The following is a 55,605-nucleotide window of genomic DNA, read 5'->3' as shown; positions in this document are numbered from 1 at the left end:
GAAGCAGACGCTCGTGTCTGAAACAATCAACGGCATACCACGGGGCCTGTAACAGGACCAGTTCATTTCTGAACTGAGCAGTTCGGAAACCAGAGGATTCCAAGTATCCTTCGGCCGAGCCTGAGGGTCATCTCGAATGGCCCATGGACTCAGCACGCTCATGCTGAGGTTCGATAGCACTAAATACTTAAGAAGATCTGCATCAAGCTGATCCTTCTGTGGATCCATGCGCTCACTCATAATGTGAAAAAGAAAGCGATTTCGGTACCACTGAAGCGCCAAAAACCAAGCTATCGGCGAGCGGAATTCATCTGGAACTCTGCGAAGCCTAATAGAATCGAGTTTAGCTATAGCGCTCGCCGCCTCACCCTCCACTAGACTCATAGCCGTTTCCATTGAGGTGTGATCTGGCTCTTGTCCTGGGCGAACAACTGTGTGACCAAGATTGCGGTGCCCCACATTGCGGACTGTGGAGATAAAACTTTCCCTTGCCCCTAGACGATGAACAATCAACTTTTCGTTTGTATCCGCAAATCGCCTAAGTAAAAATTGCGGGACGAAGTGATGCTTCTTCGCATTAGCCATGGCTAAAGCCCTCTTGCCCGCCCATTAATTTCCCCCCTTCACGTCTTGCACGCAGCCACGCAACCCAACAGATCGGACACCCTCACTCCACTCGGCCATCTTCGGCTACGCCGAAGCTACAGACGACACGCGACCGGCTGCCTTCACTCTATGGGCCACTATCCGGCCGTGTGAGAAGAAGCCTTACGCGACACGCGAGGCACCGGACCACACACGCTCAAAGCTCTCCAGGTACATGCTCGCCATGTCGCCGTCTTCGACCCTGCGCAGATGCAGGACCGGGGCATGGGATGCGGCGAGGCCGTAGGCATGCGGGTTGATCAGTAGCTCGCCATCGGCGCGGCAGATCGAGTTGTAGAGCACCGTGTCATGTAGCCGGATGTCAACACCGTCCGTGTCCTGTAGGGCCCGGTAGTGGACGAGGGCATTGCGGATCTTCGCGGCCATGGATTCACCTACGCCCTCGTCGCTGCCGCGCTCAGCGATGCACGTTCCGTCCGGGTCGCCGAGCAGGACTCGCACGCGAACGCCCTCATGTGCTCTCTGGGCGAGCGTGCGCATGATGCCCGTGTCTTCGGCGAGGAAGAGCCCCGCGTAGGCCAGGATGCCGATCTCGTCCCGCGCAGCTTGGAAGAGCTGTTGCCAGACCGGACGAGGTACGGCCCAGCGGTGCGGGTAAGTCGCGAGGATCTCAATCACCGGCTCCTCTACCCGGATGCTCGTCACGGCGACGTGCGGCCACAGGTCGACCTCTTCACGTCCGACCAGTGCGGCGACCCTCGTCCGGTGGCGTGGGTAGGGGACGCGTCCGGCCACCCATCGGTGGACGGTCTTGGGGTCCACGCCCAGCCGCGCGGCAACGCCGGCTTCGGTCAGGTTCGCGTCGGCGAGGGCACGCCTCAACAAGTCGTTCACCGGGCCTCCCGCGGATGCAAGTGACAACGACGCACAAGCGACGCTAACAGAAGACGTCCCTAGACGTCCCTAGAAGCCGATGGAGAGGTCCCAACCCGGACGGAAGGCTCAAGGCACACGGCGAAGCCACCACTTCGCCCCGGAGATCTACGCCGAAGCCAAGGAGCCCCCATGCCCACCGAATGGCCCCAGAAGGCCAACCCGAACCCCCACAAGGCCGAAGCGCGTGCAGCGGACGAGGCGCTCGCCGAGTTGCGCCGGGACTTCACCGGTCACCGGATCTGGCGCGCCGTGAAGTGGGACGGACGACTCGGAGACTGGGTGGCGAGCCTGCACGACCCGCACGCCGGCGTGGACCCCACGGTGATCCGATCGAGCCCCGCCGCACTGCGCGAGGCACTCGTCAACGAGGTCGCTCGCGCCGAAGTGCGACGCGTGGAGACCTGGTGATGGCGCGGGACCATTCCCCGCAGCCGTCGCCAGAGGGGGCCGCGAAGGGGAGCGCGGCCTCATGGGGTGGGGCGGAGGTGGCGTGGTCGGTGCGTGTTCCCCCGGATGCACCGTCCGCGTCCCCTCTGCCCACCTACGGCGGCCCATGGCGCGCACGCTGGCACCTCACGCTTCTCTCCTTGGTGTTGCGCCGAGACGGCTGGAGGACCCAACTCCGGATGACCGGGCCGCGCCGGCTCCTCCGCGTGTACTCCAAGTGCACCCCGACCATCGGCGAGAGCGTGTCCGTGGCCTGGGGTAACGGCACCTGGTGGTACCAGTCCAGCACCGGCCTGTGGCTCACGCCGTGCAGGAACGTCGACCTCGCCGCTGACAAACTCGCCATCCTGCTCACACCCTGGGTATCAGCGGCATTCGACCTGCTCAGGGACGAGCAGCTCTGACATGACCCGCCGCACGGCATGGGGCACCTACGCACGCATCACAGACGCGCTACGCCAACGCATCGCAGACGGCACCTACGCCCCCGGAACCCGCCTACCGGGCGAGACCGCTCTCTGCGCCGAGTTCGGCGTTGCCCGCAACACCGTGCGGCGGGCCCTGTCCACCCTCCAGGGCGAGGGACTCATCACCGTCCGCACCGGCGTAGGCCGGTTCGTCCAGGACAACGCCACGAAGCCGCGCACACACACTGAGGACATAGCCGCGAACCTATGCCACCAGATCAAGGCTGGACACTTCCGACCGGGCGACGCCCTACCGAGCGAAGCTCAGCTCTCCCGCCGCTACGGCGTATCCCGCTTCACAGCCCGCGCGGCCCTCATTGCCCTCGAAGCCGCCGGCCTCGTCACCTGCGTTCATGGCAAGGGACGCTACGTCCGCCAAGACGTCCCCAGATGAAGTCTGCACGCCCGTGGACGTCCAGCCCAGTCCTCATAGCGTCGACCCCATGAAGCAGAACACGGCAGCATGGGCACGCGACCTCGCACGCAAGCACCTAGAGACCCCACTCCCCCGCCGCTGGGCACACACCCAAGGCGTAGCCCGCCAAGCCCGCACCCTCGCCCCGTTCCTCGGTAACGAGGCCAATCTCCTCGAAGCCGCCGCCTGGCTCCACGACGTCGGCTACGCCCCGGACCTCGTAGACACCGGCTTCCACCCCCTAGATGGCGCCCGCTACCTCCGCGACGCCCACCACGCCGATGACCACCTATGTCGCCTGGTAGCTCACCATTCCTGTGCGCTCATAGAAGCCAGAGAACGCGAGCTTGCAACCGAGTTGACGAGTGAGTTTGGAGCCGAGCCGCCGGAGCTGAACCAGCCGCTGACCTACTGTGACATGACCACCACACCACAGGGGGAACCAGTGCCTGTCCTTGAGCGGCTGAATGAGATCCGCGAACGTTATGGCCCAAACCATCTGGTCACTCGTTGCATCTGGCTAGCGGAGCCGCAGCTCAGGGCTGCTGTACAGAGCGTCCAACACAGTGTCCGTTCTGTCGGGGTTACTCTCTAACGTTAACGCTCCCCTCACGAGTCGCTAGACCTCTGGGGAACCTGCGGACGGGTTGGGTAGTCTTAACCGCATGGACATCCTGCTGCTCCGCGGAGAAAAAGCCAACCTTCAGGTCCTTGCTGAAGAGATTGCAGCGGATCCCGCGCTCGCAGAGTACTGCACAGCCGAGATTAACGAGATCCGCGGTGGCAGCACCGGCTCCTTTCGGTACGGCCATTGGGCAGAGATAACCATCTCGATAGTGACTGGCCTAGCGACAAATGGCTTGTACGACGCTCTGCGTCATCGCGTGGCCCGCGCCCGTGACCGTGGCGAAGTCATTGAGGTCGAGGAAACCTCAGACGACTCAAATTCATCCGAGGCAAGTGAGGAATAGGCAGGAGCCATGCACGCGAGCAATCCTTGCCTTTGCAGTTCAGCAGGTGCTGAACTCAACCTCCGAAGCCAGATGCTCTTCTTGGAAAACGCAAATTCTAATGCAAATGATCTGGTAACCACTGCTGCAGCCTGGAACATGCGTTACCTTCACGAAAGCAGCCATTGGGTCCGCTTTCATGGTTCTACGTTCGGCGTTCTCCTCATGCTTCTGCGACGCACTCGTGACCAGCTTGCGTCGTACACCATTAACGACATGACGGTCAGTGATATAGCTAAATTTAGTCGCGACAGAGCAAACAGCCAACCATTGTTTGATTATCGGGAGAATACGCCTAACAATCGCTTGGGTGATACGCTAAGTCGCAGGCGGCAAGATTGGCTTGATCTGCACTACGCCTATCACCTTTTCCTTGACCAGGAGTATATATCCTCAGCGGTTAAATTGTGGCCTGCAACAGAGGCGGTGGAAGCGGCACTAAACATCACCTGGCACCAAAGCAGCGGCCTTGAGATGCTTACCAAACCACAGGGCAGCCAGGGCGAGGTCACGTTTAGCGACAAAGTAGGGTTGGTCGAAAGCGGAGAAGGCATCCTTAGCACGCGCCTTCTATTCGAGTGTGCAGCAGTTCTTGATGAACTTTTCCAGGAGGTTGGAACGCTCAATAAAGCGGCCGACTCAAGCCTAAGAAAAATGCTGGGTCATGTCTTTGACGGCGATTATGGTCTCCCTTATAGGTTCGCAGAACGAATCGCGGGGCGCGAACTAGATCCGATTACCATCCTGTCTCTGATTGATTTCGCCATCAATCCAGCAATTCCAGGACTGCATTCGAGGGAGTCGATTACTTCTTGGCAAGAAATGTACCCTCCACTTCGATTCGCAGAGGCTGCCCGAGCACTTTCGGCGTGGGGAGTAGAAGAAATAGTTTCATGGCCCTCGCCCGCCCTATTGCATCTGCTGCACAGGGAGTTGGAGGCGCGCACAAGCCTTCGAATGGGACGCATAATGTCCGATATTTCGAAGCTCAATTCAATTCGCGAATGCGCCAACACTCCCCTACATTACTCGGAGCGCATTCCAAGTCTAACGCTCCTCTATTCGTCAAAACTATTTATGGACCGAGAAGTCGAACCGCACAGACTTTCGCACTTTGGCGTGAACTTTATAGGTTCCGATGCACTTCGCTACGTCGACCCTGATCAGGATGCTTGGTGGATGTTTCCGCCTCTACGAGTGATACAGGGCGGATATCAATGGCCAGCGGAAAGAGTAAACGATAGCGAAGCTACTATCTTACTCATTGGTTCCGCAGTATCAGCAGCTTTCGATGAGGTAGTTCACTCCACCGCCCCACTCGGTCTGGATCACCTACCAGCGCGAGAGTTTACTGACATGAACGCACGCGCCTTCTTTGGCGATGAACTCGTGCGCGCTGTCCGTTTTCCAGTATCGTGGACCTAACGTCCCCTACTCGCCTGCGAGTATAGGTGATCCTGGCCGCCGCAAGTAATGTTCAATGCGCAAGCGCATTGAACGGTCCATCGCCCTCTCCATGCCTTCACCAGGGGATATCCACAGAACTTCTCGCGACTCGTCACTACTGCGCAATTCTTTGCTCTTAGGGCTCGCTGTTAGGAGTATTGAGAACTCTTGGCGGACTTCGTTGTTGCTGGTGTAGTGGATTACGTGTTTGGGGTCACTGTAGATGCCTAGCAAACCGGTTATCTCTACGTCTATGCCGGTTTCTTCTTTGGTTTCACGTATGGCGGCTTGGGTTACGGACTCGCCTAGGTCGATCGCGCCACCTGGGAGAGCCCAGTTGTCGTTGTCGGTGCGGCGGATCATTAGAATCTCGCCCTTGTCGTTCTCGACGACGACGTTGACGGACGGGACGAGACTGTTGGCCTTTGGTGCGTTGGGGTCGTCGTAGTAGTCGATTCTGCGGCCCATGGTCAGTCCCCCGGTATGGGTGTGGCGGCTTCCCAGACGCGTTCGAAGCTCTCTAGGTAGGTGTTGACCAAATCTCCGCCGGCTATGCGGCGCAGGTGCCAGACGGGGGCGTGTGCGGCTGTGATGCCGTAGACGTGGGTGTTGACGAGCAGCTGGTCATCGGCGCGGTAGATGGAGTTGTAGAGGACCGTGCGGTGAAGGCGGAACTCTATGCCGTCTCGTTTGCGTAGGTTCTTGTAGAGAACGAGGGCGTTGCGGATCTTTGCGGCCATGGCGTCGTCTACGCCCTCGTCTGTGCCACGTTCGGCTACTTGTGGGCTATCAGGGTCGCCTAGGAGAATGCGGACGCGCACACCGGCCCTCGCTTTCTCGGCGAACGTGCGGTGAATGCTTGCGTCTTCGGAGAGGAACAGGCCGGAGTAGACCAGTACGCCGATCTCTTCCTTGGCTGTAGCGAAGAGACGTCCCCATGCGTCCCTTGGAACGGACGTGCGGTGCGGGTAGATCGTCACCAGTTCGCTGCTGGACGCTGCCGTGACTTGCTCATTGGAGAGGGCGTCCGGCCAAAGGAACGTCTCATCTACTCCCAGGCGTGAAGCCACTGCGTAGCGGTGCCGCCGGTAGGGCGTGCGGTCTTTGGTGATCCACCGTTCTACCGTTTTGGGGTCCACGTCGATCGCTTCGGCGAGCGTGGCGATAGTCAGCCCCTGCTCTAGCAGGGCTGCGCGTAGACGTTCGTTCGGCATGCACCCGTCCGAGATCCGGGACGTCCTGGGACGCGGTCAACCCTATGAGGACGTCATGAACACGTCCAGTCATGTAGTGATCTCGTCCCCCAGGTCAAGCGCATTCTCTTTCTCGTAAGCCACCGACCGCCCGAAACCGCCCCCCGCCGGATACGGGTTTACGAGAGGAGTGATCGCACATGATCCTCGTCCTGGCATCGATCATCGCCGTCTTCCTCGCCGGTTCCACCTGCGGCATCTTCGCCATGCTCGTCATCGGCATCCACGCCGAAGAGCGCCGGGTGATGCGGGGGCGTGCCGAGGCGTCCCGCACTGGTGCGGCCTCCCGTCGGCTGCTCAGCACGCGGACGGGTGACGACCTCCCCGAGCGCGTTCCGGCGGGGCGGTGAGGATGCGGCACATGCCTCGCGTCATCACCGGCCACGCGTGCGTGTGCGGCGCGCGTGTGGAGCCCGGTAACCGGCGGTGCCGCAAGTGCCGCGCCCGCGCCCGGTGGCTCCGGCGCGGGCGCGGTTCGCGCTACCCCGACCTGTGGCTGTGAAGGGGGGTGAGGCTGTGAACGTCTCGGTTCCCCTGGTCGTGATCCTCGGCGCGGTGGTGTGGGTCGCGTGGCGGTACATGGGGCTGCGTGGCTGGCACATCGCGGTGTGTCTGCTGTTCGGGTTCTTCCTCGCCGCTACCAGTGCCGCGCCGGAGATCCGTCGACTGGTGTCGGTTCTCGTCCAGTCCCTTTCTCAGGAGTGATGGCCCCGACCGAAGGGAGGGATGCCCTCGTGCCCGATACGCCGCCCCATGCCAAGGTCAACGTTCAGGAGGTCCGTACGCGCAACCTCGCCGCGCGTGAAATCGTCTCGAATCTGTCCGCTGCGATGCCGTCCATAGAGGACCTGTGGCTTCGCCTGTACGCCGCGCTCGCCGACGTTCCCGCCCTCGTCTCCGAAATCGGTCGGCTTGCCGCCGCACTGTCGAGACTGCGGCGTGACCGCGCGAACCTGGTGGCCGCTGGACGCGCCACCCTCAAGGCCGACCGTGACGCCGAACCCGATCCCCTGTACTACCTGCGCGACGAGCTTCGCGCGCAAGGGCACCTTCCTCCGGACTTGTGGGGGCGCTCATGAGCCGGACGCGTCAGATGCGGCGCCACGCCCACAAGATGCGCCGCAACGGGCTTCAGCCCATGGTGATCATCGACAGTGAGGGGCCGTTCCCGGACGTCGCCGGCGTGCTCCTGGCGCGGGCCATGTGGCGATACCGGTCCGAGTTGGCACCGGTCTACCTGGTGGCCACGCTCGCCCTTGGGGGCGCGGTCACGCACATCACGAATCCCGAATGGTGGCCGTGGCTGTTGGCGCTCGCCACGGTAGCCGCGTGGGCTCTCGCCGTGTTCGGAGGGCACGTCGGGCTTGCTCTGCGGATCGAGCGCGCGTATGCCGCCGTCGTCGCCATGGGTGGCGGTGGGTGGCTCTCGGCCGCTACCGCGCTGGGCGTCACCTTCCGGCCGCTGCCTGTGCTGCTCACCGGCGGCGGGTTTGTGCTCGCCTTGCCGTGGTGGGCGCATCGGAGACGGCGCGCCAAGGTGCGTGTCGATCGGCAGATAGCCGCGTGGCCGGACATCGCGAAAAACGTCGGCCTCGCCGGATCACGCGCGCAATCCGCGGTGGTGGACGTGTGGGGATGGCGCGCACGATTCGCCCTGGCACGCGGCCAGACGATCCAGGACGTCACGGCGAGGATTCCAGCGATCGAGTCCGCACTTGGGACGTTCCGGGGCGCTGTGCGCGTTGCTTCGACGCGCGACGACAAAGCCAACCGGTTCGAATTGCGGGTACTGGACTCCGACCCGCATGCCGATGCGATCCCGTGGCCGGGGCCGTCTGTCTCGTCCATTACCGAACCGATCGACCTGGGCCCGTTCGAGGACGCGACCAGTGCGCGTGTTCTGCTGCTGCGTCGTCACGGCCTCTTCGGGGGCGTGGCCGGTTCGGGCAAGAGCGGCGGAATCAACGTCCTCATGGGGAACCTCAGCGCGTGCCGAGACGTGGTCATCTGGGCTATCGACCTCAAGCGCGGGATGGAACTCCAGCCGTGGGCGTCCTGCATCGATCGCCTCGCCACCACCCCCGAGCAAGCCCGCGCCATGCTGCGCGATGCCGTCACCGTTCTTGAGGCGCGTGCCGAATGGCTCACGGCCAACGGACGCCGCGTATGGGATCCGACACCGGAGTTCCCTGCACTCGTCATCGTCGTGGACGAGTACGCCGAACTCGCCGATGACGCTCCCGACGCAGCCGGCGACACGGACTCGATCGCGCGGCGGGGGCGTGCCGTCGCCGTGACCCTGATCGCGGCCACTCAACGGCCCACGCAGAAGGCCATGGGCAAGGGCGCCGTCCGCTCTCAGATGGACGCTCGCGTGAGCTTCCGCGTCCGGGAACGCAAAGACGTCGATCTCATCCTTGGGCAAGGGATGCTCAACGCCGGATGGCACGCTCACACCCTCAACGCGCCCGGCAAGTTCCTGCTCTCTGCACCCGAACACGACACACCACGACGTGGCCGCGCCTACCTGCTCACAGATGCCACCGTGGCAGAGGCAGCAGAGCGGCACGCTGCCACTCGTCCGGCCCTGGACGAGGTCTCTCGGCGTGCCCTGGACGAGGCGCGCGTGGCGCCCGTCTCAGAGCCGTCCGTGCCGGTAGCGCCGTCCCGTGAAGACCGCGCCGAGACGGCACTGAGGGAAGCTCTGGACGGCGCGCCGGACGAAGGGCTTCCGATCGCACACCTTCTGATGATCACGCAACTGAGCCGTCCCACCCTCTACCGGCGCCTCGCCGAGCTGGTGAAGACCGGCCGCGCCGTCCAGGTCGGACGAGGCCGCTACAAGGCGCCCGATCACACCCGGTAGTCGTCTCAGCGTCTCGTCTCGCGTACGCGTCTGCACGTAAGGGCCGTGGAGACGTCCACGAGACGAGACAGAGACGAGCACTCACCGTAGCCAAGGAGATGATCACCAACCCACATCCCACGCACTACCCCGGGACGATCCCCGGGTGAGAGGAGGTGGTGTCCCATGCAGGCGTACACCGTCGAACAAGTGGCCGAGATCCTCAACATCGGACGGGACAAGGTCTACTTCCTGATCCGCACCGGCCAACTCCGCAGCATCAAAATCGGCAAGCTGCGCCGCATCACAGACCGGCACCTCGCCGAGTTCGTCACCTCCCTGGAAGAGCCCTCCCTTGAAGAGGCCAAGCACTGACGTGTGCGGGAGGTCCGTCCGGACACCTCGGCTGCAAACGGACCTCCCAACCCAGGGACGTCTAGGGACGTCTTGAGTTATGGTCGGTGGTGACCTCGATCGATACGAGGAGGGATCCGTTGGCAAAGATCCTGGTCGGCAAGTACGAGGGGTCAATCTACGAGGAGGGCGACGGGTACACCGGTGCACTCTCGCTCGGGTTCGGCCCGGACGGCAAACGCAAGCGACTCAAGAGGAAGGGACGCACCAAGACAGAGGTCAAGAACAAGCTCAAGGAAGCCGTCGAAGAGCTGGACAAGGGCGTCAAGACGGACCGCAACTACTACGTCCGCGACGCAGTAGAGGACTGGCTCACAGCGTTCGCCATGTCCGGCAAGGCACCCTCAACCTTCGACGTCTACCGGTCCCTGGCAGATCATCAGCTCATCCCGTTCATCGGACGGACGCGCCTCAACGAACTCACAGCGGACGACGTCGAGAAGTGGCTCAACGGCAGGGCCGCACACCTCACGTCGTCCTCTCTCGGGATCGTTCACAACGTCCTCAAGAGGTCGATCCGCAGGGCTGCACGCCATGACCGCATCGGTCGGAACGTCGCCGAGCTGGTCGACACCCCGGACGGCAAGCCCGCCCGCAAGTCGCGCTCGCTCAGCCTGGAACAGGCGAACGCGTTACTCGAAGAGGCGAGCAAGCCCAGACACCGACTCGGCGCGTACGTCGTCCTGGCGGTCGTCTCAGGGCTCCGCACGGAGGAACTCCGCACCCTCAAATGGAGTGACGTCGATCTCGACAAGGCGACCGTCTACGTCCTGCGCGCCGACCGGCACAAGGGCGAGACCAAGACGACGCTGAGCCGACGTGGCCTCGGCATCGCCGATATGGGCGCGGACGCTCTTCGCGCCCTCAAGAAGCGACAGGCGGCCGAGAAGCTCAAGGCGGGCGAGGCGTACCAGGACAACGACCTCGTCTTCTGCCACGAGGACGGCCGCCCCTACACCCGTCAACACGTCCGCCACCGGTTCGGCAAGCTGCTCAAGGCGGCCGACCTGAACCCCGCCGAGTGGTGCCCCCGCGAACTACGACACACGTTCGTGTCCATCATGAGTGACCACGATGTGCCCATAGAGAAGATCAGCATCCTGGTCGGCCACTCCAGCACCAAGATCACCGAAACCGTCTACCGTCACCAGCTCAAGCCCGAGATCCGCGACGGCGCCGAGCACATGAACGACATCTTCACCCGCAAGACCAAGTCCGCGTAGGCGAGACAGGCTCCCGAGATGGCTCCCCAAGACTCGAAGCAGACGAGGCCCAGTCCCCCACCTGCGGGGCGACAAGATCCATCCTCGCGCCCGCGTTAAGGAAGGAATGAGGAGGACTTATCCGCGCCTCCCCCACCCCGGCCCCGCCGACTCACCGGTAAGGCCGCTCACCTGCAAGAACAAGCAAGAGAAGCCAGAGCATCACTCCGGCACCGTCGATCACGGCCGCCTTAACCCGACCTGCATCGGCTCCCAAGTCCGGCCGCTCTCCCGCTCAGCAGGGAGGAGGGATTCCCATGGCCATGGAAAACGCGTGACCACGATGACCACGGCGATAAATGGCCAGGTCATCGCCACCGCTGCCCCCGCTGACTGCGGATGGCACGTCACCGCATGCCCCTCGCCCTCTGTCCGCAAGCGCTGCGCGCCCGCGTCGAGCACATGAACCGGTGGAACATCCTGCACAGCTGCCGCCGCTACACGACGGCGTCCGCCAGGCACAGAGGATGCGTGAGTGGTCAATCGAGATCGATATCAAAGTCTGCTCGGACGTCGACGGTCATGTTGACGGGGTCGAAGGCGAGCGTCACATCACCTGAGATCGATCCGTAATGATGGGCCTTGTAATAATAGTAGGTCACCACTTCACACGGCCCTGACGGTCGCGCCTTCAGCGGTTTGCGACTGCCGTGGGTCCTGCGCTCGCTGATGGGAAGATAGGCGGCCTTCTCGTTCTCGGCGGTGACCCGAAACGGGTGCCCGTGGTGGGTGAGCGTCCACTCCGTCACTTCGGCGTAGCCCCAACCGGGCCCCTGTGATTCGAGGCTCGTGCGGAACTCGGCCATGACGACGCTCTTGTCGGTGAGGACTGCGAACGGGAACTGTCCCTGCCTCACTTCGCGGCCGCTACGGGAACCCGTGCCTTCACCTGCATCGTTTTCGATCACGTGTGGAACCTAGGGAAGCCCTCCACGTGAGTCTGTGCTCCATGCCTCATACCCGATGCAGAGGATTTGTCGAGGTCGGGCACAGGAAGTCCCGCACGAGCGGGTCGGCACCCGCGGGCAGCGGCCGTTCCGCGTGCCGGCGTCCGAGCAGCGGCTTCCGGATCACCCCCTGTCCACCGATGGCCTGGAGGCCGCTGCGCCGGCCTTCCGGTTTCAGGGGGTTTGGTGGAGGGGGGTTTTGGCGGTGAGGAGGGCCAGGGCGGCGGCGCCGTAGAGGCCGGCGTCGCGGTCCAGGGTGGTGGTGGAGACGCGCAGGTCGCGGAGGTGGGGCATGCCCGCGCGGTCCGCGATCGCCTTGTGGAGGGGGGCGAGGAGAAGGTCGCCGGCGGCGGCCACGCCGCCGCCGATGACGACGTCGCGGACGTCGAGGACGGCGGCGGTGTTGAGGATGGCGGTGGCGAGGGCGCCGGCGGCGCGGTGGAAGGCGGCCAGCGGGATGGAGGCGCCGGCGCGGGCGGCGGCGGCCAGGGCCTTGGCGTCCGGGCGGCCGGGTGCGTGCGTCCAGCCCTGGGCCAGGGCCCAGCGGACCATGCTCGGGCCGCCCGCGATCGTCTCCAGGCAGCCGCGGGCGCCGCAGACGCAGCGCTCGCCGTCGTGGTCGACGACGACGTGGCCGATGTGGCCGGCGTTGCCGGTGCGGCCGGTCCAGGGGCGGCCGTCGATGATGAGGCCGCCGCCGACGCCGGTCGACACCACGATGCCGAGGAGGGACGAGCCGCCGTGGCCGCCGCGCCACCATTCGCCGAGCGCCATGCACTGGGCGTCGCCCGCGAGGGAGACCGGGACGCCGGGGACGAGGCGCTGGACGGCGGCGACGAGCGGGTACCCGCGCCAGCGGGGGATGTTGATCGGGCTGACGGTGCCGGCCGCCGTGTCGATCGGGCCGGCCGAGCCGATCCCGACGGCGGTCAGGCCGGGGCCGGCGAAGTCGGCGACGAGGCCGCGCAGGGTCGCGGTCGGCGACTGCCCGACCGGGTGCTCGGCGCGGTCGAGGAGGGTTCCGGCGGCGTCGACGCGGGCGATGGCGAACTTCGTGCCGCCGATGTCGAGGGCGAGGACGGTCATGAACCGATTCCCGGGAGCGCGCGGTAGAGCGTGCCCTCGCCGGTGAGGCGGGTCGCGGGGGCGTTCGCGGGGATGAAGGCGGCGTCGCCCCGGGTGAGGGTCAAGGTCTGGTCCGTCGTGAGCCGGGCTTCGCCTTCGAGGCAGAGCAGCGTCTGCGGAAGGCCGGTCGGGAGGAGGTCGGGGACGGGGGTGAGGTCGTGGCGGACGAGGGTGAACTCCTCCGCGGACGCGCGGTAGCGGCCGGCGGCGGGTTCGACGCGGTCGGGGGCCGAGGGGGCGAACTCGACCACGCGCATCAGCTCGGGGACGTCGATGTGCTTCCCGGTGAGACCGCAGCGCAGGACGTTGTCGGAGTTCGCCATGATCTCGACGGCGAGGCCGCCGAGGTAGGCGTGGGGCACTCCGGCGTCCAGGAAGAGGGCCTCGCCCGGCTTCAGCTCGACGTGGTTGAGCAGGAGCGCGGCGAGGACGCCGCGGTCGCCCGGGTAGGCGCGGGCGATGGCGGCGTGGACGCCGGTCAGGGCCGGTTCGGTGGCGGCGAGGGCGGGGCGGGCGGACTCGTCCAGCATCTGGCCGAGGACGGTCCGCAGCGCCGTCGCGGGCGGCTCGGTGCGCAGGATCGTGATCCACGGGCGCAGCTCGGGGACGGCCAGGCCGTCGAGGAGGTCGGCGGTCTCGGCGGGGTCGCGGAAGCCGCAGAGGCCGTGGAAGTCGGTGAGGGCGCAGACCATCTCCGGCTTGTGGAAGCGGTCCTTGTAGGTGCGGGCCGGATCGTCGACGGGGATGCCGCGTGCCTCTTCGCGGGCGAACCCGGCCTCGGCCTGGGCCATGGTCGGGTGCACCTGGAGTGAGAGCGGTTTCTCGATGGCCAGCACCTTGAGCAGGTACGGGAGGGTGGGCCCGAAGCGGTCCACGCAGGCGGCGCCGAGCATGCCTGGCGGGTCGCGTTCGATGAGCGTGTCGAGGGGCGTCCCGCCGGCGGACGACGGGGCGGCGGGGTGCGCTCCGGCCCAGAGTTCGGCCTGCGGGCGCCCGGTCGGCTCGACGCCGAGCAGGGCGGGCAGCGCGGTCCGCGATCCCCAGTCATAGGGCCGGATCGCGGTGGTCAGCGGCAAGGGCACCAACCTGCGCGATCTCCTTACCTTGGGCGCCATTACGGGAAGCCGGCGCTCGTGAGGGATAGCGTACAAGTCTCAGGCGCGTACCCGGACCGCGTAGGCGGTCAGGCGGGCCGTGAGGGGCAGGGGCCCCGCGGCGTGCCAGTCCGCGCGGCGGGCCCGCCCGGCGTAGCAGGGGACGCCGTCGCCGATCATGCCCTCGATGCCCGGGAGGCCGAGGGACGCGCCCGCGAACTCGTACAGCGGGACGAGCCGCGGCACGATCACGCCGTGGTCGAGGGCGCGCGGCAGCGGTCCCTCGGCGGCGACCAGGTCCCGGGCCGACAGCCCGTCCAGCGGGTACCGCTCGGGGAACGCGCGGCGCAGGTCGAGGAAGAACCCGACGGAGCCGCCGCGCGGGTCGCCGAGCAGCGTGCCGAGCGGCGCGAACGCGCCGAGGGCCAGCCGGGGCCGCGCCACCAGCGCGTGCGCGTACAGGACGCGGACGAGCGCCACGTTCATCATGAAGCGCTCGGCGGGCAGTTCGGCGAGGGCGAGCGGTTCGCCGTCCAGGTATCCGGTGACGACGCTGGCGTTGTGGGCGCGGTACCAGGCCGCCGGGGACGGGACGCGGAGGAACTCGCCCCAGAGGAGCACGCTCCGCGACGACGGCTCGCCGGGGCGGCCCGCGTCGAGCAGCGCGGCCTCGGCCTTGTCGCGCAGCAGCCGGTCGTTGACGGCGCGCCACCAGGGGCTTCCTGGTGGGGCGCCGCCGGGCGGGTTCAGCACGCCCCGGGCGATCGCCCAGCGCAGGAAGCTCAGTTCGGCGCGGCCGTAGCGGGCCCGGTCGCCGGCGTAGAACTCGGCGGCGAGCCGGAGCCGCCCGGTGGCGCCGGCGGCCTCCCGGACCCGCTCGTCCGCCGTCGCGGCCGCGTCGAACATGCCGATCTCCCCTCGCGGTTCCCCTACTTCTTGCACGGTGACCGTCACGGTTCGGGTTCGGCAACGCTCTTGGTGAACCTGGGAGGCCTCGTCGGCGAACTCATGATCGGGGCCCGGTACCGGATCGGCCGAGCCCTTAGAATGGACGCCCAGGGGGTGTGACGTGGGGAAGCACAACAAACCGGCGACGCGGTCGTGCCCCGGCTGCAACGGGACCGGCACCAGCACCGCCACCCGCGAACGGTGCAACGTCTGCCGCGGGACCGGCCGGATCTGACGTCAGGGGTGCCGCGCGGGCTGCCGGGCCGCCTCCGCGGGCACCGGCCCGCCGCGGCGCGACCGGCCGAGCGCGACCAGGAGCGCGGCGGCGCAGGACGCCCAGGCCAGGACGGCGTAGCCGCCCGCCGACAGCACGACGGTGGACAGCAGGCTCGCGGCGGCGGCGATCATCCAGACGGCGGCGTCGACGGCTCCCTCGGCGTGCGGGCGCTGCTCTTCGGGCAGGTCGCGGGCGAGAAGGCCGCTGCCGCCGACGAAGCAGAGGTTCCACCCGTAGCCGAGCGCGAAGAGCGCGAGGGCGCGTCCGGACGGGCCGGTCAGGACGGCGGCGGCCGCCGTCGACAGCGCCAGCGTGAGGAGCCCTCCGAGGATGACCGGGCGGGCGCCGTGGCGGTCGAACAGGCGGCCGGTCACGGGTGACAGGGCGAACATGCCCAGGGTGTGCGCGGACAGCGTCATGCCGACCGTGCCGAGGCCGTCGCCGTGCATGTGCATCTCCAGCGGCGCGGCGGTCATGACGGCGACCATCACGACCTGCGCCGTCACCATCACCACGAGCGCGGAGCGCGCGGCCGGCGTGCGGGCGAGTTCCCGCACCGACGGCGTGGCCCGCGTGGTCGCCGCGCCGCGCGGGCCGGCCGTCGCGGCGAACGCGGCGCCCGCGCAGGTGAGGAGGGCCAGTAGGTACGGGCCGGTGAACGCCGGGAGGCCCGCTCCGGCGGCGGCCGTGCCGGACGGGTCGAGCAGCAGCGGCCCGCCGACCGCGCCGGCCGCCGCGCACCAGACGACGAGCCCGATGGCGAAGCCGCGGCGCCCGGCCGGGTGCAGGTCGGCCGCGGCGTACCGCGACAGCTGCGCGCCCGCGTTGCCGAGGCCCAGCAGGAGCATCCCGAGGCAGAGGCCGATGACGTCGCCGGACGCGACCGCGGCGGCGGCCAGGCAGGCGCCCGCCGCGGCGGCCGCGTAGCCGAGGACGAAGGAGCGGCGGCGGCCCGTGCGGCGTGCCAGCCGGGTCAGCGCCAGCGCGCCGAGACCGGTCCCGACGATGCCGGCGGTGGCCGGGACGCCGCCCCAGCCGGCGCCGAGCCGGTCCGCGGCGACCAGGGTGCCGGTCGCGCTCGCCACCGCCATGGACGCGTTCATGAGGGCGGTGCCGGAACACAGCGCCGCCATGGGACGAGATCGAGTGTTCATGCTTTAACGCTAGAAAGACTGATCAGCCCGAGGAATGGGAGCTTCCTGGTATTCATCCGCCACGACCTTTAGGTTGAAAGGCATTTCGGCGAGAGGACTTTCGGCATGGACAGAGAGCCTGATCAGACGGACTGGCGCATCCTCGCCGAGTTGCAGCGGGACGGGCGGCTGTCCTTCAACAGGCTGGCGGGCCTGGTCAACCTGTCGGCGCCGGCGGTCGCCGAGCGGGTGCGCCGCCTGGAGGAGGCCGGTGTGATCACCGGCTACCAGGCGCGGGTCGACCCGGCGCGGGTCGGGCAGCCGCTGACGGCGTTCGTCCAGATGCGCTGCGCCCACGGCCGCTGCCTGCTGAAGACCTCCGCCGCCGAGGACCTGCCCGAGGTCACCGAGGTGCACAAGCTGAGCGGGAACTGGTGCTCCATGCTGAAGGTGCGGGTCGCCTCGATGCCGCACCTGGAAGGGCTGCTGGAGCGGCTCGGCGAGCACGGCGAGATGAACTCGCATATCGTGCTCTCGACCGCCTACGAGGGACGGCCCGTGGAGCCGCCGTCCCCCGGGGCCCGGACGGTCACCGCCTCCGAGGGCTGGACGCGCCGGGCAGCGCCGGCCCGGCCGGCGAGGGAGCGCGGACCTGCGGGAGGTGATTGAATCGGGCGCTATGTGGCACTCGTCACTACGTTCCACACCGTGGCGGCAGTGGTATCAGCCCGGGGTGCCCGGAAAGATCGACATTCCGGACGTCCCGGTCACCCGGCTGCTCGACGACGCCGCGGAGCGGTACCCGCGCCGGCCCGCGCTGATCTTCTTCGGGCGGCGGATGACCTACCGCGACCTGCGCGATGCCGCCGACCGGTTCGCCGCCGGCCTGCACCGGCTCGGCGTGCAGCCCGGCGACCGGGTGGCGCTGATCCTGCCGAACTGCCCGCAGCAGGTCATCGCGTTCTGGGGCGTGCTGCGGCGGGGCGCGGTCGCCGTCCAGCACAACCCGCTGTACACCGAGGAGGAGATGCTCCGGCAGCTCGCGGACTGCGGCGCGCGCGTCGCGGTCGTCCTGGATCGTTCCTACGCGACGGTGCGCGCGGTCCGTTCGCGGCTCCGCCTCGACCACATCGTGGTGACGTCGCTGGTCGACCACCTTCCGCTGTCCAGGCGGATGGCCCTGCGGCTGCCGCTGGTGCAGGCGCAGAAGCGCCGGGCCGCCATCACCGCGGACGTGCCCCGCGATCCCGGCGTCGTCCCGTTCAAGGATCTGCAGCGGGCGCCCCGGCAGCCTGTGCGGCAGTTCCCGCTCGACCCGGCGCGGCATCTGGCCGCCATTCAATACACCGGCGGGACCGAGGGGCGTCCCAAGGGCGCGATGCTGACGCACCGGAACCTGGTGGCGAACGCCTGCCAGCAGCACGCGTGGGACCTCGACGGGCGTCCCGGCGAGGACGTGACGCTGGCGGTCCTGCCGCTGTTCCACTCGTTCGGCCTGACGAGCTGCCTGGTGGCCCCGGTGATGACGGCCGGGGCGGTGGTGCTGCTCCCGCGCTACGACGGCGACCGCGTGGTGCGGGCGATCCGCAGGTACCGGCCGACCATCTTCCCCGGGGTGCCGACGCTGTACGAGCAGGTCCTCGACAGCCCGCGCTTCCGCCCGGACGACCTGCGGTCGCTGCGCATCTACATCTCCGGTGCGATGGCCCTCACGCAGGGGACGATCGACCGGCTCGACAAGGTCGGCGCCCGGGGCCTGATCAACTGCTACGGGCTCACGGAGGCGTCCCCCGCCGTCACGGCCAACCCGCTCGGGGGCGGCGCCCGGAACCTGACGGTCGGGCTGCCGCTGCCCATGACCGACGCCGTGATCGTCGACCAGGACGAGCCGACGAAGGTGCTGCCGCCGGGCGAGACCGGAGAGGTCGTCGTGCGCGGGCCGCAGGTGTTCGCCGGGTACTGGAACGCGCCCCTCGCCACCGCGCAGGCGCTGTCGAAGGGCTGGCTCCGCACCGGTGACATCGGCGTGATGGACGAGAAGGGCTTCATCACCATCCTGGAACGCCAGCGGGACATGATCAAGGTCAGCGGGTTCACCGTGTTCCCGTCCGAGGTGGAGAAGGTGCTGCGCCGCCACCCCGCGGTCCACGACTGCGCGGTGGTCGGCGTCCCGGACGCCCGGCGGGGCGAGCGCGTCATCGCCCACGTGGTCGAGCATCCCGCCTACCCCTTCTCGGCGGACGAGCTGCGGCGGCACTGCAAGCGCTACCTCTCGCACTACAAGGTGCCCTCCGAGTTCCTCCCGCGGACGGACCTGCCGAGGAACATGCTGGGCAAGGTCGTCCGCCAGCGGCTGCGGGACGAGTTCGTCGCCTCGCCGACGCGGCGGATGCGCTCGGCGCAGAGTGGTTGACTGAGCGGGTGCACACCGAGACCGTCCAGTCCGAGCTGTTCGCACGGCTCGCCGGCATCGGCCGCGAGAAGGCCGGCGAAGCCGGTCCCCCGCAGACCCTGTACGACCGGCACGGCGTCCTCGTGGTGCGTGTCGGGGACGTCGTCGTGAAGGCGCACCAGGCCGACCGGGAGTACGGGGACCCGTTCCTGGCCCGGCTCCGGCTGGCCGGGACGCTGCCGGACCTGCTGGTCGGCCCCCTCGGCCCGCCGCTCACCGTGGACGGCCGGATGGTGACGCTCTCGACGTTCGGTGACCCCGTGGACCCGTCCCAGGTTCTCCCCTGGGAGGAGGGTGCACGCCTCCTGGCGGCCCTCCACGCGATGCCCGTTCCGGCGGACGCGCCTCCCTGGGGACGCCCGACCCGTGTAGCGCGACTGGTCTCGGGCCTTGACGACGGCTCCCCCGAGGACGAAGTGCGGCGCGCGTTCGCCACGCTTCCCACCTGGATACGCGGTGACAGCCACGAACCCACGACCAGGACCCATTGCCTTATCCACGGGGATTGGCATCTCGGTCAGATGGTCCGCATACCCGGCGGCCAATGGCGGCTCATCGACGTCGAAGACCTCGGCATGGGCGACCCGGCCTGGGACCTCGCCCGACCTGCGGCGCTCTACTCCGCCGGCGTCCTGCCTCCAGACGACTGGGACCGCTTTCTCGGCGCGTACAGGAACGCCGGCGGCCCGGCCGTCCCGGCGCAGGGCGACCCGTGGAACGTCCTGGACGTCCCCGCCCGAAGTCTTGCGATCCAGATCGCCGCCACGTGCGTCATATCCGCGAGGAGGGAAGATCGACCACTTGACGGGCCCGAGCAGGCGATGGTCGACGCCTGCGCGAGAATATCCGCGGCCGGGGACGCGGCATGACGTGGCGCGGAACCTGCCCTACCTTTAGCCTCTACCTGGGGATCCATACCGGAAGGACGACAAGGCGATGCACTGCCCTAAGTGTCGTGGCGTGATGCGGACCTACACCCGCAGCGGCGTCCACATCGAGCAATGTGACAGCTGCCGGGGCATCTTCCTCGACTACGGTGAGCTTGAGGCCCTGAGCCAGATGGAGTCGCAGTACAGGGCGGCGCCTCCGCCCGCCGCGGCGCCGGGATGGGGTGCCCCCGCGGCCTCGGTCCACCACCATCACCACGGCGGACACCACCGCCCTCATCACGGCGGCGTGTTCCACATGCTCTTCACGACCTGACCGGCCGTCGCGGGCCCGCCCCCCGACGGGAGGCGGGCCGCGGCGGAGAGCCGGTCACAGGCGCGGGTCGACCGGCTCCGACTCCAGCGCCAGGACGGCGAAGACGGCCTGGTGCACGCGCCACAGCGGCTCCGCGCCGGCGAGGCGCGCGAGGGCCTCGATGCCGAGCGCGTGCTCGCGCATCGCCAGGGACCGCTTGCGGCCGAGCGAGCGGCGCCGCAGCCGGTCGAGGTTCTCCGGCTCCAGGTAGTCGGGGCCGTAGATGATCCGCAGGTACTCCGGCCCGCGGCACTTGACGCCCGGCTGGATCCTCGTGCCCTCCGGAACCGGGCCCAGCGGCTTGACGACCATCCCCTCGCCGCCCGCGGCGGTGAGCTTCTCCCACCATTCGACCGCGGCGGCCTCCGCCTCCGGCGCGGTCAGGTCGACCTCCAGCGACCGCGTCCGCCGGACGAACCCGCTCGGGTCGCCCTCCGCCAGCCGGCCGGCGGCGGCCATGTGCCAGTCGTGGTCGCGCGAGTCCGCCCAGGAGCGCCCTTCTCCGGCGAGGATCTGGAACGGCGCGAACTGGATGCCGGCCAGCCCGTCCACCGTCCAGCAGTACCGCGCGTAGGCGTCCCGGAACAGGGACGCGTTGGCGGCGCGCCGGCCGATGCGCTCCTCAAGCCCGCCGAGGTCGAGACCGCGCGCCCCCGCCCGCGCGAGGACGCCGGACGCGACCGGCAGCGCGGCGCGGGCCGCCGCGCCGGTCGCGGCGTACTGCGTGCGGATGAGGTCCATGGCCTTCGCCGACCAGGGCAGCAGCTCGCCGTCGATGACGAGCCATCCGGTGTCCAGCTCGTCCCACAGCCCGGCGGCGCCGATCGCGGCGCGGAGCCGGTCGAGGACCTCGTCCGTCCGGGACGGGTCGCGGAAGAAGGAGCGCCCGGTCCGGGTGTAGAGGGCACCGGTCGTCCCGTCGGTCACGCCGAAGCGCTCCGCGGCGACCGAGGCGTCACGGCAGACCACCGCCACGGCGCGCGAGCCCATGTGCTTCTCCTCGCACACCACCCGCTGGAGGCCCTTCCCCCGGTAGGCGGCGAGGGCCTCCGCCGGGTGCTCCAGGCAGCCCGGAAGGGACGACGTCTCGGCCGGGGCCATCGTGGGCGGCAGGTAGACGAGCCAGCGCGGGTCCACGGCGAACCGGCTCATCACCTCCAGCGCGGCCAGCGCGTTCTCCTCCCGGACGGTGACCCGGCCCATCAGGCGGGTCTCGACGCCGTTGTTCCCGAGGACGTCCCCGATGTTGAGGACGTCGTTCTCCCGGTGCCCGCCCGCGCTCGTCCCCGCCGCCCGCGAGGCCTCCAGCGGCCGTGCGGGCTCGTACCAGACCTGGTGGGCGGGAATCGACACCAGCTCGCGCTCCGGATAGCGCAGCGCGGTCAGCTTTCCGCCGAAGACGGCACCGGTGTCCAGGCAGATGGTGTTGTTGACCCATTCCGCCTCGGGGACGGGGGTGTGCCCGTAGACCACCATGGCCTTGCCCCGGTAGTCGCGCGCCCACGGGTAGCGCACCGGCAGGCCGTATTCGTCGGTCTCCCCCGTGGTGTCCCCGTAGAGCGCGAACGAGCGGACCCGGCCGGACGCGCGGCCGTGGTAGTCCTCTTTCAGCCCGGCGTGGGCCACGACCAGGCGGCCCTCGTCCAGAACGTAGTGGCTGATGAGGCCGTCCATGAAACGCAGTGCGCCATCGCGGAAGTCGTCGTCCTCCGCGCCGAGCTGCTCCATGGATTCGGCGAGCCCGTGCGACAGGCGCACCTTCCGGCCGCGGAGGGCCCGGATCAGTTTCGCCTCGTGGTTGCCCGAGACGCACAGTGCGTCGCCGGCGGCCACCATGCCCATCACCAGGCGCAGGACGCCCGGCGTGTCGGGCCCGCGGTCGACGAGGTCGCCGACGAAGACGGCGGTCCGCCCGCCGGGGTGGCTCGCCCCCACGGCGCGTCCCCCCGCGTCGTGCCGGAGCTCGTAGCCGAGGTCGCGCAGAAGGTCCTCGAGCTCCGCGCGGCAGCCGTGCACGTCGCCGACGATGTCGAACGGGCCGGTCAGCTCCCGCTTGTCGGTCCACGCCTTCTCGTAGATGATGGTCGCCGCGTCGATCTCCTCGGCGCCGGTCAGGACGTAGGAGCGGCGGAAGTCGCGCCCCAGCGACCGCAGGCCGCGCCGCAGCTCCCGCCGCTGGCGCGGCAGCACGTGCGGTGCCAGGTCGCGTTCCGGCCGGGCCGCGTTCCGCTCGGCCGCGAGGCTCTCGGGGACGTCCAGCACGATCGCGACCGACAGCACGTCGTGCTCCTTGGCGATCCGCAGCAGCGACTCCCGCGCCTTGCTCTGCACGTTGGTCGCGTCCACCACGGTCAGCAGGCCGCGCCGCAGCCGCTTGGCCACGATGTAGTGCAGCAGGTCGAACGCGTCGCCGGTGGCCGACTGGTCGTTCTCGTCGTCGGACACGACCCCGCGGCAGAAGTCCGACGACACCACCTGCGTGGGCCGGAAGTGCGTGCGCGCGAAGTGCGACTTGCCCGACCCGGACACGCCGACCAGCAGGACGAGGCCCATCTCCGGAATCCGGATCTCGGTCATCGGGTGAACACCCCCATCTGGGTCGGCGCGCCCACCTCGGGGTCCTCGGCGCCGACCGGCACGTGGCGGACGCGGTAGCCGTGGTCGGCGGCGACCCGGTCGGCCCACGCGCGGAACTCGGCCCGCGTCCATTCGAAGCGGTGGTCGGGGTGGCGCATCGCCCCCGGCGCCAGCCCCTCGTAGCGGACGTTGTGCTCGGCGTTCGGCGTCGTCACGACCACCACGCGGGGCGCGGCGTGGCCGAACACGACACGCTCGACCGCGCCCAGGCGGGGCGGGTCGACGTGCTCGACGACCTCCATCAGCACGGCGCCCTCGTAGCCGCGGAACCGCTCGTCGGCGTAGGTCAGGGCGCCCTGGAAGACGTCGTGGACGCGGCCGCTCTCCCGGCGCGGCTCCTGGTCCCAGCGGAGCCGCCGCCACGCGTGGCTCAGCGCACGGTGAGAGACGTCCGTACCGGAGACCTCGCTGAAGAAGTCGTCCTTGGCCAGCCGCGCGAGCAGCTTCCCAGAGCCGCAGCCGAGGTCGATGACGCGCCGCGCGTCCTCCTCGCGCAGCGCCCGCACGACCGACTCGAGACGCTGTTCGGCCAGCGGGACGGACTTCTCCTCTGACGGTGCCCGCTCCTGGTCCTCCTCGGTGGCGGGCGCCTCCTCCTCGACCTCCGCGGGGTCGAGCGCCTCGTCCGGCGCGTCCTCCGCATCGGCGAGGCGTCCCAGCGCGGACCGGACGAGGCCGCGCCGGTTGGCCAGGTACCTGCGGGTGATGGCTCCGCGGTCGGGGTGCGTGGCCAGCCAGCCCTCCCCCGCCCGGATGAGCTTGTCGACCTCGTCCGGCGCCATCCAGTAGTGCTTGGAGTCGTCCAGGACGGGCAGCAGCACGTACAGCTGGTTGAGGGCGTCGGCCAGCCGCAGCGTCCCGGACAGCGTGAGGGTCACGTACCGGGAGTCGCCCCACTCGGAGAACTCCGGGTCGAGCGGGACGGGCACGGCGGACACGTCCCAGCCGAGTGGTGCGAAGAAGCGCTCCGCCTGCCCCGGACCGCCTCTGCATGGGAGCGCTGGAAGGACGACTTCGAGCGGGATCGCCGTTTCCGCGAGTTCGGGGCGCAGGTCGCATCGTCCGCGCATGGCGGTGCGGAAGACGTTCGCCATGGCGGACGCCAGCAGGGACGACGCCGCATATGGACGGTCGTTCACGTACTGACCGAGAGAGAAGTCGGGGGTGTTCCTGCCGCGCGTGCGCACGAGCTTGACCGGGTCGACATCGAGCAGGAGCGCCGCGGTGCAGAGCCGCTCGTCGGCGTCCGGGTAGAAGACGTGCGCCGTCCCGAAGGACTGCTCGAACCGCTGCACGCGGTCCGGATGCTTATGCAGGAGGAAACCCAGGTCGGTCGCCTGGTCCATCGTCGTCGTGATCGTCAAAAGCACGCCCCAAGTGTGGCGGACCGTCCCGGACGCCCACATTCTTTTTCGCCGCGCCGGGCTCGGGAGCCGCGCTCAGGGAACGGAGGGCCCCTTCACGAACCGGCCCTTGCGGTCGTACGGCCAGCCGTTGATCCGGCAGCCCTTCAGCCCGAAGATCTGCTGCTGCATGACGGGCGCGGGGCGGCCCCGCCCGGCGCAGGTCATGTGCCCGTACCCGAGCCGGTGGCCGACCTCGTGGTTGATGGTCAGCGCGTGGTAGTGCTCGGGCTGCCCGCGGTAGTAGGTGGTGAGCAGCAGCCAGCGCTTCAGGTTGACGACGACCTGCTTGCCCGCGCTGCAGTTCACCTTGCCCTCGGTCGTCATCCCGTAGGCGCCGCAGATCCGGTCGACGGTGCCGGGCGAGGCCAGCTTGACCACGAAGTCGTACGGTCCGGAGCTGACGCGCTTGAACGACCACCGGCCGCCGGCGGTCCATCCCCGGGGGTCGGCCAGGATGTCGTCGACGCTCCGCGCGAACGCGGCGGGGTCCTGCCGGAGGCCGCCCTCGACCTCGACCATGTAGCGCATGAGCTTGCCGCGCCCGTGCACCTTGCCGGTCGAGGTCGGGCGGGCGAACTTCCCGGACCCCTTGGCGGGGACGTACGGGGGACGCGCGGGCTTGACGAGGGGCGGGTCGGACGGCTCCGTCTCCACCCTGGCATGGTTCTCCTCGCCGCCCGTGCCGCCGCCGCTCCCGGCGGAGGTGACACCGGGCACGTCCGAGCCCGGCCGCAGGTACCAGGCGAGCGCGCCGCCGGCCGTGATCACCAGCACGAGCGCCAGCATGCCGGCGATCGTGCCGCGAACCCGTCCCCGTCGCGCCCGCTCGAACTCCGCGTCCAGGTCTCCGGGCGTCCCCCTGCCGGACCGTCTGGTACGCGTTCGTGTGGGGTGCATCGCGAGCCAGGATGCCAGAAATGATCACAAAAGGGTTTGCGACCGGGTTTTCCGAGCCAGCAGAATCCTAGGCGACATGAGCAGACATCCCCGCCGCAGGACCGCGCAGGAGACCGTGGCCATCCTCGAACGCGGCGACTACACGGCCCCCTCCGGCCGCACCGTCTCGATCGCCGGAGGCCTCGCCCGCGCCGTCCACGACACCGTCCTGTACCGGCCGGACGAGCTGGACACCCTCCTGAAGAACCTCCCCGCGGGCGGAGGCGGCACCGGGACCCTCATCGAGGTGACCGACGAGACCACGCTCGCCGCCGCACGCCGGCTGCGCGGGGAGGGGGCGGTTCCGTTCGCCCTGAACTTCGCCTCCGCGAAGAACCCCGGCGGCGGGTTCCTCAACGGGGCGCACGCCCAGGAGGAGGGGCTGGCGCGCTCGTCCGGCCTGTACGAGTCGCTGCGCTCGGCCAGGGAGTACTACGACTTCCACCGCGCCCAGGGTGATCTGCTCTACAGCGACCACATGATCTACTCACCGGGCGTGCCGGTGTTCAGGGACGATGCCGGGCGCCTGCTGGAGGAGCCGTACGAGATCGCGTTCCTGACGTCCGCGGCTCCGAACCGCGGAGCGATCCGGGACGCCGCCCAGGCCGAGCGGATCCCGGCGGTTCTGCGGCTGCGCGCCCGGAAGGTCCTCGCCGTGGCGCTCGCCAACGGGCACGGCCGCATCGTCCTCGGCGCCTGGGGCTGCGGCGTCTTCCGCAACGACCCGGCGGAGGTCGCCGAGGTGTTCGCCGAGGCGCTGCGTCCCGGCGGCGAGTTCGCCGGACGGTTCGAGCACGTCGTCTTCGCCGTCTGGGACACCGCCGCGGGCTCCCCCAGGCACACCGCCTTCCAGCGCGTCTTCGGTCAGGACGGGCGCGGCTCCTCGACGTAGGACGCGATCCCCCGGACGAGCAGGTCGAGGCCGAACTCGAACCGCCCGTCGCCGTTCTCGTCCAGCAGCTCGTCCACCATGCCGCCGATCGTGGGGTAGCGGTCCGGCGGCAGCGCGGAGAAGTAGTCGCGGATCTGCCGGAAGTACTCCTGGAAGTGCTCCCACGCGTCCTGCCCGGCGGGCGTCTTCGCGACGTAGGCGGTCTCCTCGATGGCCTCGGCGTCGAGAAACCTGCCGAGGGTGTCGACGGCGATGCCGGCGACCCGCTTCGGGACGCCGCCGGCCCGCATGAGGGCGAGCTGCGCCTCGGCGACGTCCAGCAGGTGAGGGCCGGTGGGGATCAGCCCCATCGAGACCATCGCGATGTCGCGGTGCGAGATGTAGACGCGGCGGATGTCGCGGGCCAGGTCCTTCAGCTGCTCCTGCCAGCGCGCCGGATCGGGGACGGGGAGCGGGACCTCGGCGGCGATCCGGTCGAGCATCAGCTCGCGCAGTTCCTCCTTGCCCGACACGTGCGCGTACAGGGACGCCGGGCCGGTCCCGAGCTCCTGCGCGACGCGGCGCATGGTCACCGCCTCCAGCCCTTCGGCGTCCAGGACGCGGATCGCCGTCTCGACGACGGCCTCCTGCGTCAGGGGCTGCTTCGGCGGCGCGGCCTTGCGGGCCTTGCGTCCGGGCGGCGTCGGCATGTCCGGGTGCGCGGTGCTCACGGCGGGACCTCCCAATCTCGCGATACATCTTGACTCTGGCGAATCGCGATATATCTTCTCTACTTGAGAGAGAAGTTCGAGTCGAACCCGAACATCGTACTTGACACGAACACTGTTCCTATCTAGAAACAGTGTTCGTTGAACGAATGACGTTCCCTCCGGAGATGACGATGACCGAGACGATGACGCCCCTCAAACACGGCACCGGGGAGGCCGGCTACCGCTGGCGCTGGGTCGCCCTGTTCGTGATCCTCGCCGGCGAGATCATGGACATGCTGGACGCGCTGATCACCAACATCGCGGCCCCCACGATCCGCGCCGAGCTGGGCGGATCGGCCGCCACGATCCAGTGGCTCGCCGCCGGCTACACCCTCGCCATGGCGGTCGGCCTCATCACCGGCGGACGCCTCGGCGACCTCTACGGGCGCAGGCGGATGTTCCTCATCGGCGCCGCCGGCTTCACCCTCGGATCGCTGCTGTGCGGCATCGCCGTCTCCCCGGGGATGCTGATCGGCGCCCGCGCCCTGCAGGGCCTGTTCGGCGCGCTGATGCTCCCGCAGGGCATCGGGATGATCAAGCAGATGTTCTCGGCGAAGGAAATGGGCGCCGCGTTCGGCCTGTTCGGACCGGTGATGGGCCTGTCGTCGGTCGGCGGCCCGGTGCTGGCCGGCTGGCTGATCGACGCCGACCTGTTCGGCACCGGCTGGCGGATGATCTTCCTGATCAACCTGCCGCTCGGCGCCGCCGCCGTGCTGGCCGGGCTGCGGTTCCTGCCCGCCGGGCGCGCCGAGCACGCCTCCCGCCTCGACCTCACCGGCGCGGCCCTGGCGTCCCTCGGCGCCGGCCTGCTGATCTACCCGCTCGTCCAGGGCCGCGAGCACGACTGGCCCGCCTGGACGTTCGCCATGATGGCCGCGTCCCTGCTCGTCTGGGGCGTGTTCGCCCGGTACGAGTCCCGCAAGCAGCGCGCCGGAGGAGACCCGCTCATCGTCCCGAGCCTGTTCCGCAAGCGCGGCTTCACCGGCGGGCTCGTCGTCGGCATGGTGTTCTTCTCCGGCGTCGCGGGCCTCGGCCTGGTGCTGTCGCTGTTCTTCCAGATGGGCCTCGGGTTCTCCCCGCTGAAGACGGGGCTCGCGCAGATCCCCTGGTCGGCCGGCATCGTCATCGGGTTCGGCGTCGCCCAGGCCGTGCGGCGGTTCGGCCGCACGGTGATCCACGCCGGGGCGCTCACCATGGCCGCCGGCATCGCCGGGTTCTCCACCACCCTCCAGTACGCCGGGATCGACGTCACCGCGTGGCAGCTCGTCCCCGCGCTGACCGTGACCGGGCTCGGCATGGGCCTGCTGATGGCGCCGTTCTTCGACACCGTCCTCGCGGGCGTCGAGCCCGAGGAGACCGGCTCGGCGGGCGGCACGCTCACCGCCGTCCAGCAGCTCGGGGCCGCGCTCGGCGCCGCCGTCCTCGGCACGATCTTCTTCGGCCTGCTGGGCGGGCACGTCGCCGCCGCGGCCGACGACGGCGCCGCCGGGCTGCGCGGGCGGCTCGCCGCCGCGTCCGTCCCCGCGGCGCAGCGGGACCGGATCGTGGACGGCCTGCGCGACTGCGGCCACGACCGCGCCACCGCCAAGGACGCCGCCGCCGTCCCCGCGTCCTGCCACCGGCTCCAGGACGACGTCCGGGCCGCCGTCGGCGCCGCGCCGCAGTCGGCTCCGGCCGTGCAGAAGGCGGTCGCGGACGCCGCCGGGCACTCGGCCAAGACCGGGTTCGGCGACGCCATGAAGATCACGCTGTGGGTCGAGGTCGGGCTCCTCGGCCTCACCTTCCTGGCGACGTTCCTGCTGCCGATGCACCCCCGCCCGGAAGAAGAGCCGGTCTGAAGGAGACCGTCCGACACAAGACGAGGCCCGCGGCGGAGGGACTCCCCCACCGCGGGCCCGCGCCCTGTTCAGACCTTGCTCAGCACCTCCGCCGCCAGCAGCTCCAGGTGGTCAAGATCGTGCATGTCGAGAACCTGCAGGTAGACGCGCTCGGCGCCCAGCTCGCCGAACTGGCCGATCTTGTCGACCAGCTCCCCCGGCGTGCCCGCCAGGCCGTTGCCGCGCAGCTCCGACACCTCCCGGCCGATGGCGTCGGCGCGGCGCTTCAGCTCGGCCTCGTCCCGTCCGCAGCAGACGACCTGGGCGGCCGAGTAGACCAGCGGCCTCGTCCGGCCCGCCTCGGCGCACGCCGCGCGGACCCGGTCGAACGCCCCGGCGGTGTCCTTCACCTGGTGGAACGGGACGTTGTACTCGTCCGCGTAGCGGGCCGCCAGCCGCGGCGTCCGCTTCGCGCCGAACCCGCCGATGATGATCGGCGGACCGCCCGCCTGCGCCGGCTTCGGCAGCGCGGGCGAGTCGGACAGCGCGTAGTGCCTCCCGCTGAACGAGTACGTCTCCCCGGACGGCGTCCCCCACAGCCCGGTGACGATCTCGACCTGCTCCTCCAGCCGCTCGAACCGCTCCGCCAGGCTCGGGAACGGGATGCCGTACGCGGTGTGCTCGTCCTCGAACCAGCCCGTGCCGAGCCCGAGGTCGACGCGCCCGCCGCTCATCTGGTCGACCTGCGCGACCGAGATCGCCAGCGGCCCCGGGTAGCGGAACGTCCCGGCCGTCACCAGCGTGCCGAGCCTGATCCGGCTGGTCTCCCGGGCCAGCGCGCCCAGCGTGATCCAGGAGTCGGTCGGGCCCGGCTCGCCCGTCACGTCGCCCATCTTGACGAAGTGGTCGGAGCGGAAGAACGCGTCGAAGCCGAGGTCCTCCGTCGCCTTGGCCACGGCCAGCTGAGTCTCGTAGCTCGCCCCCTGCTGGGGCTCAGTGAAGATCCGAAGTCGCATGACCCCATCCTCGTACGGACCCGGCGCCGCCCGCGCGGCGGGTCAGGGCGTCCCGGCGATCCGCGCCCTGTCCGGAGGCGTCTTCGCATGCCCCTGCCCGGACGGCCTCGCATGCCCCTGCCCGGACGGCTTGTTCTTGGCGGGCTTCGCGTGCCCGTGCCCGGCGGCCTTCGCGACCCGCACCGCCGGGAAGCCCCCGGCGTCGACGGCCGAGCCCCACATCACCGTCCCGCGCAGGGCGATCCTCTGCCCGGACCTCGCGCGCTCGGAGACCTTCGCCTTGAACTCGCCGTCGGCCCACCGGCCCTGCTTCAGGGTGCCCAGGTTGCAGACGACCGTCCGCCCGGTGGCCTTGCAGCGCCCCCCGGACACGAACACCAGCGACCGCGGCAGCGTCACCAGGAACACCGCTCTGGCCGACTTCTGCGACCCCTTGGCGAGCACCTCGAACGACCACTCGTAGGTGCGCCCGGGAACCACCGCCCTCTCAGGGCCGTCAGTGTGGAGCACCACCCTGCCGTGAGCCTGGTGCTTCGACGCATTGGCCTTGTGCTTGGCCGCCTGGCCACCGTGATGCGAGTGCTTCTTGTGCTTCTTGCCGTGGCCCTTGTGCTTCCCGCCGTGCTTGCCGGCGTGCTTCCCGCCGTGCTTCTTGCCGTGTTCGTGGCAGTGCTTATTGGACGAGTGCTTCTTCGACTTGTGCTTCTTCGACTTGTGCTTGCCGTGCGCCTTCTGCCGCGGAGGCGGCTTCGAAGCGGCGTCCTGGCCCCCCTCGTGCACCGCCGGGACGGGAACGTCGGCATGCGCTCCCGGCGCCGCCGCCACACCTCCCAGCAGCGGAGCGGCGGCCAGCAGGACCAGGCCGCGCCCCTTCAGTGTCCGGATCACTTTGCCCCCCGTGACCTGCGAGAATTCGACGGATACGTCCATCCGGCGAGCACCGGGCCGTCCACCCGGCACCGCATTGACGTGCCGTCACGCACGGTAACATAACTGTCACCGATGGTCCTCATCCCGCCTGAACCTCCCCAATCTCCTGCGCCACAGGCGTCCCGGGTTGTTGAATCGGCGTTGACCCCTACCCCTGACTCTGGAGCTGACATGGCTGTCTTCGGCGTCGACTACGCGTGGGGCCGCCCCGGCGCGGCCGCGCTGAAACGCGCCGGGGCGAAGTTCGCGTGCCGCTACCTGTCCCACGACACGACCGGCAAGAACCTGACGCGCGCGGAGGCCGACGAGCTGTCCGCGGCGGGCATCTGGCTGGTCGTCGTCTGGGAGACGACCGCGCAGCGCCCCCTGGCCGGACGATCCGCCGGCGTCGCCGACGCCCGGGACGCCGCCGCGCAGGCCGAGGCGTGCGGCATGCCGGACGACCGGCCCATCTACTTCGCCGCCGACTGGGACGCCTCCGCCGGGCAGCAGGACGAGATCAACGCCTACCTCGACGGCGCGGCGAGCGTGATCGGCCGCGACCGGGTCGGGCTCTACGGCGGCTACGGCCCGGTCGACCGCGCCTTCGACGCGAAGAAGATCACCTTCGGCTGGCAGACGTACGCCTGGTCCGGCGGCAGGTGGGACGCGCGGGCCCAGCTGCAGCAGTACTCCAACGACCACACCATCAACGGCGTCGGCGTCGACTACGACCGCGCCGTGAAGAGCGACTACGGGCAGTGGCGCGTCGGCGTCTCGCCCGAGGGAGACGACATGCCCGACTACGTGTCCGTCGGAACCGGCGGCAAGGAGCAACAGCTCGCTCCCGGGACGTGGACGAACGTCACCTGGAGCAAGGAGTACTCCGACAGCCACCACCAGCACAACGACCCGGGCGGGCCGAGCCTGCTGACCGGGTCGGCCCGGTACAGCCTGTCCGTGGGCACCACCGTCCGCGGCGTCCCCGCGGGCACGCTCATCCAGGCCCGGGTGGTCGAGGTGGAGATCGAGGACACCGGCAAGTTCCAGGCCGGCCCCGTCCAGGACTTCGTCTCCGCCGGCGACAGCACCAACCTGGTCTACAACCTCGCCGCCGACACCGTCGAGGCGGGCAAGCGGGTGCGGTTCCAGCTGCTGCACCGCGGTTCCGCGGCCGCCACCCTCACCCAGGGCAGCGCCAAGGTCTTCTTCTGGCGCTAGCCGCCCGGAGGCGGCCGGCTAGAAGTCGTCGTTGATGTAGGGCGCCAGCGGAACGGCCAGGGAGGTCGCCAGGCGGGCGGCGGCGCCGGGCGTGTGCTCGGTCACGGCGCCGACCCTGGTCAGCGTGACCGGGTCCTGCCCGCCCAGGTAGACGGCCGCGAGGTCGGCCGCGGTGAGCGTCAGGTCCGGCCGCTCCGTGGTCGCCTCGCAGGCGGCGGCGCCGGTGGTGGAGGCACCAAGGCGCCAGCGTCCGTCGTTGCCCGGGATGCGTGGGTCGCCGACCTCCAGGACGAAGGTGTCGTCGGTGGCCCAGGAGCGGGCGCGCAGGGCGGCCGGCACATCGATCAGCCGGAGCCAGAGGGCGCCGAAGCCGTGCGTGACGGTGACCTGCTCGGAGTCGGCGGCCATGTGCGGGAGCAGGTCGTCCACCGGGCGGTTCGGGGCGACCACGCGGGACGACAGGTCGATCGAGGCCAGGAACCGCCAGAGCGCCGCCTCGGCCTGCGGAGTGTCGGCGACGAGGTCGACGACCCGGATCGTCCCCCCGCGGGCCCGGTAGACCGCGTAGCCGGCGGGGTGGTGGACGATGCGCGGCGCGGTGTACCCCTCGGCGTCCCGGTCGGTCGCCCGCAGGACCCCCCGCGTCCACCAGTCGGCGTCGCGGACCAGGCCGCCCGGACGCACCGCCAGCGACCGATCGTGGATCGGGCCGAGCAGGTCGGGGGCGGAGGCGGTGTCGACCAGTCGCAGCGGGCGGTCGTCGGGCACCGTGCGCAGATCGAGCGGCCGCGAGGAGTCGACCTCCAGGCCGATCGCGCGCGTGGCCAGGCCGAAGCCGTACCTGCCGTAGATGACGCCCTCGGACGCCCAGAGCGCGGCCACCGGACGTCCCGCCGCGATGGCGTCGGCGTCCATCCGGTCCATCATGGACGTCAGGATCCCGCGGCGGCGGTGCGTCGGCAGGACTCCGACGAACGTGACCGCCGAGCAGTCGAGCAGCGCGCCCGGGACCGCGAGCCGCATGGGCAGGGTCCCGAGCTGGCCGACGAGCGTGCCGCCGTCGTAGGCGCCGATGCGCTCGGCGCGCAGGAGAGGCCAGCCGTCCCGCTCCTGGTCCCCGTCGTCCATGGAGAGGTGGAACACCACCCCCGCGAAGTCGCGCATGCGGACGGCGTCGGCCTCCGGGATGTCCCTGATCTCGATCACAGTTCCACGCTATGCCCCACCGCAACCGTTTTTCCGCTGGTCACCGCACGATGGACGGGGGCTCGGCACGACCCGGCAGGACCAGGCACAGCGGGAGGGCGGCAAGGGTGAAGGCCACGGACCACCAGAAGGCGTGGTCGTAGCCGACGGCCAGGGCCTCCGGCCCGCGGGCGCCTCCGGCGCCATCCTGGAGGACGACGGCGAGGACGGCGATGCCCACGGACCCGCCGATCTGCTGGGCGACGCGGCTGATGATGCTGGCATCGGGGATCTCGTGGTGTCCGAGGCCGACGTACGCGGCGCCGGCCGGCGCGATCATGGCGGCGCCCAGGCCGGCGCCGCGGACGAACAGCGCGGCCATGAGCAGGATCTCGCCGGTGCCGGCGGTGACGAACGCGAACGGCACGGTCGCCGCGGCGACGAAGGCGAAGGAGACGGCGGCGACCCGGCGGGGCCCGAAGCGGTCGACGCAGGTCCCCGCCAGGCCTCGCGCGAGGAGCGCGCCGGCGCCCTGCGGGATGAGCAGGAGACCGGCGCCCAGCGCGTCGTGCCCGCGGACCTGCTGGAAGTACAGCGGCAGCAGCATCATCGCGCTGTACAGGGAGAGGCCGCCCAGGAAGAGCAGGGCCGAGGAGGAGGCGACCGCACGGTGGCGGAACAGCCGCAGGTCGATCAGCGCGCCCGCGGGCCGGGCCAGCGTCCGGGCGGTGAAGGCGGCGACCAGGGCGAGTCCGCCGAGCAGCGGGACGAGGACATGGGCGGCGGTGACGTCCGCGCTGCTCTGGACCCGGGAGAGCCCGTAGATGAGAGCGGCGGTGCCGGGGCACAGGAGTAGCAGACCGACCAGGTCCAGGCGGGCGGGGGGCTTCCCGGGCGCGGGCCGGTCGTCGGGCAGGTTGCGCCAGGCGAGCCAGGCACCGGCGGCGCAGAAGGGGATGTTGACGTAGAACATCCAGCGCCAGTCGGCCCGGTCCAGGATGAGGCCGCCCAGGACCGGCCCCAGGATGGGGCCGAGCGCGGTGGGCACGGTGATCATGGCCATGACCCTGCCGATGTGTCGGCCCCCGGCCGCCTGCATGAGCAGGGTGACCATGAGGGGCATCATCAGGCCGCCCGCGACGCCCTGGACCACGCGGAAGGCGATCAGGCTGGCCGCGTCCCACGCCAGGGCGCTCAGGACCGATCCGAGCAGGAACCCGCCCAGGGCCGAGATCCACAGGCGCCGCCCGCCGAGGCGCGACTGGGCCCAGCCGGCGAGCGGGATGGCGGCGAACACCGCCAGCAGGTACGCGGTGCTCACCCACTGGACCGTGGACAGGGACGTGTGCAGATCGGTCGCCAGGTCGTCGAGGCCGACGCTGACGATGGTGGTGTCGAACACGACGGCCAGGGCGCCGACGATGAGGGTGACCGCCATGCGCCACACGGCGGGGTCGACACGCTCGGACTCCGGTGCCGGGGACGCGGCCGTCGTGTCTCGGGGAACGCTCACGGGTGACCGCCCTTTAGATAGGACTCTCTATCTTACGCGGCCAGCGTAGGCCGCTACGATGAGATAGACAACTCTTTCTCAAGCGAGAGGCGGGCGGATGGCGGAGCGGCGCCGGGGAGCGGCACTGGAGAAGGCGCTCCTCGATGCGGCCTGGGACGAGCTCGCCGAGCACGGCTACGCCAGGTTCACGGTCGACGCCGTGGTCAGACGGGCCGGCACCAGTCCCCCGGTGCTCTACCGCCGCTGGTCCGACCGCGACGAGCTGGTCCGCGCGGCAATCTCCCACGTGCTCAAGGAATCATTGCTGGAGCTCCCTGACACGGGCAGCCTGCGGGACGACCTGGTGACCCTCATGCGGGAGATCAGCAGGGCCCGCGTGCGGCTCATCACCCTCGTGTACGGGGCCTTGGCGGGCTACCACCGGGACGTGGGCGAGAGCCTCGGCGAGCTGCGCGACCCCGCCGTGACGGGCCGGGCCGAGGCCCTCGACACGATGTACGGCCGTGCCGTCCGGCGCGGCGAGATCGACGCGGACCGCCTGACCGACCGCATCAGGAGCCTGCCGTTCGACCTGCTGCGCCACGAGATTCTGCTGACCTTCGCCCCCGTGCCCGACGAGGTCATCGAGGAGATCGTCGACACGATCTTCCTGCCCCTGGTGCGGCGACCGGGGTGCTAGCCCCTGACCAGGGTCGCGAGGCACTCCACGTGCTGCGTCATCGGGAACGCGTCGAAGGCGCGGAGGGTCTCCAGCGTCCAGCCGCGCTCGCCGAAGTAGGCCAGGTCGCGGGCCAGAGTGGCCGGGTCGCAGGACACGTAGGCGATCTTGCGGTCGGCGAGGCGGGTGATGTGCTCGACGACGTCGCGGCCCGCACCGGCGCGCGGCGGGTCGAGGACGACGACGTCGGCGCGCCGGACGCGGGAACCTCGGTGGTGGCCGGTGCCGCGCTTGTTCTGCGTGCGGGACCCGGCGGACGCGATCCCGAACTCCAGGTCGGCGACGACCTCCTCCACCGCCCCGCGCTCGATCGAGACGTTCGGCAGGTCGCGCAGGTTGTGGCGGGCGTCGCGGACGGCCTGCCCGTCGGACTCGACGCCGACGACGAGCCCGTCGGGGCCGACCCGGTCGGCGAGGACGCCGGCGAACAGCCCGACGCCGCAGTACAGGTCGACGGCGATGTCGCCGGGCTTCGGTTCGAGGGCGTCGAGCACGGCGTCGGCCAGGAGCCGCGCGGCGCCCGGGTGGACCTGCCAGAAGCCGCTGCCGCTGACCTGGTACAGCCGCCCGGAGACCTCCTCGCGGACGTACGGGAGCGCGGCGCCCGGCTCGGGCCTGCCCCGGACGAGCCGGACCGGCACGTCCAGCCGCGGCACCCGGATCTTGCGGCGGTCCCGCCCGCGCAGCACGACCAGCCGGTCGCCGGTGGTGGCGGAGACGACGCCCTCGACGCCGCTCGCGCCGGGCCACCGCTTGCGCTCGATGCCCATCAGCTCCACGCCGGGGTGGGCGATCAGGCACTCGTCGATCGGCTCGATGTCGTGGGACCGGTGCCGGCGGAGGCCGACGGCTCCGGAGGAGACGGCGAACTGCACGCGGGTGCGCCAGCCGAGCCCCGGGGGCGGGGCCACGTCGCCCTCGACCGGGTAGGGCACCTCCTCGACGACCACCGTGCGGGTGATCCCGGCGAGGCGCCGCAGCTGCTCCTCGACGACCGCGGCCTTGAGCGCCCGCTGGGCGGGCAGGGAGGCGTGCTGCCAGTCGCAGCCGCCGCAGCGGCCGGGGCCGGCGAACGGGCACGGCGGCTCGACCCGGTCCGGGGACGCCTCGATGATCTCCACGGCGTCGGCGCGCAGGAAGTTCTTCGTGCGGTCGGTGACGCGGGCTCGCACCCGTTCGCCGGGCAGGGCGTGCCGGACGAAGACCACGCGGCCCTCGTGCCGGGCGACGCAGAAACCGCCGTTGGCGACGTTGCCGACCTCCAGGTCGAGGACGTCGGGTTCGAGTTCAGTCACGGTCCGAAACACTACCGGCACCGGGACGCGTTCCGGTCCGCGGCGGACGCCGGGAGGCGCCCGGCCCCGGCGGCTCGGGCCGGGCCTTCAGCCGGTCGGAGGACTGGAGCTGCCAGGCGACGCTCGTGACCATGACGCCCGGCTGGAACAGCAGCCGGCCCTTCAGCCGCAGCGCGCTCTGGTTGTGCAGCAGCTGCTCCCACCAGTGGCCGACGATGTACTCGGGGATGAACACGGTGACGACGTCGCGGGGGCTCTTGCGCCGGACGCTCTTGACGTACGACAGGACGGGCCGCGTGATCTCCCGGTACGGCGAGTCGAGGATCTTCAGCGGCACGGGGATGTCGAGGGCGTCCCACTCCTCCTGGAGGCGCTGCGACTCCTCGGCGTCCACCGCGACCGTCACCGCCTCCAGCGTGGAGGGCCGGGTAGCGCGGGCGTAGGCGAGCGCCCGCAGCGTCGGCTTGTGGATCTTGGAGACGAGCACGATGCCGTGGTTGCGGGCGGGCAGCGCGACGTCCTCGCCGGAGGGCACCAGCTCCGCGGCGACCCGGTCGTAGTGCCGCCTGATCGCCTTCATCAGCAGGAACAGCAGCGGCATCGCGATGCACACGATGTAGGCGCCGAGCGCGAACTTGGTGATCAGCACGACGACCAGGACGATGCCGGTGAGGGTGGCGCCGAACGCGTTGATCGCGCGGGAGGTCTTCATCCGGCGCCGCTGCGCCGGATCGTTCTCGGTGGTGAGCAGCCGGTTCCAGTGCCGGACCATGCCGATCTGGCTGACCGTGAACGACACGAACACGCCGACGGTGTACAGCGGGATCAGCCGGCTGACCGACGCGTCGTAGGCGTAGATCAGCAGCCCGGCCATGGTGGCGAGGATGATGATGCCGTTGCTGAAGGCCAGCCGGTCGCCGCGGGTGTGCAGCTGGCGCGGGAGGTAGCGGTTCTGGGCGAGGACCGACCCGAGCACCGGAAAGCCGTTGAACGCGGTGTTGGCCGCGAGGAACAGGATCAGCGCGGTCATCGCGGTGACGAGCGCGAACCCCGGGGTGAAGTTGCTGAAGACGGTGTGCGCGACCTGCGCGATCACCGGGTCGGCGTCGTGCAGCTCGCGGCCGGTGGCCGGGTCGACGAGGTGGCTGCCCTGGTCGGGTTCGGCGAACCTGGCGTCGGTGATGTAGGCGAACGCGGTGACGCCGCCGAACATCGTCATCGCGACGAGGCCCAGCATCAGCAGGGTGGTGGCGGCGTTCTCCCCCTTGGGCTTGCGGAAGGCGGGCACGCCGTTGCTGATCGCCTCGACGCCGGTCAGCGCGGCGCAGCCGGAGGAGAACGCCCGCAGCAGCAGGAAGACCAGCGCGAACCCGGCGAGGTCGGTCTCGTCGCCGCGGATCTCGTAGTGCGCGGTCTCGGCCTCCAGCTCGGCGCCCGAGACCAGCCGGACCAGGCCCCACGCCAGCATGCCGACGACCGCGAACATGAACAGGTAGGTGGGGATCGCGAACGCGACCCCGGCCTCCTTGAGGCCCCGCAGGTTGCCGAGGGTGAGCAGCACCACGATGCCGATGGCGACCCCGACCTCGTGCGGCTGCATGAACTCCAGCAGCGCGCCGAGGTTCTCCACCCCGGACGACACCGACACCGCGACGGTGAGGACGTAGTCGACGAGCAGCGCGCTCGCCACGATGACGCCCCAGTTGCCGCCGAGGTTGGTGGTGGCGACCTCGAAGTCGCCGCCGCCGCTCTGGTAGGCCCGGACGTTCTGCCGGTAGGACGCGACCACGGTGAGCAGGATGACCACGACGGCCGCCGCGACCCACGGCGTGTAGTGGTACATCACCAGCCCGCCGGCGCCGAGGGCGAGCAGGATCTCCTGCGGCGCGTAGGCCACCGAGGAGAGGGCGTCGCTCGCGAAGACCGGCAACGCGATCCGCTTCTTCAGCAGCTGCTCGTGCTGCTGGGAGCTGCTCAGCGCGCGGCCGAGGAGGAGCCTCTTCGTGAGGTCCGGAACCTTTGACACGCAACGAGACTCTAGCCCGTGCCGGTGACGCCCCCGCCGCCGCCCGCCTTCAGTGTTCTGAGCAGCGCGTTCGGGTGTCGCAGGCCCCTCGGCGGGCCGGTCGGGTAGTACTCGGCTGGGGGGATGTGTAGGTTTGCAGCCCGGCAGGGATCATTCACAGGAAACGGTCCTCGGGCGCGGCACGGTCTCGGCGGCGAATGCCGTGCACGGCGCGGGGGGTACAGGGGGGAACGTCCCCTGGACGGAAGAAGGAACGGCCGTGCATATCGTGATCATGGGATGCGGGCGGGTCGGGTCGACGCTCGCCCACATCCTGGAGGACAAGGGCCATTCGGTGGCCATCATCGACCAGAGCCCGGAGGCGTTCCGCCGGCTCCGCAGCGGGTTCCGGGGCCGCCGCATCACCGGGTTCGGGTTCGACCGCGATGTGATCGCCGAGGCGGGCATCGAGCGCGCGTCCGCGTTCGTGGCCGTGAGCAGCGGCGACAACTCCAACATCATCTCCGCGCGGGTGGCGCGGGAGACGTTCGGCGTGGACAACGTGGTGGCCCGGATCTACGACCCGCGCCGGGCGGAGGTGTACCAGCGGCTCGGCATCCCCACGGTCGCGACCGTCCGGTGGACGGCCGACCAGATCCTGCGCCGGCTGCTCCCCGAGGGCGCCGAGCCGCTGTGGCGCGACCCGACCGGCGCGGTCGTCCTCGCCGAGCTGGACTCCGGTCACCTGTGGGTGGGCGAGAAGGTCGGGGCGCTGGAGGAGCACGCCCGGACCCGCGTGGCGTTCCTGTCGCGGATGGGCGAGGCGCTCGTCCCCGAGCGGGACACGGTCATCCAGGACGGCGACATCGTGCACATCATGGCGGGCGCCGACGATCTGGAGCGCGTGAACGCCGCCGTCGCGGCGCGGAACGGGGAGGACGCCTGATGCGGGTCGCGATCGCCGGGGCGGGCGCGGTGGGCCGCTCCATCGCCCAGGAGCTGCTGGAGAACGGGCACGAGGTGCTGCTGATCGACAAGAGCCCCAAGGCCATCAAGGTCGAGATGGTGCCGCGCGCGGAGTGGCTGCTGGCCGACGCGTGCGAGATCTCCGCACTGGACGACGCCGCGCTGGAGCGCTGCCAGGTGGTGGTCGCCTCGTCCGGCGACGACAAGGTCAACCTGGTGGTGTCGCTGCTGGCCAAGACCGAGTACGGGGTGCCGCGGGTGGTGGCGCGGATCAACCACCCGAACAACGAGTGGCTGTTCAACGAGTCGTGGGGCGTGGACGTGGCCGTGTCCACGCCGCGGCTGCTGTCGGCGCTGGTCGAGGAGGCCGTCAGCGTCGGCGACCTCGTCCGGCTGATGACGTTCCGGCAGGGCGAGGCGAACCTGGTGGAGCTGACGCTGCCGGAGGACGCGCCGCTCGGCGGGCAGCGGGTCGGGTCGGTGGCCTGGCCGCGCGACACCGCGCTGGTGGCGATCCTGCGGGAGGGGCGGGTGCTGGTGCCCTCGTCCGACGACACGCTGGAGCCGGGCGACGAGCTGATGTTCGTCGCCAGCCAGGACGTGGAGGACGAGCTCGCGGAGCTGCTCGGCGGCAGGTGACCGCGAGGGTCAGGCGGTTTCCTCGCGGTCGATCGGGGTGCGGCCGCGGGCGAGCAGCCCCACCATGGCGGCCAGCGCCGCCACCTGCAGCGGCCAGCCCATCACGATCTTGGCCGTGCCGAGCAGGCCGCTCTGGTCGCCGTCCGCGAGGTAGATCGGGTACTGGACGGCGACCCGGGCGGCGCAGGGCAGGACGAGCAGCCAGGTGAGCCGGGAGCACAGCTTCACGATGCCGGGGTCGGACCGCCAGGCGGTCGGGTCGCCGGTGACCGACCCGATGATGAAGCCGACGATCGGCCAGCGCACCGCGATCGAGAAGATCATCGCGGCGGCGTAGCCGGCGTTGAGCATGATGCCGGGCAGGAACGCGTCCTCGGCCTTGCCGGAGCGCAGCGCGAAGAACGCGGCGATCGCGATCCCGATGAGGCTGTTCAGGACGAACTGGGGGCTGGAGCGCTGCGCGAGCCGGACGGCGAGCAGCAGCACCGCGGCGCCGACGCCGGCGGTGACGGCGAGCTTGATGTCCTCGACCGCCACGTAGGTGCCGGTGAAGGCGATCGTCGGCACGGCCGCCTCGACCATGCCGCGGACGCCGCCGAGCGCCTTGCTCAGCTGGGCGCGGACGGCGGCCTCCACGGTGTCGTGGGCGGCGGTCTCCCGCTCGGCGCCCGTCTTCACTTCGCTCACGTGGGTCTCCCGGCTGCCCGCCGCGGCCTCATCAGCCGCCGCGCAGCTCGTAGCGCGGATTGAACATGACCTTGCGCCCGTCCTGCTCGCTGACCAGCCCCTCGGCGCGCAGCCGGCGGCCCGGGTCGATGCCGGCGATCTTGCGCCGGCCGAGCCAGACCAGGTTGACCACGTCGGTGCCGTCGTAGAGCTCGGCCTCCAGGGCGGGGGCTCCGCCCCGCGGCCGGAGGGTCACGGTACGTAGCGTACCGGCCACGCAGTGCCGCTTGCGCGCGGCGCAGTCGCTGATCGGCGTCGCGCCCTCGTCATCGGCGCTCTTCTGCAGCTCCTCGGCCTCGAGCTCGGCCTTGCCGGCCGCCATGCGCCGCAGGAAGCGCCGGAGGCCGCCCTTCCCTCGCTCGCGCCCGGCGGGCTCCGCCGCCTGCGGCGTGCCGGCCGAAACCTCGTCCATACCTCGAAGCGTATGGCATCCCCGGACGAACCGGATCCTTCACCCTCACCGGAAACTCGACCCGTCTCACAGTGGAATGAAGCATTCCGTTCTGATACTCTTGGAACAGAGCATTCCGCTCCAACAGGAAGGACAAGCCGTGACCGCCACGCTCGACACCGCGGCCCCCGCCGCGGGGACACGCACCACGGAAACGAGCCGGGACGGCGCCGTCGCGCCGCACCCGCGCCGCTGGCTCGGCCTCTCGGCGATCCTGGCCGCCACCCTGCTGAACCTCCTCGACTCCACCGTCGTGAACGTGGCCGCGCCCGCGATCCGCGCCGACCTCGGCGGGTCCTACTCCGCGCTCCAGTGGATGGCCGCCGGCTACACCCTGGCCCTCGCCGTGGCGCTGCTCACCGGCGGACGGCTCGGCGACATGTTCGGGCGGCGGCCGGCCCTGCTCGCCGGCGCCGCCGGGTTCCTCGTCACCTCGACGGCCTGCGCGCTCGCCTGGTCGCCGGAGAGCCTGATCGCCGCCCGCGTCGCGCAGGGCCTGTTCGCCGCGGTGATGATCCCGCAGGGCTTCGGCCTGATCCGCGACCTGTTCGGCGCGGACACCGGCAAGGCGTTCGCGCTGTTCGGTCCGGTGATCGGGCTCGCCACGATCCTCGGACCGGTGGTCGCCGGGCTGCTCATCGACGCCGACCTGTTCGGCACCGGCTGGCGCGCGATCTTCCTGGTGAACATCCCGGTGGGCGCGTACGCGCTGGTCATGGGCGCCCGGGTGCTGCCCGCGCCGGTCACCGCGGACCGCTCCGGCGGCCTGGACGTCACCGGCATGCTGCTGGGCGGCCTCGGCATGAGCATGCTGGTCTACCCGCTCGTCCAGGGACGCGAGCTCGGCTGGCCCGCCTGGTCGCTCGCGCTGCTCGCCGGCTCGGTCCCCGCCCTGGCCCTGTTCGCCGCGCACCAGCTCCGCCGCACCCGTCGCGGCCGGACACCGCTGGTCCGGCTGAGCGTGTTCGCGAACCGGTCGTACACCTCGGGCGTCCTGTTCGTCATCGTCTTCTTCGGCACGATCACCGGCTTCTCCCTCGCCACCGGCCTGTTCCTGCAGCTCGGCCTCGGCTACACCCCGCTCGCCGCGAGCCTGGCGATGTCGTCCTGGGCGATCGGCGCGTTCGCCGGGTCGGCGTTCAGCGGCATGACGATGACCAGCCTGGGCCGCCGGATCCTGCACCTCGGCCTGGCGCTGATGACCGCCGGCCTGGCCGCGCTGTACGCGGTGTTCGAGGCGGCCGGGACGGGGCTCGGCGGCTGGCACCTGGCGGCGCCGCTGCTGCTGTTCGGCGCCGGGATGGGCATGATCTTCGTCCCGCTGTTCGACATCATCGTGGCGGGCATCGCCGACCACGAGGTCGGGTCCGGCTCGGCCGCGCTGGAGTCGGTGCAGCAGCTCGGCGCGTCCCTCGGCATCGCGGCGCTCGGCACGGTGTTCTTCGGGGCGATCGGCGCCCCGGTGGCCGGGCACTTCGCCGCGGCGGCCGCGCTGGACGCCGCGAAGCAGGTGACCGTCCTGACCGCCGGCCTCACCGCCGCCGCGTTCCTGGTCGCCTTCCTCCTCCCCAGCCGGGCCCGCGCCCACTGAGCACCCTCCGCCCGGCTCGCCGTCCGCCCGGACGGCGAGTCCGGCGTTTCGGGGGAACGATGAGTTTCCCCCGCCGGTCCCGTCTCCACAACGAACCGCTCATGATCTGCGCAGGCGGGCGGCGGCCATCGCGGTGAAGTAGCCGATCTCCGGAATCCTCATCAGGCTGGCGGTGGCGTAGTAGATCGCGCCGCCGCCCGCGCCTCCGACGAGGACGGCGAGCAGGGCGGGGACGCGGTCGCCGGACAGGTGGCCGAAGGCCCACACGATCAGCGCGGCGAACGCGACGGCGGGCAGGGCGGCCAGGTGCAGCCGGACCAGCGCCCGGAGGATGCGGCGCCCGTCCAGCCCGCCGAGCCGCCTGCGCAGGACGAGCGCCGCGCCCGCCGCGCCGAGCGCGTAGAACAGCCCGTACGCGACCGGCAGCCCGACCACCACCTGCCGCGCCGGGACGGACCACAGCAGCGCGAACGCGGCGGCCGCCTGCGCGATCCCGGCGGGGACGGCGATGAGGCCGGGCGTGCGGGTGTCGCCGAGGGCGTAGAAGACGCGCATGAGCAGCTGGTGGACGGTGAACGGCAGCACCATCACGGCGAACACCATGAGGACGAGGCCGATCCGGCGCGCCCCGTCCGGCGTGAGGCTCCCGTAGGCGAAGAACGTGACCGAGCCGGGGATCGCGAACACCAGCATCCCGAGCCAGAGCGGGACGAGCAGCGCGCAGGCCAGCCGGAGGCCGCGGGAGAGGTCGGCGCGGACGAGGTCGCGGCGGCCGTCGGCGACGTGCGCGCTCATCCGCGGCAGCAGGGCGGTGATGACCGAGACCGCGATGATCGCGTACGGGAGCTGGAAGACGACGAGGGCGAACTTGTACGTGGCCAGGCCGCTGCCCGGGCCGGCGGCGCGGTCGCCGGCCCGGGTCGCCACGTTCGCGGTCACCAGCACCCCGGCCTGCGCGACGACGATGTAGAGCAGCATCCACGTCGCCGTGCGGGCGGCCTCGCCGAATCCCGAGCCGCGCAGGTCGAGGCGCGGGCGCCAGCGGAACCCCGCGGACCGCAGCGTCCACGCGAGCACCGCGCTCTGCGCGACCGTGCCGAGGGCGGAGCCGAGGCCGAGGAGGGTCAGCTGGGCGTCGGTCACGTTCGCGGTGGTCCGCCCGCGTCCCGCGACCCACAGGAACAGCAGGCCCGCCCCCATCGTGACCAGGTTGTTGACGACGGGCGCCCACATCGGCGCCCCGAACCGGTGCCGGACGTTCAGCAGCGTGCTCGCGAGGCCGCTGACGCCGATGAAGAAGATCTGCGCGAGCAGCAGGCGGGTGAGCAGGACGGTGACCTCGCGCTGCCGTCCGGTGTACCCGCCCGCGTACAGCGACACGAGCCATCCGGCGGCGAGCACGGCGGCCGCGGTGAGCACGGCGAGGGCCACGATGACGGCGGTGAGCAGCCGGTTCTCGGTGGCCGCTCCCCCGTCGGCGTCCCGGATCCGGCGCTTGACCAGGAAGGGGACGAAGACGCTCGCCAGCATCCCGCCGAGCAGCAGCTCGTACACGGTGTAGGGGATCATCTCGGCGGCCTGGTAGGCGTCGCCGAGCAGGGCGGTGCCGAGCGCGGCGCCGATCACGACGGTGCGCAGGAAGCCGGTCAGCCGGGAGAACACGGTGCCGATCGCCATGACGGCGCTGGAGTGCGCGACGCCGGGCGGCGCGGCCTGCGCGGCGCCGCCGATCTCGTCGCCCTCCGAGCCGGGGCGGTCGGCGGTCCCCGGGTCGGCGACGTCGCCGGGGTCGCGGACGGGGACGAGGCCCGGTTCGGGCTCGCCGGGCGGCTCCGCGCGCTCCGCCTCGTCCAGGACCCCCGGCATGAGGATCCGGCGCCCGTCGCGCTCGCTCATTCCGCACCACCCCCGGACGGGCCAGTATGCCCGCGGACGCGCCGCCCGTCTTCGTCCGGACGGACGTTCGGGCGGTCGCGTCAGGCGGTCGCGAACCGGACGGCGGAGACGATGACGACGGCCGCCGCCAGCACCCAGTAGGCCGCGGAGGCGAGCGCGACGTCCCGCACGCGACGGGTCTCCGGGCGGCCGGTGAAGGTGAGCGCCCAGGCCAGCAGCGGCAGGACGAGGATCGCGTGCATCGTCACGGCGTGCGCCGGCTTCAGGGCGGCGACGATGTGGTAGGCGGCCTGCTGGTCGCCGGTCCGCACCGTCGTCACGCCCCGGGCGATCATCACGGCGCCCGAGGCCAGCGCGAGCATCAGCGCGACGAACCCGGAGCGCACGGCGAGGCGCATGCTGGGCGCGACGTCGGGATTCCGGCGGAACGCGGCCACCGCGAGCGCGACCAGCGTGACGACGAGGATGCCGCCGCCCGCGGCCAGCATCCGGGTGACGGCCGTGTCGAAGGCGGTCTCCTCGTTGAAGTGGGACGGCACCTTCCGCCACGCCTGGAGGGTGATGAGGGAGACCTCGGCGACGCAGTCGGCCGCGAACACACCGATGATCACGTTCCGGGCGCGGTCGCCGAGCCGCACGAACGAGGCCACCCAGGCGATCGTGACGAGCGTCAGGCCGAACGACAGCCCGAAGGTGACGGGTTTGCGCCAGGACACCGGTCCCGTCCACGGCCCGCCGTCAATGGCGAACACCACCAGGTGCAGCAGGCCCGAGAGGAGCAGCAGGGCCCCGATCGTGTAGGCGGCGCGCTCGACGCGGCGCCCGTTCGACCAGAAGGAGCGCAGCCCCCGGATCGCGTCCATGACGGGGAACCCGCCGCCCGCGACCTCGACCGATCCGGCCATGTCCGCCTCCGAAATGAGTGAGTGCTCACCCAGTATGGATGAGCACTCACGCGGAGCACAACCGGTCAGCGCAGCGCCGCCTCCACGGCCGGCACGCGGATCGTGCGGCGGGCCGCGCCGTAGGCGGTCGCGCCGGTCAGCACCGCGGCGAGCGCGACGACCCCGAGGTAGGTCCACACGCTCCCGTCCGGGGCCAGCGTGTCCCGCCGGGCGAGGCCGAACGGCACGACCGTGAAGACCGCGGCGACCGTCCCGCAGACCACGCCGGTGACGGTCAGCACCGCCGATTCCACCGCGACCGCGCCGAGCACCTGGCGCGGGGTCGCGCCGGCGAGCCGGGTCTGGCCGAACTCGCGGCCGCGGTGCGCCGTCGCCGCGATGAGCGTGTTGACGAGCATGATCGCGGCGAACAGCACCACCATGCCGATGACGACGAGGTTGAGCATCTCGATGCTCTTCTGCTCGGCGTCCTTGGCCAGCCCGGCCGCGTCCATGGCCGCGTTCTCGGCGGCCTGCAGGAACAGCGTGCCGACCGCGATGCCGACGAACAGGATGACCGGCGTGACCGCCGACGCCAGCGCCCCGAGGCGGCGCCGCATGGTGGTGATCGCCAGGTCGCCGGCCGCCCCGCCGAGCAGCCGGACCGGGCGCGCCAGCAGCGCCGTGACCCCGCGCATGATCGCCGGAGCCAGCAGCGCCAGCGCGATCGAGGCGAAGATGTCGGCCTGTCCGGACGTCGCCATCGCGTCGGTGCCCTTGCCGTCCATCAGCGTCACCGTGACGACCGCCTCGCTCACGGCGACCAGCAGGAACAGCACCGCGAACACGATGCGCTTCCTGCTCAGCCGGCCGGTGTCGACGGCCGCGTCCGCCATCGACTCGGCCGCCCGGACCCGGACGGCGCGGCGCGCGGTGATCAGCGCGGCGCCGGCCGCGGACACCAGCGTGATCCCGATGCCCATCGACAGCGCGATCGGACCGAAGGAGTGGGCGACGCCCGCGGGCACCTGGCCGGTGTCGTGCAGCATCCAGACCAGGCCGCGCCCGATCAGCATCGCCGGGACGATGCCGAGCAGCGCCGCCACCACCGCGAGGCCCGCCGCCTCACCGACGATCATGCGGCCGACCTGGCCCGGGGTCGCGCCGACGCTCTTCAGCAGCGCCATCTCCGCGGCCCGCTGCCGGACCGACAGGGTCAGCGTCGAGGTGACGGCGAAGACCACCAGCAGCAGGCCCCAGCCGCCGACGACGTTCGCCATGATGACGAGCGTGTCCCGGGGCGGCCCGGTCACGCCGCTCGCCCGCGCCGTGTCGAGCATCGAGGCGAACGCCATGATGATCGCCGAACCGAGGAACATCGCGAGGAAGCTCGCCGTGAACGCGCTCGCGCGCCGGCGCAGTGAACGGATCGCCAGACCGAACATGTCACGCTCCCGCCATCGTGCGCTGCCGCTCGACCTCGTCGGCCAGGTGCGTCATCCGCTCCGCCACGGCCTCGGCCGTGGGCGCGGTCTGGTGGCCGACGATCCGTCCGTCCGCCAGGTACAGGACGGCGTTCGCATAGGACGCGGCGACCGGGTCATGGGTGACCATCACCACCGTCTGCCCGAACGTCCGCACCGACTCCCTCAGCAGGCTCAGCACGTCACGGGCGCTGCGCGTGTCGAGCGCGCCGGTCGGCTCGTCCGCGAACACCACGCGCGGCTCGGTGACCAGCGCCCGCGCGATCGCCACCCGCTGCTGCTGGCCGCCGGACAGCTGCGCCGGCAGGTGGCCGAGCCGCTGCCCGAGCCCCACCCGCTCCAGGATCTCCCGCGCCCGCGCCCGATCGGGCCGGCGGCCCGCCAGCTTCAGCGGAAGCACCGTGTTCTCCATGACGGTCAGCGTCGGCAGCAGGTTGAACTGCTGGAAGACGAAGCCGATCCGCTGCCGCCGGAACCTCGTCAGCGCCGCCTCCCCGTCGCCGGTCAGCTCGGCGCCGTCCACGAAGACCCGGCCCTCGGTCGGACGGTCCAGGCCCGCCGCGCACTGCAGCAGCGTGCTCTTGCCCGACCCCGACGGGCCCATCACCGCGGTGAACGACCCGGCCGGCAACGACAGCGACACGCCGTCCAGCGCGGCCACCTGGTTGCCCTCCGTGCCGTACACCCGGCGCACGTTCTCCAGCCGGAGCGCCTCGCCGGGCCCCCCGGGCGCCCGCCGCGGCTCCCTGCTGCGTCCGAACATCGTCTTACCTCCCGCCCGGCGCCCCCTCGCGGGGCGCCTCGGGAACGAAGCTACGGACGGCGAAGGCCGCCGAGGATGGGTCCAGCACGCCGATCGGGGTAGGCAAAACCCCACCATCGCCGGGCCCCGCCGTCGTGCCGGCGCGGGGGTGCCCAGTAGAGTCGCCCCCGGTGCGGCGGGAGGCCCGGCCCGGCCGGCACCTCCCGCCACCAGCACGCCGACCGGGAGGCTCCGTGCAGGCCACCGCCGCGATCATCATCTTCGTCTGCGCGTACGTGATGATCGCCTCGGAGAAGGTGCACCGGACGGCGGTGGCGCTCGGCGGCGCCGGCCTGATGCTCCTGCTGCACGTGACCGACGCCGAGGACGCGTTCTTCTCCCCCGAGTCCGGGATCGACTGGAACGTCGTCTTCCTGCTCCTCGGCATGATGGTGATCGTCTCGGTGCTGCGGCGCACCGGCCTGTTCGAGTACGTGGCGATCTGGGCCGCCAAGCGCGCGCGGGGACGCCCCTACCGGCTGATGGTGATGCTGGTCGCCCTGACGGCCGGGGCGTCCGCGCTGCTGGACAACGTCACCACCGTCCTGCTGATCGCGCCCGTGACCTTCCTCGTCTGCGAGCGGCTCCGCCTGGCACCCGAGCCGTACCTGATCGCCGAGGTCATGGCGTCCAACATCGGCGGCACCGCGACGCTCGTCGGCGACCCGCCCAACATCATCATCGCCAGTCGCGGCGGACTGTCGTTCAACGACTTCCTCGTCCACCTCGCGCCCCTCGTCGTGCTGCTGGTGATCGTCTTCTGCGGGCTGTGCCGGTGGCTGTTCCGCTCGGCGTTCCGCTACGACCCCGGCCTCGCCGCCGAGATCATGGAGCTGGAGGAGCGGGAGGCCATCACCAACCGGCGGCTGCTCGCGCAGGGACTCGCCGTCCTCGGCGTCGTCGTGGCGGCGTTCGTGCTGCATCCCGTCCTGCACTACGAGCCGTCCGTGGTCGCGCTGCTCGGCGCCGGGCTGCTCGTCGCCGCGACCCGGGTCACCACCGAGGAGGCGCTCGCCGAGGTCGAGTGGCCCACGCTGGTGTTCTTCGCCGGCCTGTTCGTGATGGTCGGCGGGCTCGTCCGGACGGGCGTCATCGGCCAGATCTCCGAGGCCGCCGCCGACGCCACCGGCGGACGGCTCGGGGTCGCCGCGATGCTGCTGCTGTGGGCGTCCGCCGGCCTGTCGGCGATCGTGGACAACATCCCCTATGTCGCCACGATGAGCCCGATCGTCGCCGACCTGGCCGGGCAGTACCCGGGCACGGAGGGGCACGTCCTGTGGTGGGCGCTCGCCCTCGGCGCCGACCTCGGCGGCAACGCCACCGCGATCGGCGCGAGCGCCAACGTCGTCGTGCTCGGCATCGCCGCCCGCAACGGCACCCCGATCAGCTTCTGGCGCTTCACCCGCTACGGGCTCGTCGTCACCCTCGCCATGGTCGCCCTGTCGACCCCCTACCTCTGGCTGCGCTACCTGTGAGCCATATCCCGGACGGGATCGGTCAGGATGAGGGGATGGACGAAGTACCTGAGGACTGGGACCGGGCCCTCGCGGTCGTGGCGCACCCCGACGACCTGGAGTACGGGACGTCGGCGGCGGTCGCCAGGTGGACGGGCCAGGGCAAGACCGTGACCGAGGTGCTCGCCACCCGCGGCGAGGCCGGGATCGACTCGATGGACCCCGACGAGGTCCGCCGGATCCGCAGCGCGGAGCAGATCGAGGCGGCGCGGATCGTCGGGGTCGAGACCGTCGAGTTCCTCGACCTGCCGGACGGCATGCTGGAGTACGGGCTGCCGCTGCGGCGCTCCATCGCCGCCGCGATCCGGTGGCACCGGCCCGAGGTCGTCCTGTCGGTCAACTTCCGGGAGACCTTCCCCGGCGGCGGCTTCAACATGGCCGACCACCGGGCGCTCGGCCTCGCCGTCGCGGACGCGATCAGGGACGCGGCGAACCGGTGGGTGTTCCGCGACCTCGACCTCGAACCGTGGCAGGGCGTCCGGTTCGCGCTCTTCGGCGGGTCGCCGTCGGCCACCCACTACGTCGACGTCGGCGGCCACCTGCAGGCGGGCATCGACTCCCTGCTCGCGCACCGGGTGTACTTCTCGAACCTCGGCGCCGGGTTCGACGCGGCCGCGTTCCTCACCGGCATGGCCGAGGAGGGCGGGCGCGCCGCCGGCGTCGAGCACGCGATGACGTTCGAGATGATCGGGTCCTAGCGTCGGGCGTTGGGCCGCTTGCCCTTGTTGTGCTTGCTTCTCTTGCGGGCACGGCGTTTGCGCGTCTTCTTCGACATGCCCTGATTGACCACCCGCGGGCCGTCCAAGGCAAGGAATCCGCCCGGCGCAGACGGCAGGAACCCGCCGGGGCGCACGTCCGAAAAGGCGTGTGCCCCGGCGGGCGGTGATCCGGCGCAGGCTCGTCCGGCGCGGGACCCCGGAGGCCCCGGCGGGCGGCCGGCGAGGCTCGGCCTCAGCGGACCTCGGTGATCTCGGGACCGCGCTCGAAGGGGTTGAAGGTCTCCTCGGCCTCGCCCTCCTGCTCCTCGGCGCCCTCGCTGAACTCCTTGGGGATCTGCAGCTCCAGCAGGTCGCGGGGAGGCATCGGGGCGTCGCCGCGGTGCACGACGATGCCGCTCAGCACGTCCTCGAGGACCTGCCACTGCTCCTCGTCCTCGATCGCGGCGCCGTGCACCGTGGCCTGGAGGAACCAGCGGGGGCCGTCCACCCCGAGGAAACGGATGATCTGCGGCGCCCAGCCCTGCTCGATGAACTCGGCCGGGATCTGCTCGCGGACCTCCTGCGGCATCTCCGCGAGGACCTCCTCGGTCAGCGCGGCGGGCACCATCGCCAGCAGTTCGGGGCCGAACGGGCCCTCGCCCTCCTGGATCTGGCCCTGGGCCTCCTCCTGGATGTCCTTGGCGGTCTCACGGCGCACGTCCTCCCAGATGCCGCTGCGCTTCGGCGCGGCGAACACCTGGAGCTGCATGGCGCTCTCCTCGTACTGCACCAGCACGGCGACGGGCCGCCCGTCCAGCGGGTTGCCCTCCTCGTCCACCTGGGTGGCCTCGAAGTTCACCTGGAAACCCAGTCCCGGGGCGACCGGCACCTTGAGCGCCCCGAAATCGAGCCGCTGCAACTCGGGGAAGGAGTCCCCCGAGTCCCACGGCCCGCCCGTGGCCGACTCCGCCTCGGCGGGAGCCTCCTCGGCGGTCTCCGCCGGCTCCTCGGCCACCTCGGCACCCTTCTCGGGCTCCTCGGCCTGCCGGCGACGTCCAAAAGCCACGACTCACGCTCCTTCTCGACTGTGCTCATTGTTCCCGGACCCGGGCGCCGGGCCGAATCCGCCGGTCGACCCGAGGCCGTCCGCTCCGCGCGCCGATCCGGGAAGGTCGGCGACCTCGTGGAACACCGCCCGCTCGACCCGCTGCACGACCATCTGCGCGATGCGGTCTCCGCGCCGCAGCGTCACCGTGGCGCGGGGGTCGGTGTTCAGCAGGGTCACCTTGATCTCACCCCGATAGCCGGCGTCGACCGTTCCGGGTGCGTTGACTATGGTCACTCCCAACCTAGCGCCCAATCCGGACCTCGGGTGAATGAAAGCGGCGTAGCCGTCCGGCAGGGCGATCGCCATCCCGGTGGGCACGACCGCGCGCTCCCCCGGCGGCAGCTCGACGTCCACGGCGGTGACCAGATCGGCGCCCGCGTCGCCGGGATGGGCGTACTGCGGCAGCGGCAACCGCGGATCGAGCCGTTGGATCAGCACATCGACCTTGCTCACGGGTTCCACCTCACGCGCTCAACCTGCCGGAAAACCCCACGACCCTACCCAGGGCACCGAGCCCGGCCGCCGCTGAAACGCCGCCGCCGCGCGAGAGTCCGGCAGTTGACCCTACCCGGTCCCGGACGTGACCACTTCCGGAAGGTTTGGCCCCGAAGCTCCAGATCACGCGTAGCGTCACATCTGTTACCCGCGGTGCTTCTGTGGGACATGCGTCCCACAGGAAGGGGACGACATGGGCAAACCTGGACGCGAGGTCACCCATCGGTCGCTGGACGGTGTGCGCGTCCGGCTCTCCGGCAAGCACGACTTCCGGCATCCGTGCACGTCGGTGGCGCGGATCGCCGACGGCGGCCGGCTCCACGAGATCTCCTCCGGCACCCGCGAGGACGCGCTCGGCTGGGCGGAGGACATCGGGCTCGACCGCTTCGAGGAGGAGTTCCACCTCCAGGGCGGGCGGCTGCGGGTCGGCCGGACGGCGACCCGCGACCCCGACACCGGGCTGCGCGACCCGGTCCTCGCGGCCGTGTGGGAGGGCCGCCGGCACGCGGTGTTCACGCACCTCTACCACGGGCGCCCCGCGGACGCGGTGGCCTTCTTCGGCACGCTGCGGCTCACCGAGCACGCCGACGGCGTGACCGCCGTCCCGCGCGGGCGGGCGCGCCGCCCCGACCCCGCCGAGATGGTCAAGGAGGTCCCCGGGCTCGGCCTCCTGGAGATCACCCCGCTCACCACGCAGACCCGCAGGAGGCTGCCGCCGTGGCGCGGCGCCTCGGTGGCGGGCGGCGAGCTCTTCCAGGACACGGTGGAGGGCCAGGGGCCGTACTTCCTGCTCGCGCTCCGGTCGCTGCTGGTGACCGTGCTGCCCGAGGAGGACCAGGTACGGGAGACGCCGCGCCGGCTCGCGGGGCTGGCGGTCGAGGCGATCCGGTGACCGCGCTGCTCGCCGGCATCGCGGCCGTCACGGTGCCGCTCGTCCTGCTGGCCTCGCTCGCCGGGCAGCTCCGGAGCACGGCGGCACTGCCGTCGGCGCTGCGCGCGCACGGCGTGTTCCCGCCCGCCCTCGCCGGCGCCGTCGCGGCGGCCGTGATCGCCGTGGAGGCGGCCACGGGCCTCGCCGGCGCGGCGGCGCTGCTGCTCTGGCGGGACGGGCCCATGCGCGTGACGTGCGCGGCCGCGGCCGCCCTGCTCGCCCTGTACGCGATCTACGCGGCCCATGTCTCCCGCACGCGGCACGGCGTCCCGTGCGGCTGCGCGGGCGCCCGCACACCGATGACCGGCTGGGTCGCCGGACGGGCCGCCGCGCTCTCCGCGCTGGCGGCGGCCGGCGCCCTGCACGGCCTCCCCGCCGGTTCCACCGCCTCCGAGCTGTTCGTCGCCGGCACGGCGGGCCTCGGGTTCGCGGTGATCCTCTGGACGCTCCCGCACGCAATGATCGAGGAGAGGAGGACGGCCGGATGACCTTCCAGACCAGCGCGCTGCTGCTGTCGTGGGTGGCGATCCTGCTGCTCGCCCTGGTCGTCGCCGGTCTGGTCCGGCAGGTGCACGCGCTCGGCCAGGGCGCGTCCCCGCGGCCGGGGCTCGGCCCCGCGCCCGGGACGCGGGCACCGGCCTTCGAGCGGCTCGGGCCGGGCCTGCTGCTGTTCCTGGACCGCGACTGCGGCGTCTGCACCGACGTGCTGGCCGCCGCCGGCGCCCTGGACCGCCCGCTGCACGCCATCTTCGCCGGCCCGCCGCCGGACGGCGCGTCCCGGCCCGGCGTGACCGTGCTGACCGGCGAGCAGGACGGCCTGTTCGCCGACTACGCCGTCCCCGCCACGCCGTTCGCCGTGCTCGTCGGCGCCGACGGGCGGGTGCGGTCCGCCGAGCCGGTGGGCTCCGCCGAGGCCCTCCGCGACCTCGCCCTGGAGGGGGCACGATGATCGAACTGGAGGACATCCCCCCGCTGCGCGGCCCGCGCCCCGAGGGGGCAGAGCGCGTCCGGCGCCGTCCCGTCCCCGCGGACGAGCCGAGGTTCCGGCCGGTGCGGCGCAGCGTCCTCACCGGCCTCGCCGCCGCCGGCGCGACCGCCGGGCTGAAGGCCCTCGGCGTCTTCCCGCCCGCCCGCGAGGCCCTCTCGTCCGGGTTCCAGCTGGTCGGCTACTACGACATCTATCCGCGCTGCCCGTCGTACGCCGCCAACCACAACTGCTCCCCCGGCTGCGGGCCGAGCTACGCGTGCAGCTGGTGCTGCCGGACGAGCGGCAAGTACAAGGGCTTCCACAAGTCCGGGGTGTCGCACCCGGGCTGGTACAAGCTGCGGCCCGGCCAGTGCTACAGCGGCGGCTACGACGGATGGCTCTGGGCCTACTCCAAGAGCTGCGGCAAGTGCAAGAAGGGCGTCACCTGGCGCTGCCACGACGGCTGGAAGAAGTCCAAGAAGGGCAACTGGTACAAGACCATCTGCCGCAAAGCGACCGCGTGCAAGAACTGACCGCGGGACGGCTGCGGCGGGGTGCGACCGATCCCCTGATCCCCGTCGCGGCCCTCGCACTTCTCGCGGTCTCCGCCGCCGCCCTGGACGCCACCGTCCTGTGCTGGGCCTCGGTCGGCGCGCTCGCCGGGTTCTCCCTGTCCGGCAGCGTTTGAACGCGCAACAGCGAATCCGTGCTGTTCTCGCCAGGTTGGCGGGCCCCGATACGGCAGGGCGGGATCCTGGCCGTCTTCACCCTCGGGCTCCTGCTCGGGGGCACGCTGAGCGCGACGGTGATCTGGCTGCTGTCGGGCCTCTCCGCGCCGCTGCCGCCGTCCGCCCGGACGGCCGCGATCCTGGCCGTGGCCGCGGTGGGCGTCGCCCGCGAGCTCGGCCTGATCCGCATACCGCTCCCCCAGAACGCGCGGCAGATCCCGCAGGAGGTCCTGCAGACCCACCTGCGCCGCGGCACCCTCCAGTTCGGCTTCGAGCTGGGCACCGGCGTGCGCACCTACGTCTCCGCCACCGCGCCCTACGTCCTGGCCCTGGCGCTGCTCCTCGTCCACGAGAGCCTGCCGGTCACCGTCCTGACCGGCACCGCCTTCGGCCTGGGCCGGGCCCTGAGCGCCCTCCTCACCTACCTGGCCCGGGACGACCACCGGGACGCCACGGTGGCCGCCCGGCTCCCCCGGATGAAGACCACGACGGCGGTCGTGTCGCTGATCGCACTCACGCTTCTGCTCACGGGGTGACGAGGCTGGAACCGGACATGGGCGTCGGGCGTCGGGTATGGCAGAGTCGCCGTGGAGGTGGGCCCGTGTCCTGGTCGCTGGTGGTCGCCGCGATCGTGCGGTGGTTCGCCGTGGCCGAATGGCTCGGCTCCGCCGCTCCTGGGCAGTCCGTGCTGGTGGTCATGGGCTCGTTGACCGTGGCGGGGCTGCTGGTGCTGGCGGCCGTGCGCGTCCGCGCGGCGTGCCGGGGACGGCGGGCCTCACTGGCGCGGGTGCGGACGGCCCTGCGCGAGCGGACACTGCGCACGGCGTTCCTGCCGCAGCGCGACCCGGACGCGGCGGGACGGCCCCGTCCGAGGGCACCCGGAACGGGGATCGCGGCCGCCTGAGCGCGGCCGATACGCCATCGATCCCCACGTTCCGGAAGGCTCTCTCATGTTCGACATTCCTGTCTCGATCGCCGCTGCCCTGGTGGGCGGGCTGGCGGACGCCCTGGACCCGGTCGCCGGCGGGCCGGCCACCGCGCTGGCGATCGTCCTGTTCACCGCGGCGGTACGGCTGCTGCTCGTCCCGCTCGCGATCTCGGCGGCGA

Annotated in this window: 60 protein-coding genes (2 of these 60 running past the window's edge); 33 read left to right on the top strand and 27 right to left on the bottom strand. The window is 70.9% G+C overall.

Annotated elements, in window-relative coordinates:
* Together BM339_RS06590 and BM339_RS06585 are read right to left on the bottom strand one after the other, a co-directional pair.
* On the bottom strand, positions 1-585 hold the 5' portion of the coding sequence (locus BM339_RS06590) for a DUF4238 domain-containing protein (protein WP_075020245.1). Its footprint begins 327 nt before the window's first position; only the first 585 of its 912 coding nucleotides appear in the window; the start codon lies at positions 583-585; its stop codon lies beyond the left edge, outside the window.
* 183 nt (positions 586-768) lie between these two features.
* The gene (locus BM339_RS06585; protein ID WP_075020244.1) at positions 769-1,500 is read right to left on the bottom strand and encodes an XRE family transcriptional regulator; all 732 of its coding nucleotides are present in this window, start codon (positions 1,498-1,500) and stop codon (positions 769-771) included.
* A 171-nt stretch (positions 1,501-1,671) separates the two neighbouring features.
* Here BM339_RS06585 and BM339_RS06580 point away from each other — a divergent pair, with 171 nt between their 5' ends.
* The 6 genes from BM339_RS06580 to BM339_RS48460 all read left to right on the top strand — a co-directional run bounded on the left by BM339_RS06580 (position 1,672) and on the right by BM339_RS48460 (position 5,306).
* Complete coding sequence (locus tag BM339_RS06580) at positions 1,672-1,950, top strand: hypothetical protein (RefSeq protein ID WP_075020243.1); 279 nt, start codon at positions 1,672-1,674, stop codon at positions 1,948-1,950.
* A gap of 218 nt (positions 1,951-2,168) precedes the next feature.
* Positions 2,169-2,393: a hypothetical protein gene (locus BM339_RS06575; RefSeq protein WP_075020242.1), complete on the top strand. Its 225-nt coding sequence runs from the start codon at positions 2,169-2,171 to the stop codon at positions 2,391-2,393.
* Position 2,394: 1 nt separating this feature from the next.
* Positions 2,395-2,850 (top strand): winged helix-turn-helix domain-containing protein, encoded by a 456-nt coding sequence (locus tag BM339_RS06570; protein WP_075020241.1) that lies wholly within the window; start codon positions 2,395-2,397, stop codon positions 2,848-2,850.
* 49 nt (positions 2,851-2,899) lie between these two features.
* On the top strand, positions 2,900-3,466 hold the full coding sequence (locus BM339_RS06565) for an HD domain-containing protein (protein WP_075020578.1): 567 nt from the start codon (positions 2,900-2,902) through the stop codon (positions 3,464-3,466).
* 70 nt (positions 3,467-3,536) lie between these two features.
* On the top strand, positions 3,537-3,842 hold the full coding sequence (locus BM339_RS48465; protein WP_143118303.1) for a hypothetical protein: 306 nt from the start codon (positions 3,537-3,539) through the stop codon (positions 3,840-3,842).
* A gap of 9 nt (positions 3,843-3,851) precedes the next feature.
* Positions 3,852-5,306 carry a hypothetical protein gene (locus BM339_RS48460; protein ID WP_143118302.1) on the top strand — a complete coding sequence of 485 codons (1,455 nt, stop codon included), beginning with the start codon at positions 3,852-3,854 and terminating at the stop codon, positions 5,304-5,306.
* 6 nt (positions 5,307-5,312) lie between these two features.
* Here BM339_RS48460 and BM339_RS06560 read toward each other — a convergent pair whose 3' ends face one another.
* A complete protein-coding gene (locus BM339_RS06560; protein ID WP_075020240.1) occupies positions 5,313-5,795 on the bottom strand; it encodes an NUDIX domain-containing protein in 483 nt (160 codons plus the stop codon).
* A gap of 2 nt (positions 5,796-5,797) precedes the next feature.
* On the bottom strand, positions 5,798-6,541 hold the full coding sequence (locus BM339_RS06555) for an XRE family transcriptional regulator (RefSeq protein WP_075020239.1): 744 nt from the start codon (positions 6,539-6,541) through the stop codon (positions 5,798-5,800).
* Positions 6,542-6,720: 179 nt separating this feature from the next.
* Here BM339_RS06555 and BM339_RS06550 point away from each other — a divergent pair, with 179 nt between their 5' ends.
* From BM339_RS06550 to BM339_RS06525, 6 genes are all read left to right on the top strand, one after another.
* On the top strand, positions 6,721-6,930 hold the full coding sequence (locus tag BM339_RS06550) for a hypothetical protein (RefSeq protein WP_075020238.1): 210 nt from the start codon (positions 6,721-6,723) through the stop codon (positions 6,928-6,930).
* A 166-nt stretch (positions 6,931-7,096) separates the two neighbouring features.
* The gene (locus BM339_RS06545) at positions 7,097-7,285 is read left to right on the top strand and encodes a hypothetical protein (protein ID WP_075020237.1); all 189 of its coding nucleotides are present in this window, start codon (positions 7,097-7,099) and stop codon (positions 7,283-7,285) included.
* Positions 7,285-7,659, top strand: a complete 375-nt coding sequence (locus BM339_RS06540) for a hypothetical protein (protein WP_075020236.1) — start codon at positions 7,285-7,287, stop codon at positions 7,657-7,659. Before BM339_RS06545 ends, BM339_RS06540 begins: the two co-directional genes overlap by 1 nt.
* Entirely contained in the window at positions 7,656-9,446 is a 1,791-nt protein-coding gene (locus BM339_RS06535) for an FtsK/SpoIIIE domain-containing protein (protein ID WP_075020577.1), read from the top strand. Before BM339_RS06540 ends, BM339_RS06535 begins: the two co-directional genes overlap by 4 nt.
* 165 nt (positions 9,447-9,611) lie before the next feature.
* Positions 9,612-9,800, top strand: coding sequence for a helix-turn-helix domain-containing protein (locus BM339_RS06530; RefSeq protein WP_075020235.1), 189 nt, complete (start codon positions 9,612-9,614; stop codon positions 9,798-9,800).
* Between the two features lie 89 nt (positions 9,801-9,889).
* Positions 9,890-11,062 carry a tyrosine-type recombinase/integrase gene (locus BM339_RS06525; RefSeq protein ID WP_143118301.1) on the top strand — a complete coding sequence of 391 codons (1,173 nt, stop codon included), beginning with the start codon at positions 9,890-9,892 and terminating at the stop codon, positions 11,060-11,062.
* A gap of 518 nt (positions 11,063-11,580) precedes the next feature.
* On the opposite strand, the gene BM339_RS06520 is transcribed toward BM339_RS06525, so the two are convergent.
* The 5 genes from BM339_RS06520 to BM339_RS06500 all read right to left on the bottom strand — a co-directional run bounded on the left by BM339_RS06520 (position 11,581) and on the right by BM339_RS06500 (position 16,646).
* Positions 11,581-12,009 (bottom strand): hypothetical protein, encoded by a 429-nt coding sequence (locus BM339_RS06520; protein WP_143118300.1) that lies wholly within the window; start codon positions 12,007-12,009, stop codon positions 11,581-11,583.
* 213 nt (positions 12,010-12,222) lie between these two features.
* The gene (locus tag BM339_RS06515) at positions 12,223-13,134 is read right to left on the bottom strand and encodes an ROK family protein (protein ID WP_021595731.1); all 912 of its coding nucleotides are present in this window, start codon (positions 13,132-13,134) and stop codon (positions 12,223-12,225) included.
* Positions 13,131-14,255 carry a mannose-6-phosphate isomerase, class I gene (gene manA / locus BM339_RS06510; protein ID WP_337959898.1) on the bottom strand — a complete coding sequence of 375 codons (1,125 nt, stop codon included), beginning with the start codon at positions 14,253-14,255 and terminating at the stop codon, positions 13,131-13,133. Before manA ends, BM339_RS06515 begins: the two co-directional genes overlap by 4 nt.
* Before the next feature lie 72 nt (positions 14,256-14,327).
* Positions 14,328-15,173, bottom strand: coding sequence for a hypothetical protein (locus BM339_RS06505; protein WP_021595733.1), 846 nt, complete (start codon positions 15,171-15,173; stop codon positions 14,328-14,330).
* A 279-nt stretch (positions 15,174-15,452) separates the two neighbouring features.
* On the bottom strand, positions 15,453-16,646 hold the full coding sequence (locus BM339_RS06500; RefSeq protein WP_024935052.1) for an MFS transporter: 1,194 nt from the start codon (positions 16,644-16,646) through the stop codon (positions 15,453-15,455).
* 105 nt (positions 16,647-16,751) lie between these two features.
* On the opposite strand from BM339_RS06500, the gene BM339_RS06495 reads away from it, so the two are divergent.
* The 4 genes from BM339_RS06495 to BM339_RS06480 all read left to right on the top strand — a co-directional run bounded on the left by BM339_RS06495 (position 16,752) and on the right by BM339_RS06480 (position 20,280).
* Positions 16,752-17,294, top strand: a complete 543-nt coding sequence (locus BM339_RS06495) for an Lrp/AsnC family transcriptional regulator (RefSeq protein ID WP_021597892.1) — start codon at positions 16,752-16,754, stop codon at positions 17,292-17,294.
* A gap of 64 nt (positions 17,295-17,358) precedes the next feature.
* Positions 17,359-19,038 (top strand): AMP-binding protein, encoded by a 1,680-nt coding sequence (locus BM339_RS06490; protein ID WP_256255233.1) that lies wholly within the window; start codon positions 17,359-17,361, stop codon positions 19,036-19,038.
* Positions 19,039-19,046: 8 nt separating this feature from the next.
* Positions 19,047-19,946, top strand: coding sequence for a phosphotransferase family protein (locus BM339_RS06485; protein ID WP_075020230.1), 900 nt, complete (start codon positions 19,047-19,049; stop codon positions 19,944-19,946).
* A gap of 67 nt (positions 19,947-20,013) precedes the next feature.
* Complete coding sequence (locus BM339_RS06480) at positions 20,014-20,280, top strand: TFIIB-type zinc ribbon-containing protein (protein ID WP_024935050.1); 267 nt, start codon at positions 20,014-20,016, stop codon at positions 20,278-20,280.
* A 54-nt stretch (positions 20,281-20,334) separates the two neighbouring features.
* Here BM339_RS06480 and BM339_RS06475 read toward each other — a convergent pair whose 3' ends face one another.
* The 3 genes from BM339_RS06475 to BM339_RS06465 form a co-directional block, all read right to left on the bottom strand.
* Positions 20,335-22,896, bottom strand: a complete 2,562-nt coding sequence (locus tag BM339_RS06475; RefSeq protein ID WP_075020229.1) for a polynucleotide kinase-phosphatase — start codon at positions 22,894-22,896, stop codon at positions 20,335-20,337.
* Positions 22,893-24,326 carry a 3' terminal RNA ribose 2'-O-methyltransferase Hen1 gene (locus BM339_RS06470; protein ID WP_075020228.1) on the bottom strand — a complete coding sequence of 478 codons (1,434 nt, stop codon included), beginning with the start codon at positions 24,324-24,326 and terminating at the stop codon, positions 22,893-22,895. Before BM339_RS06470 ends, BM339_RS06475 begins: the two co-directional genes overlap by 4 nt.
* A gap of 69 nt (positions 24,327-24,395) precedes the next feature.
* Positions 24,396-25,259, bottom strand: a complete 864-nt coding sequence (locus BM339_RS06465; RefSeq protein WP_075020227.1) for a DUF3152 domain-containing protein — start codon at positions 25,257-25,259, stop codon at positions 24,396-24,398.
* Between the two features lie 76 nt (positions 25,260-25,335).
* Between BM339_RS06465 and BM339_RS06460 the strand changes: the two genes are divergently transcribed.
* A complete protein-coding gene (locus BM339_RS06460; RefSeq protein ID WP_024935048.1) occupies positions 25,336-26,190 on the top strand; it encodes a TIGR02452 family protein in 855 nt (284 codons plus the stop codon).
* Here the strand turns inward: BM339_RS06460 and BM339_RS06455 are convergent.
* Entirely contained in the window at positions 26,163-26,900 is a 738-nt protein-coding gene (locus BM339_RS06455; protein ID WP_256255231.1) for a TetR/AcrR family transcriptional regulator C-terminal domain-containing protein, read from the bottom strand. The genes BM339_RS06460 and BM339_RS06455 overlap by 28 nt on opposite strands.
* A 170-nt stretch (positions 26,901-27,070) precedes the next feature.
* Here BM339_RS06455 and BM339_RS06450 point away from each other — a divergent pair, with 170 nt between their 5' ends.
* Positions 27,071-28,777 (top strand): MFS transporter, encoded by a 1,707-nt coding sequence (locus tag BM339_RS06450; protein ID WP_177287634.1) that lies wholly within the window; start codon positions 27,071-27,073, stop codon positions 28,775-28,777.
* A 68-nt stretch (positions 28,778-28,845) separates the two neighbouring features.
* Here BM339_RS06450 and BM339_RS06445 read toward each other — a convergent pair whose 3' ends face one another.
* Both BM339_RS06445 and BM339_RS06440 read right to left on the bottom strand, forming a co-directional pair.
* Positions 28,846-29,772 (bottom strand): LLM class F420-dependent oxidoreductase, encoded by a 927-nt coding sequence (locus tag BM339_RS06445; protein ID WP_021593560.1) that lies wholly within the window; start codon positions 29,770-29,772, stop codon positions 28,846-28,848.
* A gap of 42 nt (positions 29,773-29,814) precedes the next feature.
* Entirely contained in the window at positions 29,815-30,660 is an 846-nt protein-coding gene (locus tag BM339_RS06440) for a hypothetical protein (protein ID WP_143118299.1), read from the bottom strand.
* Between the two features lie 213 nt (positions 30,661-30,873).
* Here BM339_RS06440 and BM339_RS06435 point away from each other — a divergent pair, with 213 nt between their 5' ends.
* Positions 30,874-31,902 (top strand): glycoside hydrolase domain-containing protein, encoded by a 1,029-nt coding sequence (locus tag BM339_RS06435; protein WP_021593562.1) that lies wholly within the window; start codon positions 30,874-30,876, stop codon positions 31,900-31,902.
* 18 nt (positions 31,903-31,920) lie between these two features.
* On the opposite strand, the gene BM339_RS06430 is transcribed toward BM339_RS06435, so the two are convergent.
* Positions 31,921-33,108, bottom strand: a complete 1,188-nt coding sequence (locus BM339_RS06430; protein ID WP_143118298.1) for a GNAT family N-acetyltransferase — start codon at positions 33,106-33,108, stop codon at positions 31,921-31,923.
* Between the two features lie 40 nt (positions 33,109-33,148).
* Entirely contained in the window at positions 33,149-34,600 is a 1,452-nt protein-coding gene (locus BM339_RS06425) for an MDR family MFS transporter (RefSeq protein ID WP_075020225.1), read from the bottom strand.
* Positions 34,601-34,697: 97 nt separating this feature from the next.
* Between BM339_RS06425 and BM339_RS06420 the strand changes: the two genes are divergently transcribed.
* Positions 34,698-35,279: a TetR/AcrR family transcriptional regulator gene (locus BM339_RS06420; protein ID WP_075020224.1), complete on the top strand. Its 582-nt coding sequence runs from the start codon at positions 34,698-34,700 to the stop codon at positions 35,277-35,279.
* On the opposite strand, the gene BM339_RS06415 is transcribed toward BM339_RS06420, so the two are convergent.
* Both BM339_RS06415 and BM339_RS06410 read right to left on the bottom strand, forming a co-directional pair.
* Positions 35,276-36,613 carry a class I SAM-dependent RNA methyltransferase gene (locus BM339_RS06415; protein WP_075020223.1) on the bottom strand — a complete coding sequence of 446 codons (1,338 nt, stop codon included), beginning with the start codon at positions 36,611-36,613 and terminating at the stop codon, positions 35,276-35,278. The two genes, BM339_RS06420 and BM339_RS06415, sit on opposite strands and share 4 nt — an antisense overlap.
* Positions 36,606-38,639 carry an APC family permease gene (locus BM339_RS06410; protein ID WP_021593567.1) on the bottom strand — a complete coding sequence of 678 codons (2,034 nt, stop codon included), beginning with the start codon at positions 38,637-38,639 and terminating at the stop codon, positions 36,606-36,608. The genes BM339_RS06415 and BM339_RS06410 overlap by 8 nt, the downstream gene beginning before the upstream one ends.
* 259 nt (positions 38,640-38,898) lie before the next feature.
* Here BM339_RS06410 and BM339_RS06405 point away from each other — a divergent pair, with 259 nt between their 5' ends.
* Together BM339_RS06405 and BM339_RS06400 are read left to right on the top strand one after the other, a co-directional pair.
* Positions 38,899-39,564 carry a potassium channel family protein gene (locus BM339_RS06405; protein WP_075020222.1) on the top strand — a complete coding sequence of 222 codons (666 nt, stop codon included), beginning with the start codon at positions 38,899-38,901 and terminating at the stop codon, positions 39,562-39,564.
* Positions 39,564-40,223, top strand: coding sequence for a potassium channel family protein (locus BM339_RS06400; protein WP_021593569.1), 660 nt, complete (start codon positions 39,564-39,566; stop codon positions 40,221-40,223). Before BM339_RS06405 ends, BM339_RS06400 begins: the two co-directional genes overlap by 1 nt.
* Positions 40,224-40,232: 9 nt before the next feature.
* Here the strand turns inward: BM339_RS06400 and BM339_RS06395 are convergent, their stop codons facing one another.
* Complete coding sequence (locus BM339_RS06395) at positions 40,233-40,910, bottom strand: DUF3159 domain-containing protein (protein WP_075020221.1); 678 nt, start codon at positions 40,908-40,910, stop codon at positions 40,233-40,235.
* Positions 40,911-40,941: 31 nt separating this feature from the next.
* Positions 40,942-41,361: an OB-fold nucleic acid binding domain-containing protein gene (locus BM339_RS06390; protein ID WP_021593571.1), complete on the bottom strand. Its 420-nt coding sequence runs from the start codon at positions 41,359-41,361 to the stop codon at positions 40,942-40,944.
* 139 nt (positions 41,362-41,500) lie between these two features.
* On the opposite strand from BM339_RS06390, the gene BM339_RS06385 reads away from it, so the two are divergent.
* On the top strand, positions 41,501-42,991 hold the full coding sequence (locus tag BM339_RS06385; protein ID WP_218163583.1) for an MFS transporter: 1,491 nt from the start codon (positions 41,501-41,503) through the stop codon (positions 42,989-42,991).
* Positions 42,992-43,090: 99 nt separating this feature from the next.
* Here the strand turns inward: BM339_RS06385 and murJ are convergent, their stop codons facing one another.
* The 4 genes from murJ to BM339_RS06365 form a co-directional block, all read right to left on the bottom strand.
* Positions 43,091-44,887, bottom strand: coding sequence for a murein biosynthesis integral membrane protein MurJ (gene murJ, locus BM339_RS06380; RefSeq protein ID WP_256255230.1), 1,797 nt, complete (start codon positions 44,885-44,887; stop codon positions 43,091-43,093).
* 80 nt (positions 44,888-44,967) lie between these two features.
* Positions 44,968-45,792, bottom strand: a complete 825-nt coding sequence (locus BM339_RS06375) for a hypothetical protein (protein WP_218163582.1) — start codon at positions 45,790-45,792, stop codon at positions 44,968-44,970.
* Between the two features lie 65 nt (positions 45,793-45,857).
* Positions 45,858-47,216 carry an FtsX-like permease family protein gene (locus BM339_RS06370; RefSeq protein WP_021593575.1) on the bottom strand — a complete coding sequence of 453 codons (1,359 nt, stop codon included), beginning with the start codon at positions 47,214-47,216 and terminating at the stop codon, positions 45,858-45,860.
* 1 nt (position 47,217) lies between these two features.
* On the bottom strand, positions 47,218-48,018 hold the full coding sequence (locus tag BM339_RS06365; RefSeq protein WP_021593576.1) for an ABC transporter ATP-binding protein: 801 nt from the start codon (positions 48,016-48,018) through the stop codon (positions 47,218-47,220).
* A gap of 233 nt (positions 48,019-48,251) precedes the next feature.
* Here BM339_RS06365 and BM339_RS06360 point away from each other — a divergent pair, with 233 nt between their 5' ends.
* Together BM339_RS06360 and BM339_RS06355 are read left to right on the top strand one after the other, a co-directional pair.
* The gene (locus BM339_RS06360; RefSeq protein WP_218163581.1) at positions 48,252-49,532 is read left to right on the top strand and encodes an ArsB/NhaD family transporter; all 1,281 of its coding nucleotides are present in this window, start codon (positions 48,252-48,254) and stop codon (positions 49,530-49,532) included.
* A 35-nt stretch (positions 49,533-49,567) separates the two neighbouring features.
* Positions 49,568-50,269 carry a PIG-L deacetylase family protein gene (locus tag BM339_RS06355; protein WP_021593578.1) on the top strand — a complete coding sequence of 234 codons (702 nt, stop codon included), beginning with the start codon at positions 49,568-49,570 and terminating at the stop codon, positions 50,267-50,269.
* A 253-nt stretch (positions 50,270-50,522) separates the two neighbouring features.
* Here BM339_RS06355 and BM339_RS06350 read toward each other — a convergent pair whose 3' ends face one another.
* Positions 50,523-51,335, bottom strand: coding sequence for a DUF3710 domain-containing protein (locus BM339_RS06350; RefSeq protein WP_024935042.1), 813 nt, complete (start codon positions 51,333-51,335; stop codon positions 50,523-50,525).
* 3 nt (positions 51,336-51,338) lie between these two features.
* A complete protein-coding gene (dut, locus tag BM339_RS06345) occupies positions 51,339-51,830 on the bottom strand; it encodes a dUTP diphosphatase (RefSeq protein ID WP_021593580.1) in 492 nt (163 codons plus the stop codon).
* A 235-nt stretch (positions 51,831-52,065) separates the two neighbouring features.
* Here dut and BM339_RS06340 point away from each other — a divergent pair, with 235 nt between their 5' ends.
* The 8 genes from BM339_RS06340 to BM339_RS06310 form a co-directional block, all read left to right on the top strand.
* A complete protein-coding gene (locus BM339_RS06340) occupies positions 52,066-52,764 on the top strand; it encodes a hypothetical protein (RefSeq protein WP_021593581.1) in 699 nt (232 codons plus the stop codon).
* Positions 52,761-53,291 carry a MauE/DoxX family redox-associated membrane protein gene (locus BM339_RS06335; RefSeq protein WP_075020220.1) on the top strand — a complete coding sequence of 177 codons (531 nt, stop codon included), beginning with the start codon at positions 52,761-52,763 and terminating at the stop codon, positions 53,289-53,291. Before BM339_RS06340 ends, BM339_RS06335 begins: the two co-directional genes overlap by 4 nt.
* Positions 53,288-53,752 carry a hypothetical protein gene (locus tag BM339_RS06330; protein ID WP_021593583.1) on the top strand — a complete coding sequence of 155 codons (465 nt, stop codon included), beginning with the start codon at positions 53,288-53,290 and terminating at the stop codon, positions 53,750-53,752. Before BM339_RS06335 ends, BM339_RS06330 begins: the two co-directional genes overlap by 4 nt.
* Positions 53,749-54,303 carry a hypothetical protein gene (locus BM339_RS06325; protein WP_075020219.1) on the top strand — a complete coding sequence of 185 codons (555 nt, stop codon included), beginning with the start codon at positions 53,749-53,751 and terminating at the stop codon, positions 54,301-54,303. The genes BM339_RS06330 and BM339_RS06325 overlap by 4 nt, the downstream gene beginning before the upstream one ends.
* A complete protein-coding gene (locus BM339_RS49635) occupies positions 54,291-54,458 on the top strand; it encodes a hypothetical protein (RefSeq protein WP_021593585.1) in 168 nt (55 codons plus the stop codon). Before BM339_RS06325 ends, BM339_RS49635 begins: the two co-directional genes overlap by 13 nt.
* 18 nt (positions 54,459-54,476) lie before the next feature.
* Positions 54,477-55,034 (top strand): hypothetical protein, encoded by a 558-nt coding sequence (locus tag BM339_RS06320; RefSeq protein ID WP_021593586.1) that lies wholly within the window; start codon positions 54,477-54,479, stop codon positions 55,032-55,034.
* Positions 55,035-55,099: 65 nt separating this feature from the next.
* A complete protein-coding gene (locus BM339_RS06315; protein WP_075020218.1) occupies positions 55,100-55,402 on the top strand; it encodes a DUF6412 domain-containing protein in 303 nt (100 codons plus the stop codon).
* A gap of 46 nt (positions 55,403-55,448) precedes the next feature.
* Positions 55,449-55,605: the beginning of a YidC/Oxa1 family membrane protein insertase gene (locus BM339_RS06310; RefSeq protein WP_075020217.1), read on the top strand. It continues 533 nt past the right edge of the window; the window shows 157 of its 690 coding nt (coding positions 1-157); it begins with the start codon at positions 55,449-55,451; its stop codon lies off the right edge, out of view.

The sequence above is a fragment of the Actinomadura madurae genome (assembly GCF_900115095.1).
Taxonomy (GTDB): Bacteria; Actinomycetota; Actinomycetes; order Streptosporangiales; family Streptosporangiaceae; genus Spirillospora; species Spirillospora madurae.
This window is presented reverse-complemented; position numbering and strand designations above follow the sequence as displayed.

Excerpts from the sequence above, each read along its gene's own strand:
- BM339_RS06580 (WP_075020243.1), top strand. The coding sequence starts at position 1,672 with ATGCCCACCGAATGGCCCCAGAAGGCCAACCCGAACCCCCACAAGGCC.
- BM339_RS06575 (WP_075020242.1), top strand. The coding sequence starts at position 2,169 with ATGACCGGGCCGCGCCGGCTCCTCCGCGTGTACTCCAAGTGCACCCCG.
- BM339_RS06570 (WP_075020241.1), top strand. The coding sequence starts at position 2,395 with ATGACCCGCCGCACGGCATGGGGCACCTACGCACGCATCACAGACGCG.
- BM339_RS06565 (WP_075020578.1), top strand. The coding sequence starts at position 2,900 with ATGAAGCAGAACACGGCAGCATGGGCACGCGACCTCGCACGCAAGCAC.
- BM339_RS48465 (WP_143118303.1), top strand. The coding sequence starts at position 3,537 with ATGGACATCCTGCTGCTCCGCGGAGAAAAAGCCAACCTTCAGGTCCTT.
- BM339_RS48460 (WP_143118302.1), top strand. The coding sequence starts at position 3,852 with ATGCACGCGAGCAATCCTTGCCTTTGCAGTTCAGCAGGTGCTGAACTC.
- BM339_RS06560 (WP_075020240.1), bottom strand. The coding sequence starts at position 5,795 with ATGGGCCGCAGAATCGACTACTACGACGACCCCAACGCACCAAAGGCC.
- BM339_RS06555 (WP_075020239.1), bottom strand. The coding sequence starts at position 6,541 with ATGCCGAACGAACGTCTACGCGCAGCCCTGCTAGAGCAGGGGCTGACT.
- BM339_RS06550 (WP_075020238.1), top strand. The coding sequence starts at position 6,721 with ATGATCCTCGTCCTGGCATCGATCATCGCCGTCTTCCTCGCCGGTTCC.
- BM339_RS06540 (WP_075020236.1), top strand. The coding sequence starts at position 7,285 with ATGGCCCCGACCGAAGGGAGGGATGCCCTCGTGCCCGATACGCCGCCC.
- BM339_RS06535 (WP_075020577.1), top strand. The coding sequence starts at position 7,656 with ATGAGCCGGACGCGTCAGATGCGGCGCCACGCCCACAAGATGCGCCGC.
- BM339_RS06530 (WP_075020235.1), top strand. The coding sequence starts at position 9,612 with ATGCAGGCGTACACCGTCGAACAAGTGGCCGAGATCCTCAACATCGGA.
- BM339_RS06515 (WP_021595731.1), bottom strand. The coding sequence starts at position 13,134 with ATGACCGTCCTCGCCCTCGACATCGGCGGCACGAAGTTCGCCATCGCC.
- BM339_RS06505 (WP_021595733.1), bottom strand. The coding sequence starts at position 15,173 with ATGTTCGACGCGGCCGCGACGGCGGACGAGCGGGTCCGGGAGGCCGCC.
- BM339_RS06500 (WP_024935052.1), bottom strand. The coding sequence starts at position 16,646 with ATGAACACTCGATCTCGTCCCATGGCGGCGCTGTGTTCCGGCACCGCC.
- BM339_RS06495 (WP_021597892.1), top strand. The coding sequence starts at position 16,752 with ATGGACAGAGAGCCTGATCAGACGGACTGGCGCATCCTCGCCGAGTTG.
- BM339_RS06480 (WP_024935050.1), top strand. The coding sequence starts at position 20,014 with ATGCACTGCCCTAAGTGTCGTGGCGTGATGCGGACCTACACCCGCAGC.
- BM339_RS06475 (WP_075020229.1), bottom strand. The coding sequence starts at position 22,896 with ATGACCGAGATCCGGATTCCGGAGATGGGCCTCGTCCTGCTGGTCGGC.
- BM339_RS06465 (WP_075020227.1), bottom strand. The coding sequence starts at position 25,259 with ATGCACCCCACACGAACGCGTACCAGACGGTCCGGCAGGGGGACGCCC.
- BM339_RS06460 (WP_024935048.1), top strand. The coding sequence starts at position 25,336 with ATGAGCAGACATCCCCGCCGCAGGACCGCGCAGGAGACCGTGGCCATC.
- BM339_RS06450 (WP_177287634.1), top strand. The coding sequence starts at position 27,071 with ATGACCGAGACGATGACGCCCCTCAAACACGGCACCGGGGAGGCCGGC.
- BM339_RS06445 (WP_021593560.1), bottom strand. The coding sequence starts at position 29,772 with ATGCGACTTCGGATCTTCACTGAGCCCCAGCAGGGGGCGAGCTACGAG.
- BM339_RS06435 (WP_021593562.1), top strand. The coding sequence starts at position 30,874 with ATGGCTGTCTTCGGCGTCGACTACGCGTGGGGCCGCCCCGGCGCGGCC.
- BM339_RS06420 (WP_075020224.1), top strand. The coding sequence starts at position 34,698 with ATGGCGGAGCGGCGCCGGGGAGCGGCACTGGAGAAGGCGCTCCTCGAT.
- BM339_RS06400 (WP_021593569.1), top strand. The coding sequence starts at position 39,564 with ATGCGGGTCGCGATCGCCGGGGCGGGCGCGGTGGGCCGCTCCATCGCC.
- BM339_RS06390 (WP_021593571.1), bottom strand. The coding sequence starts at position 41,361 with ATGGACGAGGTTTCGGCCGGCACGCCGCAGGCGGCGGAGCCCGCCGGG.
- murJ (WP_256255230.1), bottom strand. The coding sequence starts at position 44,887 with ATGAGCGAGCGCGACGGGCGCCGGATCCTCATGCCGGGGGTCCTGGAC.
- BM339_RS06375 (WP_218163582.1), bottom strand. The coding sequence starts at position 45,792 with ATGGCCGGATCGGTCGAGGTCGCGGGCGGCGGGTTCCCCGTCATGGAC.
- BM339_RS06370 (WP_021593575.1), bottom strand. The coding sequence starts at position 47,216 with ATGTTCGGTCTGGCGATCCGTTCACTGCGCCGGCGCGCGAGCGCGTTC.
- BM339_RS06365 (WP_021593576.1), bottom strand. The coding sequence starts at position 48,018 with ATGTTCGGACGCAGCAGGGAGCCGCGGCGGGCGCCCGGGGGGCCCGGC.
- BM339_RS06355 (WP_021593578.1), top strand. The coding sequence starts at position 49,568 with ATGGACGAAGTACCTGAGGACTGGGACCGGGCCCTCGCGGTCGTGGCG.
- BM339_RS06340 (WP_021593581.1), top strand. The coding sequence starts at position 52,066 with ATGGGCAAACCTGGACGCGAGGTCACCCATCGGTCGCTGGACGGTGTG.
- BM339_RS06330 (WP_021593583.1), top strand. The coding sequence starts at position 53,288 with ATGACCTTCCAGACCAGCGCGCTGCTGCTGTCGTGGGTGGCGATCCTG.
- BM339_RS06325 (WP_075020219.1), top strand. The coding sequence starts at position 53,749 with ATGATCGAACTGGAGGACATCCCCCCGCTGCGCGGCCCGCGCCCCGAG.